The 55,663-nt window shown below is 66.9% G+C and carries 58 protein-coding genes (2 of these 58 only partly in view); 12 read left to right on the plus strand and 46 right to left on the minus strand.

Annotated elements, in window-relative coordinates; all coding sequences use genetic code 11:
• Window positions 1-214: the 5' portion of a DUF3046 domain-containing protein gene (locus AC1DFE_RS05930; protein WP_476904981.1), read on the minus strand. It extends 26 nt beyond the left edge of the window; 214 of the gene's 240 nt are visible here — the first part of the coding sequence; the start codon lies at window positions 212-214; its stop codon lies off the left edge, out of view.
• Between the two features lie 43 nt (window positions 215-257).
• On the opposite strand from AC1DFE_RS05930, the gene AC1DFE_RS05935 reads away from it, so the two are divergent.
• Window positions 258-761 carry a MarR family winged helix-turn-helix transcriptional regulator gene (locus AC1DFE_RS05935; protein WP_476904982.1) on the plus strand — a complete coding sequence of 168 codons (504 nt, stop codon included), beginning with the start codon at window positions 258-260 and terminating at the stop codon, window positions 759-761.
• 195 nt (window positions 762-956) lie between these two features.
• On the opposite strand, the gene AC1DFE_RS05940 is transcribed toward AC1DFE_RS05935, so the two are convergent.
• The 8 genes from AC1DFE_RS05940 to AC1DFE_RS05975 form a co-directional block, all read right to left on the minus strand.
• Window positions 957-1,409, minus strand: a complete 453-nt coding sequence (locus AC1DFE_RS05940; protein ID WP_476904983.1) for a helix-turn-helix domain-containing protein — start codon at window positions 1,407-1,409, stop codon at window positions 957-959.
• A gap of 138 nt (window positions 1,410-1,547) precedes the next feature.
• On the minus strand, window positions 1,548-2,042 hold the full coding sequence (locus tag AC1DFE_RS05945; protein ID WP_476904984.1) for a CinA family protein: 495 nt from the start codon (window positions 2,040-2,042) through the stop codon (window positions 1,548-1,550).
• Window positions 2,039-2,698, minus strand: a complete 660-nt coding sequence (gene pgsA / locus AC1DFE_RS05950; protein WP_476904985.1) for a CDP-diacylglycerol--glycerol-3-phosphate 3-phosphatidyltransferase — start codon at window positions 2,696-2,698, stop codon at window positions 2,039-2,041. The genes AC1DFE_RS05945 and pgsA overlap by 4 nt, the downstream gene beginning before the upstream one ends.
• 97 nt (window positions 2,699-2,795) lie before the next feature.
• Window positions 2,796-5,684 (minus strand): FtsK/SpoIIIE family DNA translocase, encoded by a 2,889-nt coding sequence (locus AC1DFE_RS05955; RefSeq protein ID WP_476904986.1) that lies wholly within the window; start codon window positions 5,682-5,684, stop codon window positions 2,796-2,798.
• A gap of 83 nt (window positions 5,685-5,767) precedes the next feature.
• Window positions 5,768-7,459 (minus strand): ribonuclease J, encoded by a 1,692-nt coding sequence (locus tag AC1DFE_RS05960; RefSeq protein ID WP_476904987.1) that lies wholly within the window; start codon window positions 7,457-7,459, stop codon window positions 5,768-5,770.
• Between the two features lie 42 nt (window positions 7,460-7,501).
• Complete coding sequence (dapA, locus tag AC1DFE_RS05965; protein ID WP_476904988.1) at window positions 7,502-8,410, minus strand: 4-hydroxy-tetrahydrodipicolinate synthase; 909 nt, start codon at window positions 8,408-8,410, stop codon at window positions 7,502-7,504.
• Window positions 8,411-8,506: 96 nt separating this feature from the next.
• Window positions 8,507-9,253, minus strand: coding sequence for a carbon-nitrogen hydrolase family protein (locus AC1DFE_RS05970; RefSeq protein ID WP_476904989.1), 747 nt, complete (start codon window positions 9,251-9,253; stop codon window positions 8,507-8,509).
• A gap of 9 nt (window positions 9,254-9,262) precedes the next feature.
• Window positions 9,263-9,682 carry a hypothetical protein gene (locus AC1DFE_RS05975; protein WP_476904990.1) on the minus strand — a complete coding sequence of 140 codons (420 nt, stop codon included), beginning with the start codon at window positions 9,680-9,682 and terminating at the stop codon, window positions 9,263-9,265.
• Between the two features lie 239 nt (window positions 9,683-9,921).
• Here AC1DFE_RS05975 and AC1DFE_RS05980 point away from each other — a divergent pair, with 239 nt between their 5' ends.
• The 3 genes from AC1DFE_RS05980 to AC1DFE_RS05990 all read left to right on the plus strand — a co-directional run bounded on the left by AC1DFE_RS05980 (window position 9,922) and on the right by AC1DFE_RS05990 (window position 11,819).
• The gene (locus AC1DFE_RS05980; protein WP_476904991.1) at window positions 9,922-10,197 is read left to right on the plus strand and encodes a dihydrofolate reductase family protein; all 276 of its coding nucleotides are present in this window, start codon (window positions 9,922-9,924) and stop codon (window positions 10,195-10,197) included.
• Complete coding sequence (locus AC1DFE_RS05985; protein ID WP_476904992.1) at window positions 10,167-10,448, plus strand: dihydrofolate reductase family protein; 282 nt, start codon at window positions 10,167-10,169, stop codon at window positions 10,446-10,448. The genes AC1DFE_RS05980 and AC1DFE_RS05985 overlap by 31 nt, the downstream gene beginning before the upstream one ends.
• A 135-nt stretch (window positions 10,449-10,583) precedes the next feature.
• On the plus strand, window positions 10,584-11,819 hold the full coding sequence (locus tag AC1DFE_RS05990; RefSeq protein ID WP_476904993.1) for a heparan-alpha-glucosaminide N-acetyltransferase domain-containing protein: 1,236 nt from the start codon (window positions 10,584-10,586) through the stop codon (window positions 11,817-11,819).
• Window positions 11,820-11,852: 33 nt separating this feature from the next.
• On the opposite strand, the gene AC1DFE_RS05995 is transcribed toward AC1DFE_RS05990, so the two are convergent.
• The 7 genes from AC1DFE_RS05995 to AC1DFE_RS06025 form a co-directional block, all read right to left on the minus strand.
• Window positions 11,853-12,341 (minus strand): hypothetical protein, encoded by a 489-nt coding sequence (locus AC1DFE_RS05995; RefSeq protein ID WP_476904994.1) that lies wholly within the window; start codon window positions 12,339-12,341, stop codon window positions 11,853-11,855.
• A 4-nt stretch (window positions 12,342-12,345) separates the two neighbouring features.
• Window positions 12,346-13,104 (minus strand): 4-hydroxy-tetrahydrodipicolinate reductase, encoded by a 759-nt coding sequence (dapB, locus tag AC1DFE_RS06000; protein ID WP_476904995.1) that lies wholly within the window; start codon window positions 13,102-13,104, stop codon window positions 12,346-12,348.
• 118 nt (window positions 13,105-13,222) lie between these two features.
• Window positions 13,223-13,699, minus strand: a complete 477-nt coding sequence (locus tag AC1DFE_RS06005) for a molybdenum cofactor biosynthesis protein MoaE (RefSeq protein ID WP_476904996.1) — start codon at window positions 13,697-13,699, stop codon at window positions 13,223-13,225.
• A complete protein-coding gene (locus AC1DFE_RS06010) occupies window positions 13,689-14,216 on the minus strand; it encodes a MogA/MoaB family molybdenum cofactor biosynthesis protein (protein ID WP_476904997.1) in 528 nt (175 codons plus the stop codon). The genes AC1DFE_RS06005 and AC1DFE_RS06010 overlap by 11 nt, the downstream gene beginning before the upstream one ends.
• Window positions 14,213-14,707 (minus strand): cyclic pyranopterin monophosphate synthase MoaC, encoded by a 495-nt coding sequence (moaC, locus tag AC1DFE_RS06015; RefSeq protein ID WP_476904998.1) that lies wholly within the window; start codon window positions 14,705-14,707, stop codon window positions 14,213-14,215. Before moaC ends, AC1DFE_RS06010 begins: the two co-directional genes overlap by 4 nt.
• On the minus strand, window positions 14,695-15,939 hold the full coding sequence (locus AC1DFE_RS06020) for a molybdopterin molybdotransferase MoeA (RefSeq protein ID WP_476904999.1): 1,245 nt from the start codon (window positions 15,937-15,939) through the stop codon (window positions 14,695-14,697). Before AC1DFE_RS06020 ends, moaC begins: the two co-directional genes overlap by 13 nt.
• Before the next feature lie 18 nt (window positions 15,940-15,957).
• A complete protein-coding gene (locus tag AC1DFE_RS06025) occupies window positions 15,958-17,508 on the minus strand; it encodes a molybdopterin-dependent oxidoreductase (RefSeq protein ID WP_476905000.1) in 1,551 nt (516 codons plus the stop codon).
• A gap of 153 nt (window positions 17,509-17,661) precedes the next feature.
• Here AC1DFE_RS06025 and moaA point away from each other — a divergent pair, with 153 nt between their 5' ends.
• Complete coding sequence (gene moaA, locus AC1DFE_RS06030; protein ID WP_476905001.1) at window positions 17,662-18,852, plus strand: GTP 3',8-cyclase MoaA; 1,191 nt, start codon at window positions 17,662-17,664, stop codon at window positions 18,850-18,852.
• Between the two features lie 4 nt (window positions 18,853-18,856).
• Window positions 18,857-19,123, plus strand: coding sequence for a MoaD/ThiS family protein (locus tag AC1DFE_RS06035; protein WP_476905002.1), 267 nt, complete (start codon window positions 18,857-18,859; stop codon window positions 19,121-19,123).
• Window positions 19,124-19,192: 69 nt separating this feature from the next.
• Here AC1DFE_RS06035 and AC1DFE_RS06040 read toward each other — a convergent pair whose 3' ends face one another.
• The 10 genes from AC1DFE_RS06040 to truB all read right to left on the minus strand — a co-directional run bounded on the left by AC1DFE_RS06040 (window position 19,193) and on the right by truB (window position 29,577).
• Window positions 19,193-19,654 (minus strand): DUF1579 family protein, encoded by a 462-nt coding sequence (locus AC1DFE_RS06040; RefSeq protein ID WP_476905003.1) that lies wholly within the window; start codon window positions 19,652-19,654, stop codon window positions 19,193-19,195.
• 44 nt (window positions 19,655-19,698) lie between these two features.
• Window positions 19,699-21,042 carry a M16 family metallopeptidase gene (locus tag AC1DFE_RS06045; protein ID WP_476905004.1) on the minus strand — a complete coding sequence of 448 codons (1,344 nt, stop codon included), beginning with the start codon at window positions 21,040-21,042 and terminating at the stop codon, window positions 19,699-19,701.
• Between the two features lie 198 nt (window positions 21,043-21,240).
• Complete coding sequence (locus tag AC1DFE_RS06050) at window positions 21,241-23,505, minus strand: polyribonucleotide nucleotidyltransferase (RefSeq protein WP_476905154.1); 2,265 nt, start codon at window positions 23,503-23,505, stop codon at window positions 21,241-21,243.
• Between the two features lie 241 nt (window positions 23,506-23,746).
• Window positions 23,747-24,016 carry a 30S ribosomal protein S15 gene (gene rpsO / locus AC1DFE_RS06055; protein WP_102970860.1) on the minus strand — a complete coding sequence of 90 codons (270 nt, stop codon included), beginning with the start codon at window positions 24,014-24,016 and terminating at the stop codon, window positions 23,747-23,749.
• Between the two features lie 179 nt (window positions 24,017-24,195).
• Window positions 24,196-25,455 carry a kynureninase gene (kynU, locus tag AC1DFE_RS06060; protein ID WP_476905005.1) on the minus strand — a complete coding sequence of 420 codons (1,260 nt, stop codon included), beginning with the start codon at window positions 25,453-25,455 and terminating at the stop codon, window positions 24,196-24,198.
• On the minus strand, window positions 25,452-26,306 hold the full coding sequence (gene kynA / locus AC1DFE_RS06065; protein WP_476905006.1) for a tryptophan 2,3-dioxygenase: 855 nt from the start codon (window positions 26,304-26,306) through the stop codon (window positions 25,452-25,454). The genes kynU and kynA overlap by 4 nt, the downstream gene beginning before the upstream one ends.
• 71 nt (window positions 26,307-26,377) lie before the next feature.
• Complete coding sequence (locus tag AC1DFE_RS06070; RefSeq protein WP_476905007.1) at window positions 26,378-27,361, minus strand: bifunctional riboflavin kinase/FAD synthetase; 984 nt, start codon at window positions 27,359-27,361, stop codon at window positions 26,378-26,380.
• 392 nt (window positions 27,362-27,753) lie between these two features.
• Window positions 27,754-28,209, minus strand: coding sequence for a hypothetical protein (locus AC1DFE_RS06075; protein ID WP_476905008.1), 456 nt, complete (start codon window positions 28,207-28,209; stop codon window positions 27,754-27,756).
• 1 nt (window position 28,210) lies between these two features.
• A complete protein-coding gene (locus AC1DFE_RS06080) occupies window positions 28,211-28,564 on the minus strand; it encodes a hypothetical protein (RefSeq protein ID WP_476905009.1) in 354 nt (117 codons plus the stop codon).
• Window positions 28,565-28,566: 2 nt separating this feature from the next.
• Window positions 28,567-29,577, minus strand: coding sequence for a tRNA pseudouridine(55) synthase TruB (truB, locus tag AC1DFE_RS06085; RefSeq protein ID WP_476905010.1), 1,011 nt, complete (start codon window positions 29,575-29,577; stop codon window positions 28,567-28,569).
• Between the two features lie 82 nt (window positions 29,578-29,659).
• On the opposite strand from truB, the gene AC1DFE_RS06090 reads away from it, so the two are divergent.
• Window positions 29,660-30,811 carry a pyridoxal phosphate-dependent aminotransferase gene (locus tag AC1DFE_RS06090; RefSeq protein WP_476905011.1) on the plus strand — a complete coding sequence of 384 codons (1,152 nt, stop codon included), beginning with the start codon at window positions 29,660-29,662 and terminating at the stop codon, window positions 30,809-30,811.
• A gap of 13 nt (window positions 30,812-30,824) precedes the next feature.
• Here the strand turns inward: AC1DFE_RS06090 and AC1DFE_RS06095 are convergent, their stop codons facing one another.
• Window positions 30,825-31,310, minus strand: a complete 486-nt coding sequence (locus AC1DFE_RS06095; RefSeq protein ID WP_476905012.1) for a nucleoside deaminase — start codon at window positions 31,308-31,310, stop codon at window positions 30,825-30,827.
• Between AC1DFE_RS06095 and AC1DFE_RS06100 the strand changes: the two genes are divergently transcribed.
• Complete coding sequence (locus AC1DFE_RS06100) at window positions 31,295-31,720, plus strand: hypothetical protein (protein WP_476905013.1); 426 nt, start codon at window positions 31,295-31,297, stop codon at window positions 31,718-31,720. The genes AC1DFE_RS06095 and AC1DFE_RS06100 overlap by 16 nt on opposite strands.
• Window positions 31,721-31,847: 127 nt before the next feature.
• Here AC1DFE_RS06100 and rbfA read toward each other — a convergent pair whose 3' ends face one another.
• The 5 genes from rbfA to rimP all read right to left on the minus strand — a co-directional run bounded on the left by rbfA (window position 31,848) and on the right by rimP (window position 37,707).
• Window positions 31,848-32,357: a 30S ribosome-binding factor RbfA gene (gene rbfA / locus AC1DFE_RS06105; protein ID WP_476905014.1), complete on the minus strand. Its 510-nt coding sequence runs from the start codon at window positions 32,355-32,357 to the stop codon at window positions 31,848-31,850.
• A gap of 148 nt (window positions 32,358-32,505) precedes the next feature.
• Window positions 32,506-35,379, minus strand: a complete 2,874-nt coding sequence (gene infB, locus AC1DFE_RS06110; protein WP_476905015.1) for a translation initiation factor IF-2 — start codon at window positions 35,377-35,379, stop codon at window positions 32,506-32,508.
• A gap of 152 nt (window positions 35,380-35,531) precedes the next feature.
• The gene (locus tag AC1DFE_RS06115) at window positions 35,532-35,873 is read right to left on the minus strand and encodes a YlxR family protein (protein ID WP_476905016.1); all 342 of its coding nucleotides are present in this window, start codon (window positions 35,871-35,873) and stop codon (window positions 35,532-35,534) included.
• Window positions 35,874-36,112: 239 nt separating this feature from the next.
• A complete protein-coding gene (gene nusA / locus AC1DFE_RS06120; protein ID WP_476905017.1) occupies window positions 36,113-37,090 on the minus strand; it encodes a transcription termination factor NusA in 978 nt (325 codons plus the stop codon).
• A complete protein-coding gene (rimP, locus tag AC1DFE_RS06125) occupies window positions 37,090-37,707 on the minus strand; it encodes a ribosome maturation factor RimP (protein ID WP_476905018.1) in 618 nt (205 codons plus the stop codon). The genes nusA and rimP overlap by 1 nt, the downstream gene beginning before the upstream one ends.
• A 105-nt stretch (window positions 37,708-37,812) precedes the next feature.
• On the opposite strand from rimP, the gene AC1DFE_RS06130 reads away from it, so the two are divergent.
• From AC1DFE_RS06130 to AC1DFE_RS06140, 3 genes are read left to right on the plus strand one after another with little or no spacing between them, the layout of a single operon-like run.
• Complete coding sequence (locus AC1DFE_RS06130) at window positions 37,813-39,099, plus strand: DUF4439 domain-containing protein (protein WP_476905019.1); 1,287 nt, start codon at window positions 37,813-37,815, stop codon at window positions 39,097-39,099.
• 60 nt (window positions 39,100-39,159) lie between these two features.
• Window positions 39,160-39,903 carry a VIT1/CCC1 transporter family protein gene (locus AC1DFE_RS06135; RefSeq protein ID WP_476905020.1) on the plus strand — a complete coding sequence of 248 codons (744 nt, stop codon included), beginning with the start codon at window positions 39,160-39,162 and terminating at the stop codon, window positions 39,901-39,903.
• 52 nt (window positions 39,904-39,955) lie between these two features.
• Entirely contained in the window at window positions 39,956-41,056 is a 1,101-nt protein-coding gene (locus tag AC1DFE_RS06140) for an aminoglycoside phosphotransferase family protein (RefSeq protein ID WP_476905021.1), read from the plus strand.
• 5 nt (window positions 41,057-41,061) lie between these two features.
• Here the strand turns inward: AC1DFE_RS06140 and AC1DFE_RS06145 are convergent, their stop codons facing one another.
• From AC1DFE_RS06145 to dxr, 10 genes are all read right to left on the minus strand, one after another.
• Window positions 41,062-42,540 (minus strand): pyridoxal phosphate-dependent decarboxylase family protein, encoded by a 1,479-nt coding sequence (locus tag AC1DFE_RS06145; protein WP_476905022.1) that lies wholly within the window; start codon window positions 42,538-42,540, stop codon window positions 41,062-41,064.
• Window positions 42,541-42,651: 111 nt separating this feature from the next.
• Window positions 42,652-43,446, minus strand: a complete 795-nt coding sequence (locus AC1DFE_RS06150) for a sulfite exporter TauE/SafE family protein (RefSeq protein ID WP_476905023.1) — start codon at window positions 43,444-43,446, stop codon at window positions 42,652-42,654.
• Window positions 43,447-43,460: 14 nt separating this feature from the next.
• Window positions 43,461-45,272, minus strand: a complete 1,812-nt coding sequence (locus AC1DFE_RS06155; protein WP_476905024.1) for a proline--tRNA ligase — start codon at window positions 45,270-45,272, stop codon at window positions 43,461-43,463.
• Between the two features lie 303 nt (window positions 45,273-45,575).
• On the minus strand, window positions 45,576-46,463 hold the full coding sequence (locus AC1DFE_RS06160) for a GNAT family N-acetyltransferase (protein ID WP_476905155.1): 888 nt from the start codon (window positions 46,461-46,463) through the stop codon (window positions 45,576-45,578).
• On the minus strand, window positions 46,426-47,592 hold the full coding sequence (gene ispG / locus AC1DFE_RS06165) for a flavodoxin-dependent (E)-4-hydroxy-3-methylbut-2-enyl-diphosphate synthase (protein WP_476905025.1): 1,167 nt from the start codon (window positions 47,590-47,592) through the stop codon (window positions 46,426-46,428). Before ispG ends, AC1DFE_RS06160 begins: the two co-directional genes overlap by 38 nt.
• Before the next feature lie 34 nt (window positions 47,593-47,626).
• A complete protein-coding gene (locus AC1DFE_RS06170; protein WP_476905026.1) occupies window positions 47,627-47,920 on the minus strand; it encodes a YciI family protein in 294 nt (97 codons plus the stop codon).
• Window positions 47,921-47,945: 25 nt separating this feature from the next.
• Window positions 47,946-48,470 carry a hypothetical protein gene (locus AC1DFE_RS06175; RefSeq protein ID WP_476905027.1) on the minus strand — a complete coding sequence of 175 codons (525 nt, stop codon included), beginning with the start codon at window positions 48,468-48,470 and terminating at the stop codon, window positions 47,946-47,948.
• Entirely contained in the window at window positions 48,467-49,168 is a 702-nt protein-coding gene (locus AC1DFE_RS06180) for a MarR family transcriptional regulator (protein ID WP_476905028.1), read from the minus strand. Before AC1DFE_RS06180 ends, AC1DFE_RS06175 begins: the two co-directional genes overlap by 4 nt.
• Before the next feature lie 87 nt (window positions 49,169-49,255).
• On the minus strand, window positions 49,256-50,587 hold the full coding sequence (locus tag AC1DFE_RS06185; protein WP_476905029.1) for a M50 family metallopeptidase: 1,332 nt from the start codon (window positions 50,585-50,587) through the stop codon (window positions 49,256-49,258).
• A 19-nt stretch (window positions 50,588-50,606) separates the two neighbouring features.
• Complete coding sequence (dxr, locus tag AC1DFE_RS06190; protein ID WP_476905030.1) at window positions 50,607-51,821, minus strand: 1-deoxy-D-xylulose-5-phosphate reductoisomerase; 1,215 nt, start codon at window positions 51,819-51,821, stop codon at window positions 50,607-50,609.
• A gap of 118 nt (window positions 51,822-51,939) precedes the next feature.
• Between dxr and AC1DFE_RS06195 the strand changes: the two genes are divergently transcribed.
• Window positions 51,940-53,385, plus strand: coding sequence for a lipase maturation factor family protein (locus AC1DFE_RS06195; RefSeq protein WP_476905031.1), 1,446 nt, complete (start codon window positions 51,940-51,942; stop codon window positions 53,383-53,385).
• 54 nt (window positions 53,386-53,439) lie between these two features.
• On the opposite strand, the gene AC1DFE_RS06200 is transcribed toward AC1DFE_RS06195, so the two are convergent.
• The 4 genes in view from AC1DFE_RS06200 to AC1DFE_RS06215 are tightly spaced (at most 16 nt apart) and all read right to left on the minus strand, a layout consistent with a single transcriptional unit that may run on beyond the window.
• On the minus strand, window positions 53,440-54,270 hold the full coding sequence (locus AC1DFE_RS06200; protein ID WP_476905156.1) for an HpcH/HpaI aldolase/citrate lyase family protein: 831 nt from the start codon (window positions 54,268-54,270) through the stop codon (window positions 53,440-53,442).
• Window positions 54,271-54,286: 16 nt separating this feature from the next.
• Window positions 54,287-54,829 (minus strand): MaoC family dehydratase, encoded by a 543-nt coding sequence (locus AC1DFE_RS06205; protein ID WP_476905032.1) that lies wholly within the window; start codon window positions 54,827-54,829, stop codon window positions 54,287-54,289.
• A complete protein-coding gene (locus AC1DFE_RS06210; RefSeq protein WP_476905033.1) occupies window positions 54,826-55,566 on the minus strand; it encodes a CoA transferase subunit B in 741 nt (246 codons plus the stop codon). Before AC1DFE_RS06210 ends, AC1DFE_RS06205 begins: the two co-directional genes overlap by 4 nt.
• Window positions 55,567-55,568: 2 nt before the next feature.
• Window positions 55,569-55,663 carry the 3' end of a CoA transferase subunit A gene (locus AC1DFE_RS06215; protein ID WP_476905034.1) on the minus strand. 736 nt of this gene lie beyond the right edge of the window, so the window shows 95 of its 831 coding nt (coding positions 737-831); its start codon lies beyond the right edge, outside the window — the gene reads right to left on this strand; it ends in the stop codon at window positions 55,569-55,571.

A 55,663-nucleotide genomic window follows, 5' to 3' on the forward strand; every position in this document is an offset into this window, starting at 1 on the left:
GCGGCTTGATATCGCGGCCGAGCCGGCGTTCGTCGGGGACATCCTGCACGTCGCACACCGCCAGCCAGACGTCGCGCGGACTGACGCCCGCGGCGAGGGCCTGGTTGGCCGTCCGGCCGCCCACGCCGGCGAGGACGAGCGAGCCGCCCAGCACACGCGAGTAGCCGGCTCCGAATTCATCGTCCATCAGCCGCCAGAAATCACTAATCCTCACCCCATAGAGTCTCTCACGGGACGCTGACCCTAGAATGGTTGCCATGAGCAACCCCGCTGAAGCCCCCGGAGCCACTGCCCCCTTCGAGGACTCGCTTGATACAGCACTGACCAACGTGGAGCACCAGATCAGTATTTTCTGGCGGCGGGCCCGGTCCGTGTCCCAGCAGCTGTCGCGGGAAGTCCACCCGGACATGGAGCCGGCCGCCTACGGCCTGCTCACCGTGATCCGTAAGAACGGCCCCATCCGCCTTACCGACCTTGCATCCTCCATCGGCGTGGGCAAGCCGTCAGTCAGCAGGCAGATCGCCTTCCTGGAAAGCATCGGCCTGGTACTCAAGGAAGCTGATCCCCTGGATGGCCGCGCGCAAACGATCCGGCTCACCGCCGGAGGCGAGGAGAAGATGCACCAGGTGCAGGACGCCAGGCGCCAGGTGTTTCGGGAGCGCCTGGGCGAATGGCCGGTAGGGGATCTCGAGGCGCTGGCTGCTTACATGTCCAAGCTCAACGCCACGTACGAACGTGACGGGTTACTCAAGGACAACTGAAAGCCACGACGGGGACTGGACGGCGGGGCACGTCCAAAGACGCCGTACGTCCAGAAGGCCGGCAGTAGGACCGCGACAGCCAACAATAGGGCGCGACAAATAGGGCGACAAAGGCCTCCGGCAAGTGCCGGAGGCCTTTCGCTGTGGTTCTGTAGTCCGGGGTTACCGGGTACCGTTAACCGGCGCCATTCTCTCTTACCGAGCGCCGGTGAGCAGTTCGGTGGCGAGTTCGTTGTTAAGCTCGCTGCTCAGGTCGCGCTCAAGATCACGGCCGTAACGCTGGGAAAATTCCTGCGGGACAGTATCCGGCACGGCAACGCCTTCAGCGACAGCGACGCGGTCGCTGACCTCGCGGAGCATGCTGGAAAGCGGAACATCCAGCGCCGAGCAGATTGAGGACAGGAGTTCCGAGGACGCTTCCTTCTGGCCGCGTTCCACTTCACTCAGGTAACCCAGGGAAACCCGGGCGCTGTGCGAAACTTCGCGAAGGGTACGTCCTTGACGCTGGCGGACATCGCGCAGAACATCACCGATTTCGTGACGAAGTACAACCATCTTGCGCTCCTTCTGTTCGCTCTTGGCCTGATCGGCGAGGCCCACGTCCTTCCAGCGGACAACGCCGTTTACGGACACGGGCTGCTTTACCATCTCTATCGCCTTGCTCCCTCATGGTTCCGGTTCACTGTGACGCAAACCGCATATGTTCTCTTCATCCTAGGCGCCTCCCTCGACGAGAGGCGACACAATGAGACAACTATTCGGACTCGCTTTTTGTTCCCAGCAACCTTACTCCCGGTAGCTTAGCGCAGCCAGGGCCTCCTGCAGACGCTCCAATGCAGCGCCGCAGGCCAGCGCCCGGATCTCCGCCCGGGTGCCTTGGAAGCTGTAGGGGAAGGCCTGCACACCGTGCGCGGTGGCAACACCTACGAACACCGTTCCTACCGCTTTGCCGTCGTGGGCATCAGGCCCTGCCACGCCCGTGGTGGACACGGCCAGGTCGGCACCGCATACCCGCCGCGCCCCCTCCGCCATGGCGGAAGCCACCGCTTCGTCCACAGATCCGACGGCGTCCAGCAGGTCCTGCGGGACGCCAAGGATGTCCCGCTTCACGGTGTTGTTGTAGGAGACCACGCCACCCTGCAGCATGGCAGACGCGCCAGGCGTGTCCGCCAGTACGGCGGCGACCATTCCCGCGGTGAGGGATTCCGCGGTGGCGACGGTGACGCCACGTCCGACAGCTGCAGCCACGGCCTCCCCGGCGATCCTGTGCAGATTCGTCACGGCTGGCCTTCCTCGTTTTCCTGCTGGCCAAGGTCAGCAGCCCGCCGGCGCAGCCCCTCCGACCTGACCTTGAGTGCCTCGACAACGTACTCGACGCCGGTCCAGACGGTGATCAGCACGGCTGCCAGCATCACCGCGAAGGCCACCCAGGTCAGCCATGGAGCGATGGCCCCCAGCGGAAGAAGATAAAGGAAGATCGCCACGGTCTGGACGACTGTCTTGAGCTTGCCGCCGCGGGATGCCGGGATGACGCCGTAGCGGATCACGAAGAACCGCAGCGCCGTGATGCCCCACTCACGGACCAGGATCACGATGGTGATCCACCATGGCAGCTCGTTCAGGACGCAGAGCATGACAAGCGCGGAGCCGATCAGCAGCTTGTCGGCAATGGGGTCGGCGATCTTGCCGAAGTCGGTGACCAACCCCCTGCTGCGGGCGATGTCGCCGTCGAGCTTGTCCGTGTAAATCGCGACGGCGAACGCCACCACGGCGGCCCAGCGCCACCCGCCGGACTCACTCCGGAGGCCGGGGGCGTCGGCGATGAGGAACCATACGAAGAACGGCACCAGCACAATACGGAGCATTGTGAGGATGTTGGGGAGATTCCAGATCCCGGAGCTGTTGGAGCCGGCCGCGGCCGCTTCGGTGCTAGTCACCCTTCTAGGCTACCGTCTTCGGGGCGACCGTCTTCGGGGCTATCGCCTTCAGGGCTACCGTCTTCGGTGCTACCGTCTTCAGGGCTACCGTCTGGGCCTACCGTCCGGTGAGGGACCATGCGTCCTCGGAACCGTCCTCGTCGTCGCCGGAACTGTCGGCGCCGTCGTGGTAGTCGACGCTCTGGGTGCGCTTGTCGAGGTCGGCGGCAACGAGGTCCTCCGCGTAACCGCCCTGCGCGATGTTGGCGTTGGCGTTGTCACTGAGCGCGGCGGTCTGCGCATCAGCCGTGGCCGGAGCCTCCTGGCCCTTCATCGCGGCCAGCACCGCGGCGAGGTCGTCGGGCTTGACCAGCACATCGCGCGCCTTGGAGCCTTCCGACGGACCAACCACGCCGCGCGATTCGAGCAGGTCCATGAGGCGGCCGGCCTTGGCGAAGCCGACGCGGAGCTTGCGCTGCAGCATGGACGTCGAGCCGAACTGGGTGGTGACCACCAGCTCCGTGGCCTGCAGCAGTACTTCGAGGTCATCCCCGATGTCGTCGTCGATCTGTTTCTTCTGCGCTTCGGGTGCGACGTCGTCACGGTAGACGGCCTGGAGCTGGCCCTTGACGTGTTCAACCACCTTGTGGATCTCGGATTCGGTCACCCAGGCGCCCTGCACACGCATCGCCTTGGAGGCGCCCATCGGGAGGAACAGCGCGTCACCCTGTCCGATCAGCTTCTCCGCCCCTGGCTGGTCGAGGACCACGCGGGAGTCGGTCACGGATGAGGTGGCGAAGGCCATCCGTGACGGTACGTTGGCCTTGATCAGGCCGGTCACCACGTCAACGGACGGGCGCTGCGTGGCCAGCACCAGGTGGATACCGGCGGCGCGGGCCAGCTGGGTGATACGGACGATGGAATCCTCGACGTCGCGCGGTGCCACCATCATCAGGTCGGCAAGCTCATCGACGATCACCAGAAGGTACGGGTAGGGCCGGATGACGCGCTTGGAATCCACCGGCGGCTGGACCTTGCCGGCGCGGACTGCCTTATTGAAATCGTCGACGTGCTTGAAGCCGTAATTGGCGAGGTCGTCGTAGCGGGCGTCCATTTCGCGGACCACCCACTGCAGCGCTTCGGCAGCCTTTTTGGGGTTGGTAATGATGGGCGTGATGAGGTGCGGCACGCCTTCGTAGGCGGTGAGTTCCACGCGTTTGGGGTCCACCATGACCATCCGGACCTCGTCGGGGGTGGCCCGCATCAGCAGGGACGTGATCATGGAGTTCACGAACGAGGACTTACCGGCGCCGGTGGCACCGGCCACCAGCAGGTGGGGCATCTTCGCGAGGTTGGCCACGACGTAGCCGCCCTCGACGTCCTTGCCGACGCCCATGACCATGGGGTGGTCGGTGCGGCGGGCGTTTTGGCTGCGCAGGACGTCCCCGAGCGACACGGTCTCGCGGTCCGTGTTGGGGATCTCGATGCCGATGGCGGATTTTCCGGGAATGGGGCTCAGGATGCGCACGTCACTCGAGGCGACGGCGTACGAGATGTTCTTGGACAGCGCCGTGACGCGCTCCACCTTGGTCCCGGGCGCCAGTTCGATCTCGTAGCGGGTCACGGTGGGACCCCGGCTGAAGCCGGTCACCGTGGCATCGACGTTGAACTGCTGCAGGGTGTCCGTCAGGGCGGCCACGACGGCGTCGTTGGCTTCCGTACGCTCCTTGGGAATGGACCCGGGCGTCAGCACGTCGGACGCCGGCAGCGTGTAGGTGACGTCGCCCGCGAGGGAGAGCTGCTCGGTGCGCTGCGGAATAGGAGTGGGCGGGGGTGCTGGCGCCACCGGCTTGGACGGCACGTGCACGGCAGCGGCCGGTGCTGTGCCGGCCACACTTGCCGGGGCTGCCATGCCCGGGGTCACCAGCGGGATGGCCTCGGTGGCATTCTCGGCGTCGGCGCCCTTGGTGCCGAGCCCCTGGGCTGCCTTGATCTTCTCGACGGCGATCTCCGCCTGGGTGGGCCGCCGGACTCCGGGGGCCACAGCGGGCTTTGCCTTGCCGGCGTCCGGTGACGGGTCGTCGTCGTCGACTACGGCGTGTTCAAAGGCTTCGTCTCCGACGTAGCCCTCCAGCCGGGCATCGGCGTCTTCATCCTTGCCAAAGAGCCGCCTGCGCTTCTTCTTCGGTGCGGGAGGGCTGGTTTCGTACAGATAACTGCGGTCGTGGGCGTCGCCGCCGTTCTCCTGAAGGTCGATGCCCATCAGGTGCTCATAGGCACCGCGCAGGCGGCGCGGGATCGCCCCAAACGGAGTGGCTGTGACGATCAGCACCGAGACGAAGGCCAGCAGCCCGTACAGGACCAGCGGGACGGCCGGGTGGATGGCGGCCAGCGGGGAGGCGGCCAGGAATCCCAGCATGCCGCCGGCCTGCCGCAGGCCGTCGAAGCCCTCGCTGGCGGTCGGCTGGCCGCCTACGATGTGCGCGATGCCGCAGCCGGCAAACGTCATGACCAGGAAGCCAATCCCCACGCGGTTGTTTCCGCGGCCGTCTGCAGGCTGCCGGAACAGCCTGCAGGCGCACACGAAAAGCATGAGCGGCAGGACCAGCGACATCCAGCCAAACGTGCCGTTGACCACGGCATAGACGGCGTCCGGGAACCAGCCACGGAATCCCCACCAGGCGAAGGTGGCGATGAAGACCGCCAGGGCCAGGTTGAACAGTGCGGCACCGTCACGGCGATCTTCCGGGGCGACGTCGCTGACGTCCTGGCCGATGCGGCGCACCCCCCCGCCCACCAGATGGCCGATGCCCAGCCAGGCCCCGCCGGCCACCCGCAGCAGCCAGGGCTGCCGGTGTTCGACGGCGGGAAGCTGGCGCGTGCGGGCGCTGCCGCCGGACGATCCCGCCCGCCCGGTTTTGGCTGCCGATGAGCCGCTGCGGCCTGAGGCTGCGCCCGATTTGCTGCTGAGGGTACGTTTTGGCGCGGGAGAAGTACGAGTGGCCATATCTGCCACGGTACTCCACTGCAGCGACGAAACCGCGGATTTCCGGGCCCCGAGGGCTGTGTTCAGCCCCGGGGCGTCCGCAATTACGCTTCCAGGACCACCGGGATGATCATGGGGCGCCGGCGCAGCTTGCGGTTGACCCATGTACCGACGACCCGGCGGACGATCTGCTGCAACTGGTGGTTGGTGTGGTCCGCGTTGCTGAGCACGGCCTCTTCCAGCGCGGCGTTGATCTTGGGAATGATGTCGTCGAAGACAGAGTCTTCTTCGGCGACGCCGCGGGCGTGGATCTCGGGCCCGGAGACCACCTTGCCGGTGGCCCGGTTAATGACCGTGATGATGGAGATGAAGCCTTCATCGCCCAGGACGCGGCGGTCCTTGAGGTCAGCGTCGGTGATTTCGCCGACGCTGGAGCCGTCCACGTAAACGAAGCCGACCTCGACCTGGCCCACGATGTCGGCCTGGTGGTCCCGCAGGTCGATCACCGTGCCGTTGTCTGCGAGCAGGATGCTGGCTGCCGGAACGCCCGACTCCTCGGCGATCTTGCCGTTGGCGATCAGGTGGCGTGTCTCGCCGTGCACCGGCATGGCGTTGAGCGGTTCGAGGATGTTGTAGCAGTAGAGCAGCTCCCCTGCCGCGGCATGGCCGGACACATGGACCTTGGCGTTGCCCTTGTGGATCACGTCGGCGCCGAGCTTAAGCAGGCCGTTGATGATGCGGAAGACGGCGTTCTCGTTGCCGGGAATGAGGCTGGACGCCAGGATGACGGTGTCGCCCTGGCCCACCACCACGCGGTGGTCGCCGTTGGCCATCCGTGAAAGCGCGGCCATGGGCTCGCCCTGGGAACCGGTGGACATCAGCACCACCCGGTTGTCGGGCAACGAGTCGATGTTCTTCAGGTCCACAACGATGCCGTCCGGCACGTGCAGATAACCAAGCTTCGCGGCGATGGCCATGTTCCGCACCATGGAACGTCCCACGAAGGCGACGCTGCGGCCGTGCTTGGCCGCGGCGTCCAGGACCTGCTGCACCCTGTGGACGTGCGAGGAGAAGGACGCCACGATGATGCGCTTGGTGGCCTGGCCGAAGAGCCGGTCCAGGGTGGGTCCGATCTCCTTCTCCGCGGTGGTGAATCCCGGGACGTCCGCGTTGGTGGAGTCGGACATGAACAGGTCCACGCCTTCTTCACCCAGCTTCGCGAAGTGCCGGAGGTCGGTGATCCGGCCGTCGAGCGGCAGCTGGTCCATCTTGAAGTCCCCCGTGTGCAGCACCGTGCCGCCGGCCGTGCGGATGAAGACGGCCAGGGCATCCGGGATGGAGTGGTTGACCGCCACAAACTCGCACTGGAAGGGGCCGAACTGCTCTACCTGCCCCTCGGTGACCGAAAGGGTGTAGGGCTTGATCCGGTGCTCCTGCAGCTTGGCCTCGATCAGCGCCAGGGTCAGCTGTGATCCCACGAGCGGAATGTCGTTGCGGAGCCGCAGCAGGTACGGAACGGCTCCGATGTGGTCCTCGTGGCCGTGCGTGAGGACCACGGCCACGATGTCATTGATCCGGTCCTCGATGTAGGAGAAATCGGGCAGGATCAGGTCAACGCCGGGCTGCGTTTCCTCCGGGAAGAGGACGCCGCAATCGACAACCAGCAGCTTGCCGTCGATTTCGAACACAGCCATGTTCCGGCCGATTTCGCCCAGCCCGCCCAGCGGGACAATCCGCAGGGTGCCCTGGGGAAGGCGGGGAGGCGTAACGAGGCCGGTGAGGGCTACTTGGGTCATAATGCACTTCTTTCCAGACGGAAGAGTGCCGGTCTCAGTCCGTCAGGAAAAGACCAGCCCTCCCTCCGCCAAGTCCTCGCGGATGGTTTCGATCTCGGCTTCGTCCGGCTCCACGAGGGGCAAGCGGACAATCGAGTTGGGCAGGACTCCCTGCCATTTAAGAATTTGCTTGGCTGCAACGGCACCCTGGACGCGGGTCATCGTGGCGCGCACCACGGGCTCAAGCTCGAAGTTGATCTTCCGGGCCGTGCCGAGGTCGTTCGCGTTCATCGCGTCGATGAGCTCCCTGAAGCGGCGGGTGGCGACGTGGGTGGTGACGCCCACGAGGCCTACGGCGCCCAGGGCCATCCACTGCACGGTCAGGCCGTCGTCGCCGGAGTAGAAGGCGAGCTCGGTCTCGGCCAGAACGCGGGTGGCGGCAGCGAAGTCGGCCTTGGCGTCCTTGACGGCCACGATGTTCGGGTGCTGGGCGAGGCGGATCATGGTGTCCGGCGCAATCTCGACGGAGGACCGGCCGGGGATGTCGTAGAGCATGACGGGCAGGTCCGTGGCGGAGGCGACCGTCTCGAAGTGGGCGCGGAGGCCGGCCTGGCTGGGCTTGTTGTAGTAGGGCGTGACGATCAGCAGGCCGTCGACGCCGAGCTTGGCGGCTTCCTGGGACAGGTGCACGGAGTGCGCGGTGTCGTTGGTGCCGGTGCCGGCGATGACGGCGGCACGCCCTCCGACGGCTTCCATCACGGCGCGGAACATCCCCAGGTTTTCCTCGTCGGTGAGGGTGGACGTCTCGCCTGTGGTTCCGGTGACGACGAGGCCGTCGCAGCCGTCGTCAACGAGCTTGCTGGCCAGTTCCGCAGCCTGCTGGTAATCGACCTTGCCGTCAGTGGTGAACGGGGTGACCATGGCGGTCAGGAGGGTGCCCAGGGCAGGAATGTTCGCGGAAGTGTCAGCCATGGGAAAAACGTTACCCTGTCACGAGCAGGTTAGGACAATGCCCGCCGCGTGATGATCGTCAAATTGCGCGCGCACGCTGGCCGCGCAGGGCGCTGGCTACCTGTACCGGTTCAGGGAACCCCACAGCAGCACAGCGGTGACCACTTCCGTTCCGGTACCGCCCGCCTGCTGCATCGACAATCCGTCCGGCCCCCAGAAACCGCTCAGGCCGCAGGACGGCCCCAGCGGCGTACGGCCACCGAGGTTGGCAAGGACGCCGTACATGCGGTTGTCCATGGTCCGCGCTCCGAGATGCAGCCCCAGCCGGTGGCCTTCCTCCTGCGTGTAGAGCGCCGAGATGGCATACACGTCGGCCCCGGCAGCGGCCGCAGCCCCGGAGTGCGGCGGGTGGGCAGCGTCGAAGCAGATGGCCAGTGCGACCTTCCAGCCGTCCACGTCCAGCAGAAGCGGTTCCTGCCCTGCTTCAAACAGGGAGTGCTCGCCGCCGTGCAGGTGCGTCTTGAAGCCGGCTTCCTGCGTGCCGTTCGGGTGGACGGCCAGTGAGGCGAGCCGAGGCGAACCCTCCGGTTCCCGGAAGGGTGCTCCGACGACGGCCGTGATGCCCGTTCTGCGGCAGATCTCGCGGATGGGGTCCAGGCGGTGGTCCGCAGCCGCCACCCACTGGTCCCCGCCGCGAAGCAGGGGAAGGTCGTAACCGGTGAGGGACAACTCCGGGAACACCACCAGCCTGGTACCGTGGGAGTCGGCGTCCTCGATGAGGCGTACATGCTCCGGGACGTTGGCCTCGATGCCGCCGCCCAAGGCCGCGTACTGGATGGCGGATACAGTCAGAGGTGCGGTCACGAGCCCATCCTAGGCGGGCTCTGCACTCGAGCAGTAACGCTCCACGGCCGCCTCCCTCAGCGACTCGGCCCACTGCGAAAGGCGCTGCGCCGCCCTGACGTAGTGGAACAGTTCCGTGGGCGTCAACGCATCGAGGTCCGTTTCGGACAGCCGGCGTGCAAGCTCCGCCCCGGGCCCCTGGGCCGAGAGTGCCACGCCTTCCCGGCCCCACTGGACATCCTCGGCCGGTTTCCCCGCCACAAGTTGCCGGAACAGGTAATCCACGACGCCGGGGCTCATCGCCTTCAGCGGATCACCCTTCAGCGGATCAGGCTTGGGCGGATCAGCCCGGGGGGCATGAGCGTTGATGGGATCACTCTTAAACCCCTGCGCCCTAAGCTCACGCCCTTCAAGCTGATGACCTGCCGAACCCACTGATAACTTCTTCATGCCGAAATCCTATTCGAACATATATTCGAATACAAGACCCTGGGAGCCAGCGCACCGTGCGGCATCATGCGTCTGGCGATTCCGCCGGGACCAACCAGTCCGGACCAGGTCTCAGGCAAGAACCACCAATTGGGCTGCCGGCGGGGGGCACGTCCTGTCCCGCCGGATCCCTGAGTGCGTCACTGGAAGGTACGACGACGGCGGCCTGCCGCCTTTCGCCGCCCCTTGGAGGTGCTCGAATGCGCAAGATCATCCTGATGATGTCGTCATCCCTGGATGGCTTCTTCGAGCGGCCCGACCGGGACATCAGCTGGCATCTGGCCGACGAGGAACTCCTCTGCCACCTCAACGAGCGGATCCGGACGATGAGTGCCTTCATGTCCGGGCGCGTCACCCATGAGCTGATGGCCGATTTCTGGCCCACAGCTGACCAGGATCCCGGTCTCTCGGCGCCTATGGCCGAGTTCGCCGGGATCTGGGCGAGATGCCCAAGTTCGTGTTTTTGCGGACCCTGACCCAGGCGGACTGGAACACTACGGTGATTCACGACGTCGTGCCTGAACACATCGCGGAACTGAAGGCCCAGCCAGGCGGTGACATCGCCCTTAGCGGCGCCAATTTGGCGTCCACCTTCATGCGGCAGGGCCTCGTCGACGAGTTCCGAATTCTCGTCCATCCCGTGGTTCTGGGGCACGGCCGGCCGCTGTTCGAAGACCCCGACGTCCGGCTGAGCCTCAGGCTCGAGGGGACCCGGTCGTCCGGCTGAGCCTCAGGCTCGAGGGGACCGGTCGTTCGGCAACGGCGTTGTTCTGCTCAACTACTCGCGATTACCCCTAGAGCCACAAGGAACTCCGGGTCTACGGAAATCAGGGCTGCAAGGCGGATGTGAGACGATCGCATCATGACCTCGCGGAGCACGGCTGCATCTTCCAAGACAGCGAAGGGGCCCGCAACAGGCGTCCGGTTGGCCGGCATTGACGCTGCCCGCGGCCTCGCCCTCCTGGGCATGATGGCCACACACCTGCTCCCCACCTTTGAGTCCAATGCTGCCCTGACCCCGACCTGGGTGGGCCTGACGTTCTCCGGCCGTGCCGCCGCCCTGTTTGCCGTGCTCGCCGGAATCGGCCTAGCCCTGTCCACCGGCAAGCAACAGCCTCTTGACGGACCCGGGCTGACGGCGACGCGGCGGGGCATCGCGATGCGCGCGCTAGTGATTGCCGTCGTCGGGCTCGGACTCGGCGGGCTCGACGTCAACATAGCGGTGATCCTGGTGCATTACGCCGTGTTGTTCCTGTGCATCCTGCCGTTCATCGGGCTGCGGCTGAAGGCCCTGTGCGCCTGGGCAGGTGGCTGGATCCTGCTTTCCCCGTTGATCGCGTTTCTGCTGCGGCCGTGGCTCATGGCCGCAGATCCGCCGCTGCAGCTCAACCACAACCCCGGGTGGGAGGACTTTTCCACCCCGGGCCAACTGTTTGGCGACCTGTTCCTGACGGGGTACTACCCCGTGCTCCAGTGGATCTCATATCTGCTGGTGGGTCTCATCATCGGCAGGCTCGCGCTGACCGTGGCAATAGTTCCCGTGTTGCTGCTGCTCGGCGGCACTGCGGTGGCGGCATTCTCCAAGGTCCTGGGCACGGCGGCGATGGAGCAATGGGGCGGCCGCGCCGCCCTGCAGGACATCCTCACGGACCCCAACTATCCGCTGGACAGCCTCCTGCAAGTCAATCTCGCCGGCGTCCGGCAGGAGGGATCCTGGTGGTGGCTTGCCAGCAGCGCACCACATTCCGGAACCACGCTGGACCTGCTGCACACCAGCGGCGTGGCGGCCGCCGTCGTCGGCCTGTGCCTCCTGGTGGGCAGGCTGGGACAGTGGCTGGCGCTGGACCTGCTGCTTCCGCTGCGCGGACCGGGCGCGATGACCCTGACGCTGTACACCGCCCACGTATGCGTGGTGGCATCGTTCCACCTCAGGCCATTGCCCGTGGGATGGACCGAGGACGGGATGTACTTCGCCCACGCAGCGCTGGCCGTGTTGATCGGGATGCTCTTCGCAATCCTCAAATGGCGCGGTCCGCTGGAATGGCTGGGGCACGCGGCCAACCAGGTGGGACGCCACCAGCCGGCAAGGATCCGGTAGGCCGGACGCCTGGCCCGGCAGCCAGGGTCCGACCTAGCGGGCCAGGGCGTCGCCAGACTCGCGGAACAGCCGCACCGCATCCCGCATGGAGGAACGTGCCCGTTTCCGGTCACCGGAAGCGTCATAGGCGCAGCTGAGCCTGAACCAGGAGCGCCAGTCGTCCGGGGCGGCTTCGGTTTCTGCGCGATACTTCTCAAACTCCTGGTCCGCGGCGGCGCGGATGATCCGGCCGGCAGGTGTGCGGGGCAGGTTGTCCTCTGGCAGGCCACCTTCGGCCTCCAGCACCCGTGCCATCTGTTCGGTCCGGGCACCGAAGAGGAGTTCCCGGATCATTGCCCAGGCGCCGATCACGGGCAGCACGAGGTAAGCCGCGCCGATGGCTTTGGCCACCGGCTGGGCGTCAGTCAGCAAAAGGATGGAACGCTGGAAGGACACCACGAGATAGAAGACCAGCAGGAGCGTCACCGCACCCACCCAAATCTTGGTGCGGTTTGTCCTCAGCCAGCCAAGAAGCGGTTTCACTGCGCTACAGCCCCAGGTCCAGGTAGCCGTCCAGGCCGACGGTGAGCCCGGGATGGGCTGCGACATTCCGCAGGCCCAGGAGAACGCCGGGCATGAAGGAGGCCCGGTCGAAGGAATCATGACGGAGCGTCAGCTGCTCCCCCGGCCCGCCGAGCAGGACCTCCTGATGCGCCACGAGCCCGCGGAGCCGGACGCTGTGCACGCGCACGCCGTCCACCTCGCAGCCGCGGGCACCGGCCAGTTCAGTAGTGGTGGCGTCGGGGCTGGGGCCGACGCCGGCCGCCTCGCGTTCCGCTGCCACCAGCTGTGCGGTGCGCACCGCGGTGCCCGAGGGCGCGTCCACCTTGTCCGGGTGGTGGAGTTCGATAATCTCCACGGATTCGAAGTACTTGGAGGCCTTGGCGGCGAAAGCCGATGTGAGCACGGAGCCGAGGGCGAAGTTGGGGGCAATCAGCACACCGACGTCCTTGTGGCTGGCCAGGATGGCCTCCAGCGACTCCAGCCTGGCCAGGTCCCAGCCCGTGGTTCCCACCACGGCGTGCATGCCGTTTTCGACGGCGAAACGGACGTTCTCCTCGGTGCTCTCCGGAACGGTGAGGTCCACGACGTAGCGGGCACCGGCGTCGAGCAGGGAATCGAGGGAGTCACCGCGTCCCAGCGCGGCGACAAGCAACATGTCCGGAGCGGCCTCAACAGCTTTGACGGCCTCGGCGCCCATGCGCCCGTTTGCGCCCAGAACGGCGACAGGAAGTTGTTGGGTCATGGATTCAACACTACCGTTCGCGTGGGCGGCGGACGGAACCGGAACCCATGCGTTACCTCACGCGCGGGCGCGGGAATCCCCCGCGCTGCCGGCTGTTATTCGCCAGCGCTGCCGTCCGTTATTCCCCGGCCCCGACCCATTCAACAGTGCCGTCGCTGAAGAACTGTTCCTTCCAGATCGGCACCTGCGCCTTGACCCGGTCCACCAGCTCGGAGCACACGGCAAAGGCCTGGCCTCGGTGGGCGGCCGACACCGCACAGACCAGGGCAGGGTCGCCGATTTCCAGCGGACCCACCCGGTGCGCGACCCAGATCCGGACGGGAGGAGCCGCGGCGCCATCAGCAGCATCAGTCCCTGCCGCCTGCTCGGCCACCAACTGCGCCACGACATCGTCCAGCATCTTCCGGGCCGTCGGGTGGGCGCTGTAGCTGAGCCGGTCCACCGGCTTGCCGCCATCGTGGTTCCGCACCACGCCGCTGAAGCTGACCACAGCCCCGGCGGTCTCCGACTCCACGGCCGCAATGGCCTGGTCCACGGAGATCGGTTCGGTGCTGAGCACCGCGTGTACTACTTCGAACGAAGCCTCAGTGGCCATGTCCGCCCTCCAACTGGTCGCACAGGTGCCCGATCACCGGGTCCAGGACGGACAGTCCGTCCATGACCCCTTTGGGTGATCCGGGCAGGTTGATGATGAACGTCCGGCCAGCCGAACCGGCGTGTCCCCGGCTGAGCATAGCGTGGGGCGTCTTGGACGTACCGAACTGCCGGATACCCTCCATGATGCCGGGGATTTCGCGGTCCAGCAGCGGCAGCGTCATTTCCGGCGTGCGGTCATCCGGGCTCAGGCCGGTGCCGCCGCTGGTGATGACGACGGCGGGTTCCTGGGTGAGGAGGGCCCGGATCGCGGCGCCCACCGGCTCGCCGTCGGGCACCACCATGACCGGATACGGCACGAAGCCATGTTCGGTGAGCCAGTCGGTGATGACCGGCCCGGTCTCGTCCCGGTAGACGCCGGAGGCAGCCCGTGTTGAGGCAATGACGACGCCGGCCTTGCGGCCCTGCACTTCTCCGTGGACGTGCGGTCCCGTGCTGTTGGAATCGGGGCTGCTCACAGGGTCCAGTCCCCGCTCTTGCCGCCGCTTTTGGCCAGCACCTTGATGTCCGTGAGGACAGCGTGCTTATCCACGGCTTTGATCATGTCGTACACGCTCAACGCCGCCACGGAGGCGGCCGTCAGCGCTTCCATTTCGACGCCGGTCACGCCCCTGGTCTTGACGGTGGCCAGGATGTCCACGGTCTCGGGTCCAAGTTCGAAGTCGACCGTCACCTTTGAAATCGGGAGCGGATGGCACAGCGGGATCAGCTCAGGGGTTTTCTTGGCCGCCATGATCCCGGCGACCCGGGCCACTGCCAGTGCATCGCCCTTGGGCAGGCCGCCGGTGCCCAGCAGTGCCAGGACCTCCGCGGTGCTGTGGACCGTCGCCGTTGCCGTGGCTTCGCGCGTGGTCTCCGGTTTCTCTGAGACGTCCACCATCTGGGCCGTGCCGTCACGGCGCAGGTGCGTCAGGGCGCCGTGGTCATTTTCTGCAGTCACAACATCCATACTTCCACTTCGGAGCCCTCGCCGAGGGCTGTTGTGCCAACGGGTACGTGCACCAGGGCATTGGAGTGGGCCAGCGCCTGCACCAGGTGCGAGCTTTCGCCGCCCTGCAGCCGGACTGTACCGTCCGCCTGCAGGGACCCGCGCCGGACCTGGTGTTTGCCGGCAGGGGAAGACAGGGGCTGAGCCAGCCGTGCCCTGACCGCGGGCCTGGGCGCGGGCGCGCCGAACAGCTCGCCCAGGACGGGACGGAGGAACATCTCAAAGGAGACGAGGCAGCTGACGGGGTTCCCCGGGAACGCAAGGAGTGGCACGCCGTCGAAGGTTCCCAGCCCCTGGGGTCCGCCGGGCTGCATGGCGACGTGCTGGAATGCGACGTCCTGGCCGTCCATGGCCTGCCGCACCACCTCGTAAGCCCCCTTGCTGACTCCCCCGGTGGTGACAATCAGGTCCACCGCAGCCGTGTGGGTGCGCAGCAGCGTCCGCAGGGCTTCCGGGCTGTCAGCGGAAATGCCCGCCCTGGTCACGGCAAGTCCAGCCTGCCGCAGCGCGGATTCCAGGAGGGTGCCGTTTGCGTCGTAGATCTTTCCGTCCCCCAGCGCTTCCCCGGGTTCCACTACTTCATCGCCGGTGGTGACCAGCAGGACGGACAGCTGCTGGTGAACGAGGACCTCCGGCAGCCCAAGTGCAGCGAGCAGGCCCAGCTGGGCCGGACCCAGGCAGGTGCCGGCGGCCAGGGCCAGCCGGCCGGCTTCGATGTCGCTTCCGGCGGCACGGATAAACGTCCCCGCAGCCGTCGCTGGCAGCCTCACCTCAGCCTCTTCTCCTGCGGCCGGAAAGACGGAGGGGTTGGCCTGTTCAACGGGTACGACGGCGTCAGCCCCGTCCGGCACCATGGCCCCGGTCATGATCGGGGCGGCCGTCCCCGGCTGCAGGGGCACGGGACGGGTGCCCGCCGGAACCGCGGCCGCCACGCGCAGCTTCGCCCCGCCGTCGGGCACGTCCTCGGAGCGGATGGCGAAGCCATCCATCTGGGAGTTCGGAAACGGCGGCAGGCTCAACGGCGCCTCGACGTCCTCCGCCAGCCCCCGGCCCAGGGCCCGGACCAGCGGAAGCCTCTCGGTCCGCTCCCGGGACCGCAGCGGTTCGAGGAGGTCCCGGACCGCCTGCCGGTGATCCGCCACGCTTCGATGCGCGCCGTGATCGTGGGTGCTGTGCTCGTGCGGGCTGTGCATGGTCCGGCCTTAGGTGGGCTACGTTTTCACGTCCACTCTAATGGTGTGGAAGCCCGTGGCGCCGTCCGGCGCCACCGAGCGATGCTCCTCCGTCTGGGCGGCGCCTTTCAGGTCCGTGGCCCGCACCTGGATCTCGTGCTGCCCGGGCTGAAGCTCGAGGCCAAGCTGCCACTGGTACCACGTATCCACGGACATGCCCGGGGCGAGCCGGGCCGGCTGCCAGTTCCCTCCGTCCACCCGGAGCTCGACCTTGCCGATTCCGGTGTGCTGCTCCCATGCCACGCCGCCAAAAGCCACGGTCCCGGCAGTTACCGAGGCTCCGTTCCGGGGCACATCGATCCTGGATGAGATCTTGATGGGTCCGCGCTCTGACCAGCCGCGAGGCGTCCAGTAGCCCACGTCGTCGGCGAACCTGGTGACCTTCAGTTCGGTGAGCCATTTAGTGGCGGACACGTACCCGTACAGCCCGGGGACGATCATCCGGACGGGGAAGCCGTGTTCGAGCGGGAGCGGTTCGCCGTTCATCCCCACCGCCAGCAGTGCATCGCGGTTGTCCCTGAGCACCTCCAGCGGGGTGCTCGCGGTGAAACCGTCCGAGCTTCGGGACAGGACCATGTCCGCGTCCGGCTTGGGACCGGCCATCGCCAGCAGCTCCCTCACCGGCCAGCCCAGCCAGCGCGCGTTGCCGATCAGATCGCCGCCCACCTCGTTGGACACGCAGGCGATGGTCACGTGCCGCTCGATCAGGGGCTTGGCCAGCAGCTCCTCGAAGCTGAGCTCCACCTCGCGTTCCACCAGCCCCGTGACCTTGAGCTTCCACTCGCGGGAATCAAGCACGGGAACGGACAGTGCGGTGTCAATGCGGTAGAAGTCCGGATTGGGTGTGACCAGCGGCGTCACTCCCGCCAGCCCGATGTCAGCGCCGGACGGGATGCGCGGCGCCGGAGATTCCGGCACCGGCAGCCGCAGCGTCCGGCGGACCTCGTTGACGCCCGCGGCCCCGCCCCGCCAGGCGGTGGCGACGGCGCCGCCCACCAGGACGCCGGCGGCGGTGCCACCCATCAGCTGGAAGAAACCCCGCCGGGCCGGTCCGGGGCTGGCATCCCCGCCCGTGCGAACGGCAGCCAACCGCCTGACCAGCTTCAGCAGCACCGCGATTCCGATCACGGCCGCGAGGAGCGGAAGGACGACGGCGGCTACGGTCACCTGTGCGCGGGTCAAAACCGCGGCCAGGCCCACGGCGCCGAAGACGGCAAAGATGGCGGCACCCGCGAAGCGCCGGCCCAACTCCAGGACGCCTGCCGCGGCAGCGAAAACGGCGATTCCCAGCGCCATGCCGGCCAGCAGGGCAAGCTTGTCCGCTGTGCCGAAGAGGGAAACAGCCCATTCCTTGACGCCTGGCGGGACCGCGTCGATGACGGCGCCGCCCAGTGCAGAAAGCGTTGAAAGTGAAGGACTGACGAAACCGGCGATGAGTTCGCTGGCGACGACTCCGGTGCCGGCCGCCACCACTCCTGCTGCCGCCGCCCACCGGCGCCGGTGCCGGCCTGGCTCATGGGACCCGTTCACCCTTCAAGCATAGGTTCATCAGCGCTTTCCGGCACCGCAGTCGTGCTTGGCGGCTGCGTATTCTCCGCGACGGCAGCAACGGTTTGTCCGGGACGGCCGAGGCAGGGGGGAGCACAGTGTGATCGGCGGCCCGGGGTGGCGTAGCCTGAAGTCATGAGTGTTCAGCTTGGCATGCCGCAGCTCCCCGAAGGAGGCGCACCCGGTTCAGGTCCGCAGCCCCTTCCGGCGGCGCGTCCGGCCGGGGTCCCCGCCCGCCCGGCTAACGCACCTGCCGGCCTCGCGGACCGCTACGGCCGCAGGGCCACGGATATGCGGCTTTCGCTCACGGACAAATGCAACCTGCGGTGCACCTACTGCATGCCGGCCGAGGGGCTGGAGTGGCTCGCCAAGCAGGCGGTCATGACCGCCGGGGAAATTGTGCGGATTGTGGGCATCGGCGTTGACCTGCTGGGGGTGCGCGAACTGCGCCTGACCGGCGGTGAACCCTTGGTCCGGGCCGACCTGGTCGACATCATTAGTGCCCTCCGCCAGGCACACCCCGAGCTTCCGATTTCCATGACGACGAACGGCGTCGGGCTGGACCGGAAGGCCGCAGCCCTCAAGGCCGCCGGGCTGACGCGCATCAATGTTTCCCTGGACTCGCTGCACGAGGAAACCTTCACCAAACTGACACGGCGCCCGTTCCTGGACCGGGTGCTCGCGGGGGTGGACGCTGCCTGGGCGGCGGGCCTGGGGCCGGTGAAGCTCAACGCGGTGCTGATGCGGGGCATCAACGACACTGAATCGCCATCCCTCCTCGCCTGGGCGCTGGAGCGCGGTTATGAACTGCGGTTCATCGAGCAGATGCCGTTGGACGCCGACCACGGCTGGACCCGCCGGAACATGATTACCGCGGCGGAGATCCGTGGACTCCTCTCCGAGGAGTTCGTGCTGAGTCCGGATCCGCGTGCCCGCGACGGCGCACCGGCGGAACGTTTTGAAGTACGACGCCGGGCGGCCGGTTCCGCTGATCCGCATGGAGTTGCCGATCCACAGGGAGTTGCTGATCCACATGGCCCGGTGCTGGGAACCGTGGGGATCATCGCCTCGGTCACCGAGCCGTTCTGCTCTGATTGCCGGCGGACCCGGATCACCGCCGAAGGCAAGATCATGAGCTGTCTCTTCTCCCGCGAGGAGTTCGACCTGCTCGGTTTGCTGAGACAAGGGGCCAGCGACGAGCAGCTCGCCGAACGCTGGCAGGATGCCATGTGGCTGAAGCCCAAAGCCCACGGCATGGACCACGTGGGACTCGACGCTCCGGACTTCGTCCAGCCGGACCGCAGCATGAGCGCCATCGGAGGCTAATCCCGTGAACGTACGATACTTCGCTGCCGCGCGCGCCGCGGCAGGCGTGGAGGAAGAGCGCTTCGAACTTCCCGCCGGATCCACGGTGGAGTCCCTGCTCGCCGCCATGCTCAACGTCGAACGCCCCGAACCTCCCGCCGGGACCCCGGCGCTGGAGAGGATCCTGGCCCGCAGCAGCTTCCTGCTGAACGAGGTCGCCGTCCGGGACCGGACCACGGTCCTGGCCGACGGCGACGTGGTGGACGTCCTGCCGCCTTTCGCAGGCGGCTAGCCCAACCGGGCGGTGGTGGCTTTGGGCTGATGCCGCGGCACGACGCGGCACGGCGGCTCAGCCTACGGCTTAGGCGCGGCGGCAGATCGAGGTCATGAACGGCTGGAAGTCTGCGGCCTGGCCCAGCCGCAGTTCGGCCGTGTGGGTCAGCACCCCCTGGTCAACGCGAAAAGTGTGGCGCGCGGTGCCGCGGTCGCTGTGCCGCTCCACCGTAAGGGTCGAGTCATGCCAGGCGCCACGGGCCGGCGCCGCCGGGGGCCGGCCAATGCTGTCGACGTAGTACCAAAGCGTTTCGTCGTGGTCGGGGTCCACGGTGAAGACCCCGTGCCCCTCGAAGTGCGTGCCGTCGGCTTCGGTGTGGCGATAGGACTGGACGACGGCGAAGCCTCCGGCGGCGCGGGTGAACGTCACCTCCGCGGTGGCCGAACGTGCCGGACCCCACGGCGAGGCGGCCAGTTCGGTGGTTCCCAGCCAGCGCCCGACAAAGATCTCCAGTGCCTCGTGTGCCGTTCCCGGTTGCGGCTGGTCCATCATTCCTCCTAGGCCGGAATCTCCCTGCGCTGGTGGCCCCCGGGTCAGAGCCCGAAGGTTTCCGATTCGTCGAACGGGCCGACCACCGTCATGGTCCTGGGAGCTGCAGCAAGCTCGCTGGCCAGCTCCTGGACCTGTTCCGCCGTCACGGCCTTGATGAGCCGCAAGGTCTCATCGATGTCCTGGTATTCGCCGGAGACCAGCTCGGCGCGGCCCAGCCGGGACATCCGGGAGCCGGTGTCCTCCAGCGCCAGGACGATCCCGCCGCAGAGCTGCCCCACCGCCTTGCGAAGCTCGTCCTCGGAAATGCCGCCGGCCGCGAGATTGTCCAGTTCGGCGCTGAGCAGTTCGAGGACCTGGCGGACCTTGGTGGGGGTGCAGCCTGCATACATGCCGAAGTAGCCAGCGTCGGCGTAGGAGGAGGCGAAGGAGTACGTGGAGTACACCAGCCCGCGCTTCTCACGGATCTCCTGGAACAGACGCGATGACATTCCGCCACCGAGCACCGCATTCAGCACGCTCATGACGTAGCGGCGTTCGTCGGTAGCCACGATGGTGGGACAGCCCATGATGATGTTGGCCTGTTCCACGGGGCGGGTGACCACATGCAGCCCCGCGGTGCCGGCGATCTGTGCGCGCTTCGTGGAACGCCGCTCCACGGGAGCCGCCCCGGACTCCAGGGACCAACCGGCGGAGTGGAGGGCATCCACCACAAGCCGGCAGACGACGTCGTGCTCCAGGCCGCCGGCGGCGGTGATCACCAGCTCGTCCGGGCGGTAATACCGGCGGTAGTGGTCCCAGACGGAGTCCCGCGCAACGGCGCGGATCGCAGCCGGGGTGCCGCCAATGGGGCGTCCGAGCGGATGGGTGCCGAGCACGGCGGCCACGAAGTGTTCATGGGCAACGTCCGTGGGATCGTCGCTGTCCATGGCGATCTCTTCGAGGATCACATCCCGCTCCTGCTCCATCTCCGCGGGGTCCAGCACGGCGCCGGTGATCATGTCGGCGATGACGTCGATGGCCATGGGCAGGTCCGTATCCAGCACGCGGGCGAAGTAGCAGGTGCTCTCCTTCGCCGTGGCGGCGTTGGATTCGCCGCCCACCTCGTCAAAGGCGGAAGCGATTTCCAGGGCGGTACGCCTCTTCGTGCCCTTGAACAGCAGGTGCTCAAGGAAGTGCGTCGAGCCGTGCTGCCCGGGGGCCTCGTCGCGGGACCCTACGCCCACCCAGAACCCGATGGTGGCCGAACGCTGCCCCGGCATCGCCTCGGTCAGGACGCGCACCCCGCCGGGCAGGACCGAACGGCGGACTTCCGAACCGCCGTCGGCTCCATGGATCAGGGTGTCGCCGGGGTGGTTCTGCTCCAGCGGCAGGGGTACGACAGTCATCAAGGCCTTTCGGGAAGCGGAGCCAAATCTGCCTGCAATCGTACCAGCGGGCCCCGCCGTCGGCGTGGCTCTGACGTGGGCTGATTTGCCGCCGCGAGCGGTGAAAAAGGGTGCGGGTTAAATGGGGCGGGGCCGGTGGTACAACCAACGGCCCCGCCTTGATCGGTTCCGGCAGCACGCAGCTGCCGGAGCCTGAAACTACTCGGAAGCGTCCGAGCCTTCTGCCGGAGCCGAAGCGTGAACGCGGTCGGCTTCGCCGGCGCCTTCCTCATCAGCCACTACCGGCGACAGGGACAGCTTTCCGCGGTCGTCGATCTTGGTGATCTCGACCTGGATCTTCTGGCCCACGGAGACGACGTCGTCGACGTTGTCCACGCGCTTGCCGCTGGCGAGCTTGCGCAGCTCGGAGATGTGCAGCAGGCCGTCCTTGCCCGGGGTCAGGGACACGAAGGCACCGAAGGTGGTGGTCTTGACGACCGTGCCCAGGTAGCGCTCACCGATTTCCGGGACCTGCGGGTTGGCGATGGCGTTGATCGCGGACCGTGCTGCGTCGGCAGACGGGCCGTTGGTGGCGCCGATGTAAACCGTGCCGTCGTCCTCGATCGAGATGTCGGCGCCGGTGTCTTCCTGGATCTGGTTGATCATCTTGCCCTTGGGCCCAATGACCTCACCGATCTTGTCCACGGGGATCTTGACGGCGATGACGCGCGGAGCGAACTCGGAGAGCTCATCCGGGGTATCGATCGCGGCGTTGATGACCTCGAGGATGTGGAGGCGGGCCTCGCGCGCCTGCTTCAGGGCTGCTGCCAGCACGGAGGCCGGGATACCGTCCAGCTTGGTGTCCAGCTGGATGGCGGTGACGAACTCAGCCGTACCGGCAACCTTGAAGTCCATGTCACCGAAAGCATCTTCGGCGCCGAGGATGTCGGTCAGCGCTGCGTAGCGGGTCTGGCCGTCCACCTGGTCGGAGACCAGGCCCATGGCGATGCCGGCAACGGCCGCCTTCAGCGGAACACCGGCGTTGAGCATGGACAGCGTCGAGGCGCAGACCGAGCCCATGGAGGTGGAGCCGTTGGAGCCGAGGGCTTCGGACACCTGGCGGATGGCGTACGGGAACTCCTCGCGGGACGGCAGCACCGGGACGAGCGCGCGCTCAGCCAGGGCACCGTGGCCGATTTCGCGGCGCTTCGGGGAACCGACGCGGCCGGTCTCACCGGTGGAGTACGGCGGGAAGTTGTAGTTGTGCATGTAGCGCTTGCGCGTTACCGGCGACAGCGAGTCGATCTGCTGTTCCATCTTGAGCATGTTCAGCGTGGTGACACCCATGATCTGGGTCTCGCCGCGTTCGAAGATGGCCGAACCGTGGACGCGGGGCAGGACCTCAACCTCGGCGGTGAGCTGGCGGATGTCCGTCAGGCCGCGGCCGTCGATGCGGATCTGGTCCTTGAGGATGCGCTGGCGGACCACGTGCTTGGTCACGGAGCGGAAGGCTGCGGACAGCTCCTTCTCGCGGCCTTCGAACTGCCCGGCGAGGGAGCCAACAACCTCGTCCTTCAGCTCGTCCGCTGCATTGTCGCGCTCCTGCTTGTCGGCGATCTGGAAGACAGAAGTGAGCTTCTCGGCCGCGGCAGCCTCGACGGCGGCGTACACGTCGTCCTGGTAGTCCAGGAAGACGGGGAACTCGACGGTGGGCTTGGCGGCGCGGGCAGCCAGGTCCTGCTGGGCTTCGCAGAGAGCCTTGATGAACGGCTTGGCGGCCTCCAGGCCCTCGGAAACGACCTCTTCGGTGGGGGCGGTGGCGCCCTGTTCCTTGATGAGGCTCCATGAGTTGTCCGTGGCTTCCGCCTCGACCATCATGATGGCGACGTCGTCACCGGCAACGCGGCCGGCGACAACCATGTTGAACACGGAGTTCTCAAGCTGTGAGTGCTTCGGGAAGGCAACCCACTGCGAACCCTGCTCGTCGGCGACGAGGGCAACGCGGACGCCGCCGATCGGGCCGGAGAACGGCAGGCCGGACAGCTGGGTGGACATCGAGGAGGCGTTGATGGCCACGACGTCGTAGAGCTCGTCCGGGTTGATCGCCAGCACGGTGACGACGATCTGGACCTCGTTGCGCAGGCCCTTGACGAACGCGGGGCGCAGCGGGCGGTCCATCAGGCGGCAGGCCAGGATGGCTTCCGTGGACGGGCGGCCTTCACGGCGGAAGAACGAGCCCGGGATGCGGCCGGCAGCGTACATGCGCTCTTCAACGTCCACCGTCAGGGGGAAGAAGTCGAAGCCTTCACGCGGGTGCTTGCCGGCGGTGGTGGCGGAGAGCAGCGCGGTGTCCTCGTCGATGTACACCATGGCTGCGCCGGCTGCCTGCTTGGCAAGACGGCCGGTTTCGAAGCGGATTACACGCTTGCCAAAGCGGCCATTGTCAATGACTGCTTCTGAGAACTGGATTTCGGGACCCTCCAAGAGAGTCACCTCCGTTTCTTATTTAACGGAAGTCCAGCCGCATCAACCCAGCCCAGCATCTGTCTACTGGCCCTGCACCCGGTCATCGATCGAGACCCACGGGTCGGCTTCAATCAGCGAAGCTTCCCGGGGATCACTACCGAGGACCGCGAATGCGTGATGCGGTTGATCCTCCTGTTTAGTTTTTATCTACTGCAGAGGCGGCCCGTTCCGGAAGGAAAGGGCCGCCCCTCAAATCAGACTAGCGGCGCAGGCCGAGGCGCTCGATGAGCGAACGGTAGCGGGCGATGTCAGTGTTCTTCAGGTAGGTCAGCATGCGCTTGCGGCGACCAACCATGGCCAGCAGACCGCGCTGGGTGTGGAAGTCGTGCTTGTGCTCCTTCATGTGCTCAGTCAGATCCTTGATCCGCTGAGTCAGGACCGCAATCTGGACCTCCGGCGAACCGGTGTCGCCCTCGGACGTTGCGAAATCCTTGATGATGGACTGCTTTACGGCGGCGTCAAGTGCCACAATAACTCCTAGAGATGTGCCGTGAGGCCCGAGTCAGTACTTCACTGCCGGGGGTGCCGGACGGTATTTCCGAAGAAGTATCCACACACGGCAGGATCCAGCAACCACGGACTGCAGCCGGATCCACCGCTTACTTTACCGGGCGTGTTGCAATCTTGTCGAAACGGCAACAGCGCCGTTCAGGCCTCCGGAAGCAGGTCCTGGATGGCCGCCATGCCGCGGTGGAGTTCGGCAAAGCCCGTGCTCAGCGGCGAAAGTCCGATCCTGATGCCCTGCGGGGCGCGGAAGTCAGGGATGACATCCTTCTCCCACAGCGCCGCGGTCACCTCACGAAAGGCGGGATGGTCAACGGTGATATGGCCACCGCGGCGGTCCGGATCCCGCGGCGTGGCAAGCCTCACCCCGGCAGGCGCGAGCCAGGCATCGTGGAGTTCCAGGGCGTAAGCGGTGAGCTGCCGCGACTTTTCGCGGATGGCGGCCATGCCGGCCTGCTCGATCAGGTCCAGGGTGCCGCGCATGGCGATCATGCCGAAGATGGCCGGTGTGCCGCTCAGGAAACCGCGGATCCCGGCGGCCGGTTCGTAGCCGGGGCCCATCTCGAACGCATCCTTCCGGCCCATCCATCCCCAGATGGGTTGCGCCAGTCCCGGCAGGTGCCGGGCATTGACGTAGGCGAAGGCCGGCGAGCCCGGTCCGCCGTTCAAATACTTGTAGGTGCAGCCCGCGGCAAAGTCCACATCCCAGTCGTCCAGCTGCAGCTCCACGGACCCGGCGGAATGGCACAGGTCCCACACCACCAGCCCGCCGGCGTCGTGCACGGCCGCGGTGATGGCCGGGAGGTCCGCAAGGTATCCGGACCGGTACGCCACATGGCTGAGGAGGACGACGGCGGTGGCCGGCCCCATTGCCGCCCGCACCTGTTCGAGATACACGCCAGAGGCGGGATCCGCCTCGATCCAGCGCAGCGTCAGGCCCTCCTCCTTGGCGATGCCTTCGACGAGGTACCTGTCGGTGGGAAAGTTGTCCGTGTCCGCCACGATCTCTGTGCGCTCAGGGTTCCCGACGGCGGCCAGCGCGGCCCGGATTAGCTTGTACAGCACCACGGTGGTGGAATCGGCGATGATCGTCTGGCCGGCGGCGGCGCCCAGCACCGACCGTCCCAGCTGCTCACCGATGGCCTGGGGCATGTCCAGCCATTCCTCGTCCCAGCCCCTGATCAGGCGTCCGCCCCAGCCCTCCTGGATGAAGGTGGCTATGTCACCCGCGGTCCGCGTGAGCGGGCGCCCCAGGGAGTTACCGTCGAGGTAGGACAGCGCGCTGTCCGCGCCGACAAACAGGTTGCGGTAGGAGGCAAGCGGGTCTTCGGCGTCGAGGCGTGCGGCCCTGCGCAGGAGGGCGTCGGCGCCGCTCAGGTCGCCGGAGCTGTTGAGGGCGGTCACTGTCCGATCTCCGTGCGTACGGCGAAAAGCTCAGGAAAGAATGTCAGCTCAAGGGCCTTTTGCAGGAACCCCGCTCCGGAGGAGCCGCCGGTTCCTGCCTTCATGCCGATGGTGCGTTGCACGGTGCGCAGGTGCCGGAACCGCCACAGCTGGAAGTTGTCCTCCAGGTCAACCAGCTCCTCGCAGGCCTCGTACGCGCCCCAGTTGCCGGAGGCGTTTTCATAGATGTGCTTGAACAGCGGCACCAGTCCCGGTTCAAACTCATGCGCCCGGGTCACATCCCTGTTCAGCACCTCCTCGGGAACGTCGAAGCCCTGGCGGTGCAGGTAGGCCAGGAATTCGTCGTAGATGCTCGGCGCGTGCAGGACTTCGGTGAGCAGGGCGTGGGCTTCGGGATCGGATTCGAAGACGGGAAGCATCTTGCTGTTCTTGTTGCCCAGCACGAACTCCACGGCACGGTACTGGCTGGACTGAAATCCGGACGAGTTGCCCAGGAACCCGCGGAATTCCGCGTATTCGGTGGGCGTCAGCGTCGCCAGGACGGACCACTGCTCGGTGAGGGTCTTCTGGATGTGCTTAACCCGGGCGATGCCCTTCAGGGCCGAGCCGAGGTCATCTGAACGGAGCCATTGGGCGGCGCTGCGGAGTTCGTGCAGCACCAGTTTCAGCCACAGCTCCGTGGTCTGGTGCTGAATGATGAACAGCAGTTCGTCATGGTGTTCGGGGACGCTGACAGGCTGCTGGGCGCTGAGCAGCGTGGGCAGCTGAAGGTAGGAGGCGTAACTCATCCGGGAACTGAAATCGCGTACGATCCCCTCGTCCAGTTTCCTGGTGTTCTTCTCTACGGTCACAGTGTCGCCTTCCTTGCCAATACTGTGTGGTGCGGGACTGCGTGGTGCAGACCCGTGTGGGTGCGGGCAGGTCAGCGCCTGAGGAGGATGTCGTGCGTCTGCAGGACATCCTGGCGCATCTGCTCCACGAGGGCTTCAGGCCCACGGTATGCCACCATGCCCCGGAGCCTGGCCACAAATTCCACGACTACTGTCTGGCCGTACAGATTGAAGTCCTCCACGCCCTCTTCCGGGCGGTCGATGACGTGCGCCTCCACCTGGCGGCTCACGCCGTCGAATGTGGGGTTGGATCCGACGGAGATGGCGGCGGGCCAGCGGATCCCGGCCTCGTCCACGAGCCAGCCCGCGTAGATGCCGTCCGAGGGAATAAGTCCGCTCGCGTCGCTGGAAAGGTTGGCGGTGGGAAACCCGAGCGCGCGTCCGCGGGCGGCGCCGTGGACCACCTCTCCTCGCATCCGGTGCGCGCGGCCAAGCACCGCGGCGGCGGTGCCGACGTCTCCCTCCCGCAGCGCTTCGCGCACCCAGGTGGAGGAACAGCGGCGGTCCGTCCCGCCGTCGTCATGCAGCGGGAAGCCTTCGGAGCCGAACTCGCTGATGACCAGGACCTGGAAGCCAAACCTCTCCCCCAGCTCCTGCATGGTGTTCAGGTCGCCGGAGTTGCCCTTGCCGAACCGTGTGTCGTGGCCGATGACAACGTGGCTGGCGTGGAGGCTGTCCACCAGGACCGAGCCGACGAATTCTTCCGGGGTGAGGCTGGCGAGCTCCAGGGAGTACTTCATGACCAGGATCGCATCCAGTCCGAGCTCACCGAGCGCCTGGAGTTTGTCCTGCAGGCCCATGATCAGCTCGGGCGCGCTTTCCGGCCGGTGAACCAGGGCCGGATGGGGGTCGAACGTCACGGCAACCGACTTGGCGTTGTTCAGCCGTGCCGTCCTGATGAGCTGGGACAGCACCTGCTGGTGCCCGCGGTGGACGCCGTCGAAATTGCCGATAGTGACAACGGAAGGACCAAAGTCTTCCGGGACCTCAGTCGGATCATTCCAGATGTGGACCATCAACCTCGCCTTTTACTGCCCGACAGAACTTGCTCCCGGCGCGCCAGGGCCGGAACTCTCTAAGGTTACCCGCAATCCCCGGGTGCCACGGACGCCCCACGGAGCGGCCCGGTTGCCTTACCACCTGCAAGTACACCCGGCTGGGATGCGAAGGCAGCGCCGGCCCAGTCGTCGGGACAGATCCCCGTTCAGCAGATCGCGTCCCTGCTGGGGACCGGTCCGGCGTCAGCGCAGGCCGCTGTGGAAGCCGCCGGCGGCGTGGACCCGTCGCAGGTGGACACCCAGGACGGTGAAAAGATCGTAGGCCATGTCCGACGAATCAGTACCGGCGAACGGCTCAGAGCCGCCGGCGCACCGGTCGGTGACGCCCGGTGAGCTGACGAAACGGGTTCCTAAGCGACAGCGGCCGACGGCCGCCGTCGGTAAAGCCAGATGAGGCCCAGCACCGGCAGGATCAGGGGAATGAAGGCGTAGCCGCGGCCGAAGGCGGACCACACAGTTTCGTGCGGGAACTGCACGGCGTCGAACAGGCTTAGCGCGCCCACCACAATGACGCCGACCAGTTCTACCAGGACCGCGACCAGGGACACCTTGAACCAGGTGCGGCCCGCCCTGGCCAGCGACACGGTGGCCACGATGTAGACGACGGCTGCGAAGGCCGAGAGCAGGTACGCCAGCGGGGCCTCGGAGAACTTGGTGAAGATCTGGTAGCCGGCCCGCGCGGTGGCCGAGAGGGCAAAGATGCCGTAGACGGCGATGAGGAGCCGGCCGGGACCGGTGTTCCTCGTGTCGGCGGGGCGCCCGCCAGTGTGTTCGGACGTATCAGTCACGTTGCGTGCTTCTTCCACTTCAGTACCAGATCTGATTCATACGGGCGGCCATGACGAGGGCAGTAACTCCGACGGCGGCCAGGACAAAGTTGCTCCAGCGGGTCCGTTCCAGGATGGACCAGTACACCGCGGCGACGGGCAGCAGGAGGGCGGTGGCGAGGTAGCCCCAGAATTCCCAGGCCTCGCCAGCGATCTGCTCCCCTGCGATGATCCGCACTATGGAGCCCACGAGGTAGACCAGCAGGGCCAGTTCGACGGCGGCCACCGAGAGGATGGTGATGTCGTTCGGGGCCTTCTTCATGATGCCTGCCGCCACACAGATGAGGGTGGACAGCAGGCCGACACCAAGGATGATGTAAAAGTACGCGTCCAAGGCTAGGCCTGCCCGCCGCCGTCGGCAAGGGAACCGTTCGGAACGCCGGCGCTTGGGCGGGAGCCGTCTGAGCCGGAACCGTTTGAGCCGCCGGGTCCCGTTCCCGGGGCGAAGACCAGCACCGGCTTGGCGAAGCTTCCGCTGTCCGCGAGCAGCGCCACCAGCGACCCGTCAGGCGCGAACGCGGCCGCGGGCTTGTCTGCCGTGGCGGCGCCGGGTGAGCCCGCCGCGGCTCCGGCGGCGATGCGCCGGCCGAACGAGATCTCTGTCGTTTCGTCAGCGCTCAGCTCTCGGTTGGGCATGAGTGCCCGGGCCGCCTGGGACATTTCCAGGATCTCGAGGTCTTCGGCGAGCTGTTCGAGAGTGCGGGCCTGGTCCAGCGAGTAGGGACCCACGTTGGTCCGCCGCAGGGCGGTCAGGTGTCCGCCGACGCCGAGGGAGCTGCCGAGGTCCCGGGCAAGGGCACGAATGTACGTGCCCGAGGAGCATTCCACCGTGACGTCGACATCCACGACCTCCGTGTGGTGCCCCGCGGCCTGGTCATGGCGAATCTCGTGGATATCGAAGCGGTGGATGGTGACGGGCCGGGCGGCCAGCTGGACGTCTTCCCCGGATCGGACCCGGGCATAGGAGCGTTCACCGTTGACCTTGATAGCGCTGACGCTGCTGGGCACCTGCTGGATCTCGCCTGTCAGGGACTCCACCGCGGAGCGGATGGCATCCTCGGTCACAGCTGCGGCACTCGCCCGGCTGACAACTTCGCCTTCGGCGTCGTCAGTGATGGTGGATTCCCCCAGCCGGATGGTGGCCGTGTAGGTCTTGGACGTGCCCACGATGTACGTCAGGAGCCGCGTCGCCTTGTTGATGCCGAGCACCAGCACGCCGGTTGCCATGGGATCCAGCGTTCCGGCGTGGCCCACTTTCCGGGTACCGGCGATCCGCCGCATCCGTCCAACCACATCGTGGCTGGTCCATCCCTGCGGCTTGTCCACTATTACCAGTCCAGAAAGCACGCCTATCAGTATATCGGGCACGCGGCAGGGCTATCGGTGACGCCGCAGCGGTCCCGCAACGCCCGGGGCTAGGATGGCAGTCATGCCCGAGCTTTCCCCACACATACGCGACGTCCCCGTCAACCAGATCCGCGAGATCACCGAGGCGGCGTGGCGGACCCCCGGAGCGCTGATCCTGAGCATCGGGGAGCCCGGGTTCCCGCTCCCCCGCCATGTCCTCGATGCCGGAATCGCGTGCCTGGACCGTGACGAGACCAACTACACTCCGAACGCGGGCATCCCGCCGCTCCGGGAGGCTTTCGCAGCCCGGTTCCGGGAGCAGTCCGGCACGGACATCGGGGCGGACCGCGTATACGTGGTCGACGGCGCCCAGCAGGGCCTGCACTTCGCGATGTCCCTGCTGCTGGCGCCAGGGGATGAAATCCTGATCCCCAATCCGGGCTATCCCACGTTTGCCATGACCAGCCGGCTCCTCCATGCCGTTCCGGTGGAGTATCCGCTCTATCCGGCCCACGATTTCCAGCCCCGGATCGCCGACGTCGAGGCGCTTATCACGGACCGGACGCGCGTGCTCATGCTCAACTCGCCGTCGAATCCCCTGGGCGCGGTCCTTCAGGAGGACCTGACCCGGGAGCTCGTGGAACTGGCGCGCCGCCACGACCTATGGATCATCTCGGACGAATGCTACGAGGCCTTCACGTACGACGTTCCGCACGTGAGTCCCGCCCGGTTCGACAGCACTTCCCCCGGCGAGGCGCGTGTGTTCACATCGCTGACACTGTCCAAGACTTACGGGCTCACCGGTCTGCGCATCGGTGCGCTGATCTGCCCGCCCGGCCTGGAGCAGAGGATGAACAATGTCATGGAGGCGATCGTCTCGTGTGTGGCGTCGCCGTCCCAATACGCGGCCTTAGCGGCGTTGACCGGCCCGCAGGACTATGTGTCGCAGGCCCGCGCACACTACCGCGCCAACCGCGACGCGGCGTCGGCTGTGCTGGCAGGGAAGGGCATTCCCTTCCTGAGCGCGCAGGGGGCGTTCTACCTTTGGGCGGACGTCTCGCACGTGAGCGGCGGAAACGTCCGGGCGTGGGTGAAGAAATTCCTCGCCGAGGCCGGCGTTTCCTTCGCTCCCGGAACTGCCTTTGGCTCCATCGGCGAAGGCTGGATCCGAATCGCGCTGTGCGGGGAACAGAGCGAACTGGTCGAGGGCGTAGGCCGGCTCCCTACCCACTGACGCGCAACGGGCTTCAGTAGTCGGTGCGTTCGGCGTTGTCGCGCCAGGCATCGAACGGGGCGCCCGACGTCGGGACCTGGGTGTGGCTGACCGGCAGCAGTTCCGGCCGCGTACCGCCGAAATATTCGTAGAAGACGGCGTCGTCGAATCCCGCGGCCGCTGCGCCGTGCCGGTCGGCGGCGAAGTACACCCGATCGATCCGCGCCCAGAGCGCTGCGGCGAGGCAGAGCGGGCATGGCTCGCAGCTGGCGTACAGGACGGCGCCGCTGAGGTCGAAGTTCCGGGACTCAGCCGCGGCGCCCCGGATAGCCACCACCTCAGCGTGGGCGGTGGGGTCGTTGTCCCTGGTGACCCGGTTGACCCCTTCGTGGACGGCGCCGTCGGCAGTCACGACCAGCGCGCCGAAGGGCCCGCCGCCGGCCGCGACATTCCGTTCTGCCAGGGCCACCGCCTCGGTCAGGTATTCGGTCACTTCAGCAGCTGATGGGTGGGCGCGCATGGTCTGATCATAGCCAGCCGGATGGTGCTGCGGGCAGCCCGATTTTCACGCTAGGCCCGCTCCACCTTAGCGACGGACAGAACGGTTCCGTTCTGGTCAGCGAGGAATTCGCGGGGCAGCTGACGAAAATAGCCCGGGACGGCAGCAAATCGGTCGTCTACAAGAACGCGGCCTGGGATGTGGCCGGCACCGACCGCCGCGGCCGCACCATCTACCTGACGGAAAGCCAGGGCGCTGGCCCTGAGGTTCCGAGGCCGTTGGCCGGTCACATCAGGAGCATTGACGCCGACGGCAAGCAGCGCACGTTCGGCGGCCTGGCCGCCCTGGAGATGAAGCACAACGCAGACGGCGGCACGCCACGGTCAGCTCCCTGCCGGCACCGAACAAAGCGCCGGATGGACGAGTGGTGAAGGCACCGCTGGACGACTAGCGAAAAGATACGGACAGCAAAAGTAAGGGTGCGGCCGGATCGATGAGATCCGGCCGCACCCTTACAGCGCCTGATGGCACGAGCTCCGCAGCGCAGAACCGGTAAACCTAACGGTTCCGGTCCTCGTCGATTGCGTCGTCGCCGGCAAGGTCGAGGTCCTCTTCGTCGAAGTCGTCTTCGTCGATTTCCACGTCCGGCTGGACGTCGCTCTTGTACGGGTCGGCGTCACCCGCGGGCTTGGCGTTCCTGGCCAGTTCCGCCACCTCGGCATCGCGCTGCTTCGCGGTGCGGAGCAGTTCTTCGAGGTTGGACGCGTTCACAGGAATCTGGTCCGCGACGAACTCCAGCGTAGGCGTCAGCCGGACGGTGATGTTCCGGCCCACTTCCTGCCGCAGCACACCCTTGGCCTTCTCCAGGCCCTTGGCGGCATCAGCCTGGACGGCCTGGTCGCCGAACACGGTGTAGTAGACGGTGGCATGCTGCAGGTCATTGGTCACTCGGGCGTCGGTGACGGTAATCCCCTCAAGCCGGGGATCCTTCACCTTCCGGCCCAAAGCCTCAGCAACAACAACCTTAATCCGCTGCGCCAACTTGGCAGCGCGTGCCGGATCAGCCATGACATCCTCCTGGATGGAAATAGAAATCTGGGGCGCACCAACGCATGGAACATGCGTTAGCGCGTATCAATTGAGGGGTGCGGGAGTGGCATCTAAGGGGCGGGGCCGCCGGAAAAATTCCAACGGCCCCGCAGGTGAAGCAAGAGACTTAGACGCGCGGCTTCTCGCGCATCTCGAAGGTCTCGATGATGTCGCCTTCGGTGATGTCGTTGTACGAGCCAAGTCCGATACCACACTCGAAGTCCGTGCGGACCTCGGTGGCGTCGTCCTTGAAGCGCTTGAGCGTCTCCACCGTGAGGTTGTCGCCGATGATCTTGCCGCCGCGGCTGATGCGGGCCTTCGTGTTGCGTCGGATGGTGCCCGAGCGAACGATGGAGCCTGCGATGTTGCCGAACTTGGAGGAACGGAACACTTCGCGGACCTCGGCGGTGCCCAGCTGGACCTCTTCGTACTCCGGCTTGAGCATGCCCTTGAGGGCCATCTCGATGTCATCGATTGCTGCGTAGATGACGGAGTAGAAGCGCATGTCCACGCCTTCGCGGTCTGCCAGTTCGGCAACCCGCTCGGCGGGCTTGACGTTGAAGCCAATGATGACGGCGCTGTCGACCGTTGCCAGGTTGACGTCGTTCTGCGTGATCGCACCCACACCGCGGTGGATGACCCGGAGCTGGACGCCTTCGCCGACATCGATCTTGAGCAGCGCGTCTTCGAGGGCTTCCACGGCACCGGAAACGTCACCCTTGAGGATGAGGTTGAGGGTGTCGATCTTGCCTTCGGCGACGGCCTGGTCGAAGTCTTCCAGGCTGATGCGCTTGCGGCGCTTGGCGAGCTGTGCGTTACGGTCAGCCGCTTCACGCTTTTCGGCGATCTGGCGGGCCGTGCGCTCGTCGGAGGTCACCAGGAAGGTGTCACCGGCGCGCGGCACGTTGGACAGGCCGAGGACCTGGACCGGACGGGACGGCAGTGCCACATCGAGGGCCTCGCCGTCCTCGTCGAACATGGCGCGGACGCGGCCGTGGGCCGTGCCGGCGACGATCGTGTCGCCGACGGCCAGGGTACCGGACTGCACCAGGACGGTGGCCACGGAACCGCGGCCCTTGTCCAGGTTCGCTTCGATGGCGATGCCTCGGGCGGCCTTGTCCGGGTTGGCCCGGAGGTCCAGTGCAGCGTCGGCGGTCAGGAGCACGGCGTCGATCAGTTCGTTGATGTTGACGTTCTGGCGGGCAGAGACCTCAACGAACATGGTGTCGCCACCGTATTCCTCGGGAACCAGGCCGTACTCGGTGAGCTGACCCTTGACCTTGTCCGGGTTGGCGCCTTCCTTGTCGATCTTATTCACGGCCACGACGATCGGCACGTTGGCCGCCTGGGCGTGGTTGAGGGCTTCAACGGTCTGGGGCATCACGCCGTCGTCCGCTGCCACAACCAGGATGGCGATGTCCGTGACCTTCGCGCCACGGGCACGCATGGCGGTGAACGCCTCGTGACCCGGGGTGTCAATGAAGGTGATGTCGCGCACCGAACCCTCGTGCTCGTGGCTGATCTGGTAGGCACCGATGTGCTGCGTGATGCCGCCGTGCTCGCCGGCAACGACGTCCGAGTTACGGATGGCATCCAGCAAACGGGTCTTACCGTGGTCAACGTGACCCATGACGGTGACTACAGGAGGACGTGCCTCAAGTACTTCGTCGCCTTCGGCCTCAAGTTCGGCTTCGACGTCGATATCGAACGTGCTGAGCAGCTCGCGCTCCTCATCCTCCGGCGAAACGACCTGCAGCTTGTAGCCGAGTTCTTCGCCGAGCAGTGCAAAGGTGTCCTCGTCCAGCGACTGGGTGGCCGTTGCCATTTCACCGAGGTGGAAGAGCACGGTAACCAGTGCGGCGGGGTTCGCCTCGATCTTGTCAGCGAAGTCCGTGATGGACGAGCCACGGCGAAGCCGGATAACGGTGTTGCCGTCGCCGCGGGGTACGCTCACGCCACCCAGCGACGGTGCGCTCATCTGCTCAAGTTCCTGGCGCTTTGCGCGCTTCGACTTGCGCTGCTTGCCGCGGCCAGCGCCGCCCTTGCCGAACGCACCCTGGGTTCCACCGCGACCGCGGCCACCCTTGCCGAAGCCACCGCCGGCCGGAGCACCGCCGCCGGCACCGGGACCGCCGGTTCCGGGAGCGCCGGGACGGCCGGGGCCGCGTCCGCCGCCGCCGGGACGGCCGGCACCTGCAGGTGCGGGACGCTCGGTGCGGTTAGGCATCATGCCAGGCGTGGGGCGGTTACCGCCGCCGGCACCCGGACGGGGACCGCCGGGACGGGGTCCACCGGCACCGGCTGCGGGACGCGGGCCGGGCGTGGCGCCGGGACGCGGAGCACCGGGACGGGGTCCGCCTGCACCGGCAGCCGGACGGGGACCGCCGGGACGCTCGCCATCAGTGCGGCCGCCGCCTGGACGGGGCATGCCCTGGGAAGTTGCAAACGGGTTGTTGCCCGGGCGCGGCGGACGTTCGCCGTCGCCTCCACGGCCGCGGGGCATGCCCTGCGACGTGGCGAAGGGGTTGTTGCCGGGGCGGGGGCCACCGGGACGCGGAGCGCCGCCCGGACGTGAGGGGGCCTCAGCCTTGGGTGCGGGACGTGCACCCGGCTTCGCACCAGTGGACGGCGCAGCAGGCGTTCCGGCCGCCGGAGTTGCCGGGGCGGCGGGAGCAGCCGGAGCCGCAGGCGCCTCGGCCTTGGGAGCCGGTGCCGGCGCGGGGGCCGGAGCGGGCGCCGCAGCCTTGGGGGCAGCGGGACCGGGAGCCGGCGCGGGACGGGATTCCGCCGGCCTGGCCGGGGACTTGGGGGCAACTGCGGGAGCTTCGGACTTCGAAGCGGCGGCAGCCGGGAACGCGTTGCGGAGTTTCCGCACCACGGGGGCCTCAATGGTGGAAGAGGCGGAGCGAACAAATTCGCCCAGTTCCTGCAGTTTGGTTACTGCATCTTTGGAAGTAATACCGAGCTCTTTTGCAAGCTCATGTACGCGGACCTTGGCCACATTTCTCCTGTCTCGGTCCGCACCGAGCCAGGCACGAACCGTCTACTTCTTACTGCGGGCCCCCGCTGCTGTTGCAGCTGAAAGGCCCATTGCAGAGCGCAACAAAGTTGTCATCGTTACGCGCTCATCGCTGGGAACTCATCGGGTTTCCATCAGATTTCTGACCCGCTTTCAGGTTGGACGGTTGGTACTGCAGACGCCGGGACATCCGCAGCGTGCGCTCCTGCCGTTATCCGGCGTTCGACGGCGGCGGTTCCGATTGACCCGTTGAGGGCCCTTCCGAAGGCTCGCCGCTTGACCGCCAGGGCCAGGCACGCTTCGCTGGGGTGCAGCCATGCACCCCGGCCAGCCATCCGGCGTCGTTCATCCACCACGACGGCGGACGAACCGCCGGTGTCGGAGACGAGCCGGAGCAACTCTGACCGCGGCCCCTTTTTCCGGCATCCGATGCAGGTACGCTGCGGCTGATTCCCGAGGTGTTGCACGTGTGCCACTGCCGAAAATCTTCCTGCCTTGTACCTATCTGCCTGCCCGGCCGCCCGCCACTGCCTTTCGGCAGGAACCCGGGCGCACGAACACGCTGATGCCGGCCGCTGGGCGCGGCCAAGTTCTATTCTAGCCCCTCAGGGGCCCCATACCCGAAACCGGAAACCGAAACTGCCCGCCGCGGGGGCGGGCAGATCGGCCGAGGTCAGGGCCTGTGCCGGACGGCTTTCCCGTTCCGGCCGCACGGCTAGCCGCGGGGAGCGGCTGCGTCGGAGACGATATCGATCCGCCACCCGGTCAGCTTGGCAGCGAGACGCGCATTCTGGCCCTCCTTGCCGATGGCAAGCGAGAGCTGGTAGTCCGGCACCACAACGCGGGCCGAGCGGGTGGCCTCGTCGGTAATGGTGACTGAATTCACACGGGACGGAGACAGTGCGCTGGCGATGAAGGTGGCCGGATCCTCGCTGAAGTCAACGATGTCGATCTTTTCATCGTTCAGTTCGGTCATGACGGCCCGCACTCGCGAGCCCATTTCACCGATGCACGCACCCTTGGCGTTGATGCCCGGGGTGTTCGCCTTCACCGCGATCTTGGTGCGGTGCCCGGCTTCGCGGGCCAGGGCGACGATCTCCACGGAGCGGTCGGCGATCTCGGGGACCTCCAGTTCGAAAAGCTTCCGAACCAGGCCGGGGTGCGAACGGGACAGCGTAATGGACGGGCCCTTGGTGCCGCGGTGCACGTCGATCACGTACGCGCGCAGCCGGTTCCCGTGGATGTACCTCTCCCCCGGCACCTGCTCCGGCGGCGGGAGCAGGGCTTCCACGGTGCCCAGGTTGACCTGGATCATGTGGGGGTTGTTGCCCTGCTGGATCAGCCCGGCAACGAGTTCACCCTCGCGGCCCTTGAACTCGCCCAGGACGTTGTCGTCCTCAACGTCGCGCAGGCGCTGCAGGATAATCTGCCGGGCGGTGCTGGCGGCGATGCGGCCAAAACCGGCAGGCGTGTGCTCGAACTCGCCAATAGGTGCGCCGTCGTCGTCGATTTCGGTGGCCCAGATGGTCACGTGGCCGCTCTTGCGGTCCAGCTCCGCCCGGGCCTTCTCGAAGGCGCCCGGCGACTTGTGGTAGGCAACCAGCAGTGCCTGCTCGATCGTGGGGATGAGGAGATCCAGCGGGATTTCGCGCTCACGCTCCAGGAGTCTCAGCGCGCTCATGTCAATATCCATCAGGCCTCCTCAGAAGGTCCATTGTGCTCAGTTTCCAGACCGGCCTCGTCGAGGCGGCTGAACTCAATTTCGACTTTTCCGCTGCGGATCTTGTCGAAAGGAAGTTTTACGGGGTCGCCTTGCCTGGGCTTCATGCCCTTCTTCACGGCGATCTCGGGGACGAGTGTCACGCCGGCGTCGTCGACAGAGGTGATCCTGCCCGTAACGTTCTCGCCCTGGATCACGTTGACCGCGACCATGCGGCCGCGGGCACGGTGCCAGTGGCGGGGCTCGGTCAGCGGGCGCCCGACGCCCGGCGATGAAACTTCAAGGTCATAGGGCCGGCTGTCGGTGCCGGGGTCGTTGTCCAGGATGTCGGAGAGTTCCTTGGAGATGTCTGCGATGACGTCAAGGCTCACCCCGCCCGTTTCTTCCTGCGGCAGATCCACCACTACGTGGACCACACGGTTGGAACCTGCGATATGGATGGCAACATCCTCCAGGTAGAGCCGGTGCGACTGGACTGTGGGCTCCAGTAGCGCCCGGAGGCGTTCAGCCTCGGGATTGTGGACAGCCGCGGGTTCAGCCTTTCCCGCGTCGGTCCGGTCTGATGAAGTCGTGGCTTCTGCATTGCTCACGATGCCGGCCGCCTCCCGATAGATGATGTTGTGACTACTAGCGTAGCGATTTTCCGGGCAGCTTGGTGCACGGACTTCCCCCGGGCCGTGACAACATGGTCTGTTGTGAATGACGACAGCGGGCGAAAAAGAAAGCCGGCAAGCCATCTCCGGTACGCCCTGCTGGCACTCGCCGCATTCCTGGTGCTCAGTCTCGGTTTTGCGCTGATTCCGCGGGAATCCCCGGCACCGGCAGCGCCTCCGTTCTCCGAGCAGGCACGCGCTGCTGCCCTCGCTGAAACACTGGACCTGCGAGCTGCCAGCCAGCAGCTCGCGGACGGGTCGTCCGGCGCGCGGCGTCAGCTGTTTTCGCACACTGTGACATTGCTGACTACGCAGGCCAGGGCGCTCCTTCTTCCCGGCAATGCAACCGCCGGTTCTGCGGCCGGCGGGTTGGCATCCGCCGCACCGTCCGCTGCTTCCGCACCAGGAACGGCGCGGCCCGGCACCACGACCTCAGGCACGGCACCCTCGAGCACAGCACCCTCAGCCACGGCACCCCCGCGTCCGGCAACGCTGCCGGCACTGGTGGCTGCGCTGTCCGCGAGCGGCAAGGCGCGCCTCATCCATGCAGAGAAGGCCGACGGCGGGATGGCCCGCCTGCTTGCCGCGGTGGGTACCGCGCAGCTGCTTCAGGCGACGTCGCTGGCACAGTCTGCCGGAACGCCGCCCCCCTCACTCCCGGCGCCGGCACCAACACAGCGGAGCGCGGCCACGGCGTGCCCGGACACCAGCCCGTCGGACGGCACCGCCGGGACTCCGGGCAGCTCACCGGGATCTGATAGTGCCCAGCCAAGCAGCACTGCCGAATCAGGCAGTAGCGACCAACCGGCCGGGACGGGAGGCGCGGCGGAAACTGCCACGCTGGCTGGCGCCCTAAGCAGCGTGGTCCGGACAGAAGTAGAAACGGTCTACGGCTACCAGGTGGCGCTGACACGGCTGAACGGGTCCGCCGCGGAACAGGCCGCCGGCCTGCTGGCCACGCACGAGACCCTGGTGGGCCAGTCCGAGGCCTACACCCGTGTTCATTGCGTGTCCGTTCCTCCGCAGGAACCCGGCTACACCCTGGGCACCTCGTTCCTGCAGAAACCGGCCGCGGGGCTGGCCAGCCTGGAGGCCGGAACGCTCCCGGTCTACGGTGACCTCGTGGCCCTGAGTGACGGTGAAACCCGGCGGTGGGCCGTTTCCTCGCTGCTGGCGGCCGCCCAGCGGACCATGCGCTGGGGATCCGATCCCGGGCCTGTCCCCGGGATTGTGCTGGACACCGCGCTCCTGCCGGAACTCCCGGAACCGGATGCGCCCTCGCCACACCGGACCGCCGCCGGTGCGGCGGCCACACCGGCGGCGCCCTAGACCCGGGCGGAAGAAATCCCCCACTGGCAGCCTGCCGCCCCAAAGTGGTTTGCTGGAGCCATGGATTCAGCGGACAAGCCGGCGTTGACCCCCCAGGGGCAACACGCCAATGAGCCCCACCACAACGACATCGTGCACCGCCTGAACTGGCTGCGTGCCGGTGTCCTGGGAGCCAATGACGGGATCGTGTCGGTCGCGGCCATTGTCGTGGGCGTGGCCGGTGCGACCAGCGAGCACGGCCCCATCCTTGCGGCCGGTGCTGCCGGCCTCGTGGGTGGTGCCGTATCCATGGCCCTGGGCGAGTACGTCTCCGTGAGCAGCCAGAGCGACAGCCAAAAGGCCTTGATCGAGAAGGAACGGCGCGAACTTGCCGAGGAACCGGAAGAGGAGCTGCTGGAGCTCGCCGCCATCTACCGGAACAAGGGCCTTAGCGAAGAAACGGCCAGAAGTGTGGCCCTGGAACTCACGGCGCACGATGCCCTGGCAGCCCATCTTTCCGCAGAGCTCAACATCGACGAACAGGACATCGTGAGCCCGTGGCACGCTGCCTTCGCATCGGCCATCGCCTTCACGCTGGGCGCCGTGCTCCCAATGCTCGCCATCCTGCTGCCTCCGGAAAACATCCGCGTCGCGGTGACTTTTGGGGCGGTCCTCCTGGCCCTGGCCGTAACAGGTGCCGTCGGCGCGTGGATCGGCGGCGGCTCGAAAACCCGGGCGGCTGCACGCGTGGTGGTGGGTGGCGGCCTTGCCCTTGCCGCGACGTTCACCATCGGCAACCTGCTCGGCGCCAGCGGCATCGTGTAGGTGTGCCAGCGGCCTGCCCGCGTCGTTAGGAGGCCTCTACTACGCTGGAGCTGTGAGCCGGCCAGCAGACGTTCCCATCCCACCGGACCTGGCGCGCCGCTATTCCCGCACCAGCGCGGGCAGGGCCTGGCTGGCGTCGCTGCCGGACATGATCCGCGGCCGGCTGGACCAGTGGCAGCTTGAGCTCGAGCTGGAGCCGGGAGCGCTCCCTTGGAGCGGTCACGGCGGCGTGGTGGTGCCGGTCCGGAGCGCAGGAGCCGCCGCGGCGTTGAAGGTGGCCTTTCCGCATGATGAAGCGCTGGTGGAACGTCACGCGCTGGCCCTGTGGAAGGGCCATGGTGCGGTCCAGTTGCTTGCCTCCGACGCCGGTACGTGTTCCATGCTCCTTGAGCGCCTGGACGCCGGCAGATCACTCCGGACGGAACCGATGGACACCGCCGTTGAGGTATGGGGCGGCCTGATGCGCCAGCTAAGCCTCGTGCCCGACGGCCGGCCGCAGTGGCAGGAATTTGTGCATGTGGCCGCCCGGGCGGAACAGTGGAGCGACGACCTGCCCGCCGACTGGGAACAGCTCGGCCGCCCGTTTCCCCGGTGGCTCCTGGAGGCGGCGCTCGAGGTGTGCCAGACGCGCGGTGCCGTGGGCCGCCGGTCCTCCGAGGACGTCCTGGTCAATACGGATTTCCACTACCTCAACATCCTGGCCAGGCTCGACGCGACCGGGCATCCTGAGGCCGGGAATCCTGCATCGGCGAGTAATGGCTCGGCGACTATTGCGGCCAGGAATACCGGTGCCGGGAGTTTCGCCGCCATCGACCCCCAGCCGATGGTGGGAGAGGCGGAATTCGCCGTGGCTCCCGTGCTCTGGAACCGGATCCCGGACCTGCCCGCAGCGGATCCAGCGGCCGGACTGCTGGCGAGGTGCCACGACTTCAGCGTCGCGGCCGGGCTGGATCCGGAAGTGGCCCGTCAATGGAGCCTTGCCCGGGAGGTGGAGAACGCGCTGCACTACTCCTCGAGGCCGGGCCATGGCGGTGACATGGCCCGCTCACTGTGGGTGGCCAGCACACTTGCCGGCCGGACACTGGACGGGCTTCCGGCTGCCCGTGACTTGCCGGAACCGGGCGAGGGGGCGATGGACACGCCTCCCGCGTAGGGCCCTCAGGACCCACCCGAGCGCACTGCTTCAAGGGCAGTCCGCACAGCCTCCACAGCAATGGCGACGTCATCGGCGTCGGTAGTCCAGTTGCTGACAGAGATCCGCACCACGTCCCTGCCGTGCCAGCGGGAACCGGACATCCACACCTTGCCGTCGGCGATCAGCCAGTCCGCCACCCGGCGGGTTGATGCATCGTCGCCGAAGGCCACCGTGATCTGTGTGTAGCCGACCTCGTTCAGGACTTCCACACCGTCAATGGCCGTGAGCTTTTCCGCGAGCTGGGCAGCAGCGGTGGCGAGGCGGCGAATCTGTTCGGCCACACCGTCCCTGCCCAGGGACTTGAGTGCCGCCCACACAGGCACTCCCCTGGCCCGGCGGGAAAGCTCCGGAACCCGCTGGCTGGGATCACCGGAGCCGTCGGCATCCTGGAGTAGATAGCTGGCATTCAGGCCCATGGCGCTGCGCAGCGCCTGGGCATCCCGGACCGCGACGACGCCGCAGTCGTACGGGACATTGAGGCTCTTGTGGGCGTCTGTGGCCCAGGAGTCCGCCCGTTCCACCCCCGCGGTCAGCGCGGCGAGCTCCGGGACGGCCGCGGCCCAGAGTCCGAAGGCCCCGTCGACATGCACCCACGCGCCGTGTGCTTTGCACACCGCGACGGCTGCGGCGAAAGGGTCGAAGGCTCCGGAGTGAAGATTCCCGGCCTGCAGGCACACCAGCACCGGGGCAGGGCCCGAGCCCTGTCCAGCGCCTGATTGGTCCGCGCCTGATTGGTCCGCGCCTGTATGGCCACCGGCGGCATGGTGCAGGGCGATCCGGTCCAGGGCACAGTCCAGCTCTGCTGCGTCGATGCGTCCCTGGCTGTCGGCCGGAACCACGGTGGGGCTGCCCATTCCCAGATAGCGCAGCGCGAGGTCCACCGTCTCGTGGCGTTCCTCCCCCACAATGCAGTGGATCCGCGGCGCCCCAAACAGTCCGTCGCGTTCCAGATCCCAGCCGGCGTCTTTTAGGAGCCGCCACCGCGCGGCCGCCAGCCCGGTGAAATTGGCCATGGTGGCTCCGGTGACGAAGCCGACGTCGGACTCCTCCGGCAGTCCCAGCAGCTGCAGTAGCCAGTGGCCGGCGGCGTCCTCAATGGCTGCAATGGCGGGGGTGGCGTAGCGGAGCACCGAGTTCTGGTCCCAGGAACTGACGAGCCAGTCGGCCGCCATGGCAGCCGGGAGCGTGCCGCCGATGACCCAGCCAAAGAAGCGTCCGGACGGCATGGCCATGAGGCCCGGTTCGGCGTGGCTGGCCAGGTAATCCACCACGTCCGCCGGGGCCATGCCGGACTGTGGCAGCGCCCCGTCGAACGCTGCGGCGAGTTCCCGGGCTGCCTGCTGCGGTCCCACCCGGCGGCTGGGCTGGCTTTCCAGCCAGCGGGTGGCATGCCGGACGGCTGCAGCCAAGGCTTCCCTGTACGGTTCCGCACCGGCTGACATAGAGGCATGGTACGCCGTCCCGGGGCCGCCCGCGAGGACATATCAGGCGGAGACCTGGCGCCGCCGAGCGACCTGGCGCCGCCGGAAGCCCAGCTGAGGCGAGGGGTCAGCTCAGGTGAAGTTCTCCTGCCAGACGTCGAACGCCAGCTTGACGATCAGGGCGAAGACCACCACCAGGAACACCACACGCACGAACTTGCTCCCCTGTTTTACAGCGGTCCGCGCACCAAGGTATCCCCCGGCCATGTTCGCCGCGCCCAGCAGCAGGCCCACACCCCAGAGCAGGGACCCGTGCGGGAGGAAGAATATGAGAGCTCCGGCGTTGGTCGCCATGTTGACGATCTTCGCCTTGGCGCTGGCCTCGAGGAAGGCGTACCCCATGGCCGAGACCAGCGCGATCACCAGGAACGAGCCTGTGCCGGGACCGATCAGGCCGTCGTAGAACCCGATTACGGCGCCGATGGAGCAGGCCACCACGTAGTGCGTGCGGCCGTCGTGCCTGAGCTCGGTGAGGTGTCCGGCGTCGGGCTTGAGTGCCGTGAACAGCGCGACGGCCACCAGGGCCACCACGATGATCGGCTTGAACACCTCGGCCGGCAGCCGGGTGGCGAGCAGCGCACCGCCAAAGCTGCCCACGAGCGCGATCGCGGCCATCGGCACGGCAGTTTTCAGGTCCGGCCGGACGCGGCCGTAGTAGGTCACGGCACTGGTGGTGGTGCCGAAAATGGAACCCATCTTGTTGGTGGCCAGTGCCTGCACCGGGGTAATCCCCGGAACGAGCAGTAGCGCCGGCAGCTGAAGCAGTCCCCCGCCGCCCACAACGGCGTCCACCCAGCCTGCGGAGAATCCAGCCACCACTATCAGGACGATAGTGGCGAGCTGGATCGACTCGAACCCCGAAACCACTTAGATGGCAGGCGTCAGTTGCTGCGGACGGCGTTGACCACGTAGTCAACGGCCTTGTCCACGGCCACGTTTTCAGCCTCGCCGCTGCGGCGGTCCTTGATTTCGACGACGCCGTCCACGAGTCCGCGGCCGACGGCAAGGATGGTGGGCACGCCCACGAGCTCGGCATCGCCGAACTTCACGCCCGGGGAAACCTTGGGCCGGTCATCGTAGATGACCTCCAGGCCGGCGCCTTCAAGCTCGAGGGCGAGCTGCTCAGCTGCGGCGAAGATCTCCTCACCGCGGCCAACGGCCACGACGTGCACGTCTGCCGGAGCCACGGAGCGAGGCCAGACCAGGCCCTTGGCATCGTGATTGGATTCCGCCAGCGCGGCCACGGCACGGGTGACGCCCACGCCGTAGGAGCCCATGGTGACCACCACCTGCTTGCCGTTCTGGTCCAGGACCTTCAGTTCAAGCGCTTCGGCGTACTTGCGTCCCAGCTGGAAGATGTGGCCCATCTCGATGCCGCGAGCCGTTTCGAGCGGTCCGGAGCCGTCCGGGGCTTCGTCACCGGCGCGCACTTCGGTGCACTCGATGACGCCATCCCAGGTGAAATCCCGTCCCGCCACGAGCCCGAAGACGTGCTTGCCGGCCATGTTGGCACCGGTCACCCAGGCCGTGCCGCTGACGACGCGCGGATCCACCAGGTACAGGAGCTTGGCAGCGCCCTCCAGGCCCAGGAGCGGCGCGCCCAGCGACATGCCCGGGCCAAGGTAACCCCGCACGATGAGCGGGTTGCGGGCCAGGTCCTCCTCGCCCGCGGCTTCGACGGCGATCTCGCCGGCGACCGGCAGGTAGGCGCCGATGTTGGCCTCGACACGCTTGAGGTCGACGCCGCGGTCGCCCGGGACGCCGATGACGACGATCTGGCGCTCCCCGGTGGGCAGGGTGACGGCGAGAACAACGTTCTTGAGCGTGTCAGCGGCAGTCCAGGGTCCGCCGTCGGCCTCGCTGCGCGGCACGAGCTGGTTGGATGCATCCACGAGGGTGTCGATCGTGGGAGTGTTCGGGGTGTCGCGGATCTCCGCTGCCGGGGCGTTGGTGAAGTCGATTTCGGCGGGGACCACCGTGGTCACGGCCTCGACGTTGGCCGTGTAGCCGCCGGCCGAGCGCACGAAGGTATCCTCCCCAATGTCGGTGGGGTGCAGGAATTCCTCGCTCCTGGAGCCGCCCATGGCGCCTGCGGTGGCCGTGACGGGAATGACCTCCAGTCCGAGCCGCTCGAAGATCTTCAAGTACGCCGCCCGGTGGGCTGCGTAGCTGGCGTCCAGCCCGGCGTCGTCGACGTCGAACGAGTAGGAGTCCTTCATGATGAATTCGCGGCCGCGGAGCAGGCCGGCGCGGGGACGTGCCTCGTCGCGGTACTTGTTCTGGATCTGGTAGATGCTCAGCGGCAGGTCCTTGTACGAGGAGTACAGGTCCTTGACCAGCAGGGTGAACATCTCCTCGTGCGTGGGGGCCAGCAGGTAGTCGCCGCCCTTGCGGTCCTTGAGCCGGAACAGCCCTTCACCGTATTCGGTCCACCGGTTGGTCGCCTCGTAGGGCTCCTTCGGCAGCAGCGCAGGAAAGTGAACTTCCTGGGCGCCGATGGCAGCCATCTCCTCGCGGATAATCTGTTCCACCTTGCGCAGGACGTTCAGCCCCAGCGGCAGCCAGGTGTAGATGCCCGGAGCCGCGCGGCGGATGTATCCCGCGCGCACGAGCAGCCGGTGGCTGGCAACTTCGGCGTCGGCGGGGTCTTCACGCAGAGTGCGCAGGAAAAGCTTGGAGAGTCGAAGAACCACGGGTAGGTATCCGTTTCTGGGGAAAGTGCTGATTGTCTGGGTACTAATCTACCGGCTGGGCAGCTGTACGGGTTTCCGGGCCATGTGCAAGCTGTACAGAAAAGCCACGCCCCGCAGGAGAAGCCCCTGGCCGTTTCCGGCTGGTCATCCCTGCGGTGGCGTGGCTCAGCGGCCGGTCATGCCGCTAAATCTCTGAGACCACCCGAATCCGAAAACGCGGTTAGAACGAACCTATGTGATAGCCATCACCGACTCCAAATCCAGTTCGGCCGGTCTTTGGCCAGGCAAGGCCTGAGCCGCCGGTTAGAAAAGGACTGTAGCGAAGGTCCCCACCTGCCGGAAGCCGACACGTTCGTAGGTGGCCCGTGCCCGGGAGTTGTAATCGTTGACGTAGAGGCTGGTGACGGGCGCCATTTTCTGGGCCAGCAGCACCACGGCCGCCATATAACCGGCGCTCAGCCCGAGTCCCCGGCGGCTGGGGTTCATCCATACGCCCTGCACCTGGGTGACCTCGGCAGTGACGGCACCGAGCTCCGCCTTGAACACCACTTCGCCGTCCTCCAGGTGGACCAGGGAGTGGCCCTGGCGGATCAGGCCTGCCACCCGGCGGCTGTAGAAGTCGCGGCCGCCGAGGTAGGGCGAGTAGCCCACCTCTTCCTCGAACATCGCCGCACAGGCAGGAAGGATGGCCTCAAAGTCTGCGTATTGCCCATATCCCAGCTGCCAGTTCGGCTCAACGGCCGGGGCACCGGTGATGGTCATGAGCGGCTGGTCGGGCCGCACCTCGTGGGCCAGGTGGCCCAGCTCCTCCAGGTGGCGGTGCAGGGCAAGGACCGTGCCGGCCGGGCCGAAGATCGACGCGTACCGTCGCCCGGAGCGGTGGGCCGCAGCAGCCACCGGCCCGGCCAGTTCGGGGTCCAGCTGGACGGGGACCAGGTTGGCGCCTGCCCAGCAGGCGCCAATCAGCACGTCGTCGTCGAAAACGCCCAGGACGTTGGCTCCGCCCGGGGTGGGCGCGGCAGAGTCCGTAGACTCCAGGTGCGCCAGGATGAACACATTGGCGACGGGATCCGTCGCCGCCAGGTCACGCAATTGACGGGTGTCCGCAACACCCAGTACCCGGACGGTGGCACCGTCCGGCGCGGCGCCGTCCTTATGAGACGCTAACCACGGGGCTACCCTTGACAGCATCTTCGCCATCGGCCTCCCCCATCTCTTCCGCGATACGCATGGCCTCTTCGATCAGTGTCTCAACAATCTGGCTCTCGGGGACAGTCTTGATGACTTCACCCTTCACAAATATCTGGCCTTTGCCGTTGCCGGACGCGACGCCGAGGTCAGCTTCGCGCGCTTCACCCGGGCCGTTGACGACGCAGCCCATGACGGCGACGCGCAGCGGGATCTCCATTCCCTCGAGGCCGGCGGTGACCTGTTCGGCGAGGGTGTAGACGTCCACCTGGGCGCGCCCGCAGGACGGGCACGAGACGATTTCCAGCTTGCGGGGCCGCAGGTTCAGCGCCTGCAGGATCTGGTTGCCCACCTTGATCTCCTCCACGGGAGGGGCGGACAGGGACACGCGGATAGTGTCGCCGATGCCGCGCGAGAGGAGGGCGCCAAAGGCCGTGGCCGACTTGATGGTTCCTTGGAAGGCGGGGCCGGCCTCGGTCACACCAAGGTGAAGCGGCCAGTCGCCCTTCTCGGCGAGCATCTCGTAGGCTGCCACCATGACCACCGGGTCATTGTGCTTGACGGAGATCTTGAAGTCGTGGAAGCCGTGCTCCTCGAACAGCGAGGCTTCCCAGACCGCAGATTCGACCAGGGCCTCAGGGGTGGCCTTGCCGTACTTCTTCAGGATGCCAGGTTCGAGGGATCCTGCGTTTACACCGATGCGGATGGACGTGCCGTGGTCCTTGGCCGCCTTGGCGATCTCCTTGACCTGGTCGTCGAACTTGCGGATGTTGCCCGGGTTGACGCGCACCGCAGCGCAGCCGGCCTCGATGGCCGCGAAGACGTACTTCGGCTGGAAGTGGATGTCGGCGATGACCGGAATCTGCGACTTCCGGGCGATGATCGGAAGCGCCTCGGCGTCATCGGCGGACGGGCAGGCCACGCGGACGATGTCGCAGCCGGAGGCGGTCAGTTCGGCAATCTGCTGCAGCGTGGCGTTGATGTCCGTGGTGGGTGTGGTGGTCATCGACTGCACGCTGATGGGGAAATCGGAACCGACGCCGACGGAGCCCACCTTGATCTGGCGCGTCTTGCGTCGCGGGGCAAGGACGGGCGGCGGTGCGGATGGCATTCCCAGGCTGACCGAGGTCACGTGGACTCCTTGAAATCGAAAATCAGTGGCGGGGTTAGGCTGCGTGCTCAGCCAGGAGGCCGGTCACGGGCGCCCATTCGGTGGTTCGGGTGCCGGAAATGACGCCCGCAGCAGCGAAGGGATCCTGCCGCAGGATCTCGTTGAGTGCGGGTTCGTCGGCCGCCTTGAAGATAAGCAGCGCGCCCGCGCCGTCGCCGTAGGGTCCACTGGCAAGAAGCGTGCCGTCCTGCGCGAGTCCTGCGGTCCATTCGCGGTGGGCGGGGCGGGTGGCCGCACGCGTTTCGGAGGACTCGGCGTCGTATACGTACTCAACAGCAAAAACAGTCATAGAGATACCCTATCCCGCGGCCGGGCTACCCGAGGAGCGCGACCTTCGTGAAGGCGGCAACTCCCGCCGCCCACAGCATGGAGGCGAGCGTGCCGATGATGAACCGTTCCGCGGCCACCGGCGTCTCCTTGAGTTCGGCGAACCGGCCCAGGCCCTTGATGGCCACCACGTACGCGATGGCCACGGGCTGTCCGGCCAGGATGGCAAGGCAGACAGCCAGCCGCTCAAGTACTCCGATGATGGCCCCGCCCCGGAGGATCCGCCTGGCCGACGCCTCGCCCCCGGGTTTCGGCGCGGCGGCACCGCCAGCGTCCACCGTGATGTCGCCGTTGACCGTATTGATCCTGTCCGACGTGGCCGGACTGTCCCCTGTTGCGGGGCTGTCCACCGTGACGTCGGCCGAGGGATCGTCGGCGCTGTCCCTGCCGGCGCCGGCGGCGGCATCGGCTTTGTCGTCGATGGTGCGGGCCAGCCGGAACACCAGGGCCGTGACGGGCCAGCCCAGGAAGCCGGCAGTCAGCAGGGCGGCTGCGATCCAGACAGCGTTCACGGTTCTCCTCGGTTCTCGTCGACGTCCTGGGCCTCAAGCGTGCGGTCCCCGGGGGTGTGGCTCTCAAGGATGAGGCGGTGGGCGGTTGCCAGCAGCATTTCCACCGCAGGCCTTGCCGCCCATTCTTCCTGCCAGCCCGACCTGAGGACGGCCCGGCTCACCGACTGTTCGCTGATTCCCAGATCCCGTGCAACCTGTTTCTGCAGTCCATGGCGTCCGGGACCCTGCTCGGTCCCGCTCTTCGCGCGGAGGGCGTCCACGACGCGCCACTGGGCCTCGGTCCGGTCCTGCACCAGCCGTCCGACCAGCCGCAGCACTGCCTCCGCGTTGGCGCATGCCACAGCGGGTCCGTGCTCCTGGCGGCCGGCAACCACGGCAGCGGGGACATGGCTCGCCGCTGACTTGGCGCGTTCCACCGCCTTGCGCGCGGCAACGAAGGCGGCTCCGGATCCTTCCCGGGGGCTTGCGTCCGGCGGCAAGGTTCCGGGGCCGACGCCGATTCCCACGTACCAGTGCCCGCTGCGCAGAGCGTGCAGTGTCACATCGACCACCAGGGAGGGGTCCTGCAGAACACCCTGCACCTCGTCGCCGACAGAGCGTTCAAAGCGGACACCGTGGCTGCCGAGGGCCCCAAGGAGCTCGGGCACGCGGTCCACATCGTTGGTGCTGCCACGCTGGTCGATGGTCAGAACGTACATGGCTAAACCGTATCCGGCTTATATTTATAGATCAACCACTTGAAGCTGATTTTTACTAATCAGCCAATTTAGGGCGAAGTCGCCACGCTAACCAAAGAGATTCACCGGCTTCACGATGTCCGCGTAAATCAGCAGCGCACCCATTCCCATCAGGAGCGCGGCCACCACGTAGGTCACCGGCAGCAGCTTCGCGATGTCGAAGGCACCCGGGTCTGGTTTGCCAAGCATCTTCGCTACCCGCCGCCGCGCCGCCTCGTAGAGGGCGCCGGCCACGTGGCCGCCGTCGAGCGGGAGCAGCGGGATCAGGTTGAATACGGCCAGGGCAAAGTTCAGCCCTGCGAGCAGTCCGACCAGCGCGGCGAGCCGGGACTGGGCGGGCACTTCCTCCATGGCGGCCACCTCGCCCGCCACGCGGCCCACGCCCACCACGCTGATGGGACCGTTGGGGTCCCGGGGTTCTTCGCTGAACGCGGCCTTGGCAACTCCGACAACCCGGGCAGGGAGATTGAGCACTACACCGGCAACCTGCCTGATGTTCTCCCCCGCCATGGGCAGAACGGACGACGCCGGCTGGGGAACCAGCGCGGTCTGCGCGCCAATCCCGAGGAAGCCGACGTGCTGGTACAGGAGCTTTCCGGCGCTGTCCTTGGCCTGGCGCCCATCCGCTCCGACGACTGGGCGTGCGGACAGGACAGGGGTGACGGTGCTGGTCACCGGCGAGCCGTTGCGCTCCACGGTGATGGAGACATCCTTGCCGGCGGAGGCGCGGATCCAGCCGGTCAGCTGGTCCCAGCTGGTCACGGTTTTTCCGTCGAAGGAGGTGATGACGTCGTTGGGTTTGAGCTGGGCTGAAGCGGCCGGTGTCGGCTTGCAGCCAGCCGAATTCGGATCGACGGTCTCCCCCGCCTTCACCTGGCACTTGGAGACGTCGGCGATGGTGGTGGTGGGCTCGGAGATGCCGAAGCCCATCAGCAGCACGGCCGTGAGCACGAGGCCGATCAGCAGGTTCATTGCCGGACCACCGAGCATGATGATGATTTTCTTCCAGACCGGGAGCCGGTAGAACACGCGGTTCTCATCCCCGGGCCCCACGTCTTCATGGGCCATCGAGCGGGCCTCGGTGGCCAGCGTCTGGAACATGCCGGTGCTGGACGGGCGAACCGAGCCGTCCTGCTTGTTGGGCGGGTACATGCCGATCATCGACACGTAGCCGCCCAGCGGCAGCGCCTTGAAGCCGTACTCAGTCTCACCTTTCCTGGTCGACCAGACGGTGGGGCCGAAGCCGATCATGTACTTGGTGACGCGCACCTTGAACAGCTTGGCGGGCACCAGGTGGCCCACCTCATGCAGCGCAATCGATACCGCGATGCCGACCGCCACAAAGACGACACCAAGAATAAAGAGGATGACGGGACTCATGCTTAAGATCTGCTGCTTCCTAGAGACTGCTCACTGCTAAACGTTCGTGGGTGCGCGCACGTGCCCACTTCTCAGCATCGAGCACGGACCCGACCGTTAGCCCGGAGGATCCCGAATGCTCGCTGAGGACGGCTTCGATCGTATCCACGATGTCCGTGAACCGAATCCTGCCCGCATGGAACGCCATCACGGCTTCCTCGTTGGCGGCGTTGAACACCGCTGGGTAAGTACTCCCCTGTTCCGCCGCGGCCTTAGCCAGCCGGACGGCGGGGAACGCGCCGTCGTCAAGCGGTTCAAACGTCCAACTGGTGGCCTGCGTCCAGTCGCACGGCGGGGCCGCACTGGGCACCCGGTCCGGCCAGCCCAGTCCGAGCGCAATTGGAAGGCGCATGTCGGGCGGCGATGCCTGGGCAATGGTGGAGCCGTCCACGAACTGCACCATGGAGTGGACAACGGACTGCGGATGGACCACCACGTCAATACGGTCCAGCGGGATGTCGAAGAGCAGGTGCGCCTCGATGACCTCAAGGCCCTTGTTGACCAGGCTGGCTGAGTTGGTGGTGACCATCAGGCCCATGTCCCAGGTGGGGTGCGCCAGCGCCTCCTCCGGAGTGACCGCCGAGAGCAGGTCGCGGGTAAGGCCGCGGAAGGGCCCGCCCGAGGCGGTCAGGATGAGCCTGTCCACCTCCGCGGCGGTCCCGGAACGCAGGCATTGTGCGATGGCGGAGTGCTCGGAATCAACCGGCACGATCTGCCCCTCGGCGGCGGCCGCCTTGACCAGCGAACCGCCCACGATCAGGGATTCCTTGTTGGCGAGCGCCAGGGTGGCACCGGATTCCAGCGCGGCGAGGGTGGGCGCCAGGCCGATCGAGCCAGTGATGCCGTTGAGCACCACGTCCGCCTTCACGGAGGCGATCCTGGCCGAGGCGTCGGGACCGGCGATGATCTCGGGACGGTACTGTCCGATCCCTGCCGCGCTGGCGGCGTCGTTGATCAGGTCCCGGAGCCGCCCCGGATCGTCTGCGGCTATGCCGACGGCGGCGGCCCGGGTGTGTACGGCCTGCCGGGCGAGGAGGTCGAGGTTGCCGCCGCCGGCGCTCAGCGCCACGACCTCGAAAAGGTGCGGGGCGCCGTCGACGACGTCAATCGCCTGGGTGCCGATGGAACCGGTGGATCCGAGGATGACGACGGTTCGCGGCTGGCTGGCTGAACGGCTGGAGCCGGAAGTCTGCATGGCTTAAGTATCCCGCAACCCACGGAGGCCGCCGGACGTGCGCGGACCGGCACCGGCGTCCTGCACGGGCGATTGGCAGCACCTTGACGCGCTTGCGGGCCGGGGTAACGTGGTGCCCGTGGACTGGGCCGCATGGTTCGATGCGCCGGATTATGAATTCGCCCGGCAGGTGCTGCAGCGCGGTGTTGCCGCACTCTATTTGGTCGCGTTCCTCTCCTCCCTCAACCAGTTCCCCGCCCTCCTCGGCGAGCGCGGCCTCCTTCCTGTCCCGGACTATCTGGCGTCCTTCAGTCGGATGCGCAGGCCCACCCTATTCCGCTGGCGCTACACGGACCGGCTGTTCCGGGCCGTCTGCGCAACGGGTCTGGTCATCTCCGCGGTCCTGGTCCTCGGCGTACCCCAACTGGGTCCTCCCTGGCTGCCGCTGATCGCGTTCCTGGCGCTGTGGCTGCTGTACATGTCGGTGGTCAACGTGGGGCAGACGTTCTACGGATTCGGTTGGGAGATGCTGCTCCTGGAGGCCGGCTTCACGGTGGCGTTCCTGGGTTCCGAGCAGACCGATCCGCCCCGTACCATCCTGATTCTTGTGGCCTGGCTGGTGTTCCGGCTGGAATTCGGTGCCGGCATGATCAAGATCCGCGGCGGCCGGGAATGGCGCGACCTCACCGCCCTCTACTACCACCATGAGACCCAGCCGATGCCCGGCCCCCTAAGCCGGCAGGCGCATCTGCTGCCGAAGGCCTTCCACCGGCTGGAGGTGGTGGGTAACCATTTCGCCCAGCTGGTGGTGCCGTTCTTCCTCTTCGCGCCGCAGCCGCTGGGCAGCATCGCCGCAGGCATCATCATCTTCACCCAGCTGTGGCTCGTGGCCAGCGGCAATTTCGCCTGGCTGAACTGGATTGCGATTGTGCTGGCCTTCGCCGGCATCAGCGATCCCGTGGCCCACGCGGTGCTCCCCGTCATTCCGGTGGACTGGAACAGCACCGGGGAGACGCCCCTCTGGTGGCTCATCATCACCCTGGCCGCGTCCCTGCTCCTGGTGGTCCTCAGCTACTGGCCCATCCGCAACCTGTTCTCCCAGTACCAGCTGATGAACGCCAGCTTCAACCGCTGGCAGCTGGTGAACACGTACGGGGCGTTCGGCACGGTCACGAAGCAGCGCATTGAAGTGGCGGTGGAGGGCACCCTGGACGAGGAACCGGACGAGGCAGCCGACTGGCGCGAGTACGGCTTCAAGGGAAAACCGGGCGAGGTGCACAGGCTGCCCCGCCAGTGGGCGCCCTATCACCTGCGGCTGGACTGGCTCATGTGGTTCCTGCCCCTGCGCACGGTCCACGAGGAATGGTTCTACGCCTTCCTCGGGAAGCTGCTGGAGGCGGACGCAGCCATGCTGCGGCTGCTGCGCCATGACCCGTTCGACGGCGAACGCCCCCGCTGGGTGCGCGCCCGCACCTACCTCTACCGCTTCGCCACCCGTTCCGAGTTCCGGGAGACCGGCCAGCGCTGGATCCGGACACCGCTTTACGAGGCGATCCCGCCCATCTCCCTGCGGGCAGGGAGATGATGCGGGCCCGATGCTCGAAGCAGACCGATGGCGGACTACGGGGTTCTGCGGAACCTACCGGGCCCTGCGAAGCACCGACTCCGCGTGGCGAAGGATGGGGCCGTCGATCATCCGGCCCTGGTACTGGAACACCCCGGCCCCGGCTTCCTTTGCCGCCTCCAGCAGGTGCGTAGCGGCGGCCACGTCCTCGCCCGAGGGCGCGTAGGCGGCCCGGACGGCCGCCACTTGGCTGGGGTGGATGCAGGCCTTCGAGCCGAACCCGGAGGCGGCGGCGTCCCGGGCCTCCGCGGCAAGGCCGTCAAGGTCGGGGATGTTCACGTAGACGGCGTCGACGGCCTGCTTGCCGGCCGCCCCCGCCGCCAGGAGCACCGAGGAGCGGGCGTGCAGGGCAACGGCGCGGTAGGCGCCATCGTCGTTCCTGCTGGAGGTGCCGCCGAGGGAGGCAAGCAGGTCTTCCGCCCCCCACATCATGGCCACCACGTTGGGTTCGGCAGCAATGGCGGGTGCGTGGACTATGCCAGCGGCCGTCTCGCACAGGGCGATCACGTGGAAGTCCGGCAGGGCACGGAGCTGGTCCGCGCCCTCCGCCTTGGCGAGCATGACGGTGCGGTAGGGCGTGTGGGCCAGGCAGTGCAGGTCCTTCTCAAAGTCCTCGGTACCGGCCGGGTTGATCCTGATGATGGTCCGGCTGGGATCGAGCTCCGGCCCCTCGCCGGAACCGGCGAGCTGGGCCAGGATGGCGCCGCGTGCCCGCTGCTTATCCGGCGCCGCCACTGCATCCTCGAGGTCGACGATGACGGCGTCGGCGCGCTCGGCGGCTTTCTGAAAGCGTTCGGGGCGGTCGGCAGGGCAGAAAAGCAGGGCAGGGCCCATCACAAAGGTCATACTGTCCATTGTCCGATTATTTACCCCTCTGCGCCTCTATGTGGGCCTCGTGCGTCCACATCAGGCAGCTCCGCGTGGCCAGCGCCACCACCGTTCCGTCCTGGTTGCGGCCGGTGTGCTGCATGGTGACAACGCCCTGCCCCGGCCGTGAGCCGGACAGCCGTTTGGCGGTGACCACGGTCTCCGTATAGAGCGTGTCGCCGTGGTAGAGCGGGTGCGGGAAGGCGACGTCCGTCAGCCCGAGCTGGGCAATGATGGTGCCCTGGGTCAGCTGGCCGACGGACTGCCCCACTACTGTTGCCAGCGTGAACATGGAGTTCATCAGCCGCTGGCCGAAGGGCTGGCCCGCGCTCCAGGCCGCGTCCAGGTGCAGCCCCTGCGTGTTCATGGTCATGGTGGTGAACAGCACGTTGTCCGTCTCCGTCACGGTCCGCCCGGGCCGGTGGGCGTAAACGACATCCTCCTCGAGTTCCTCGAAGTACAGTCCGCGCTGCTCGATGACGCGGGCGCTGCCGGAACTGCCTGAAACCCCGTCTGCGCTCATACCGTCTGCGCTCATACGGTGAGTTCCTGGTCCTCCTCGAACAGCTCCGCACCGGTGGCCGCGGCAACATCCTCCACCGACACGTTCGGAGCGAGTTCACGCAGGATTAACCCGTCAGGAGTCACGTCCAGGACGGCAAGGTCGGTAATGATGCGGTCCACACACGCTTTGCCCGTCAAAGGAAGTGAGCAGCGTTCCACGATCTTGGGCTTCCCGCTGCGGTCCACATGCTCCATCATGACAATCACCTTCTTGGCACCGAAGACCAGGTCCATGGCGCCACCCATCCCCTTGACCATCTTTCCGGGGATCATCCAGTTGGCGAGGTCACCGTTGGCGGCAACCTCCATGGCGCCAAGCACGGCCACATCCACGTGCCCGCCCCGGATCATGCCGAAGGACTGGGCGGAGTCGAAGAACGCCGCGCCCTTGTTGACGGTGACGGTCTCCTTGCCGGCGTTGATCAGGTCGGGATCCACCTCGTCCTCGCCGGGATAGGGGCCGACGCCGAGAATCCCGTTCTCGGAGTGCAGGACCACTTCGACGCCGGCAGGGATGTAATTGGGGATCAGGGTGGGCATCCCGATGCCCAGGTTCACGTACTGGCCGTTGCTCAGTTCCTGGGCCACGCGGGCGGCGAGCTCATTGCGGGTCCAGCCTTTGCCCTCGGGGTGTGAGGAGGCTGCCCGGCGGTACTCGGGACGGACGGCCTCGGGGCGGGGCGGCTCGCCCTGCGCGCTGTTCAGATCCACGGCTACGCTCCTGCCTGTTCGGTGGTGCCGGTGGTTCCTGCCGTGCCGGTGCTCGTGCTCCCCAATTGGCCTGCGGACGCGGCTGACAGTGCGACCG

The sequence above is a fragment of the Arthrobacter sp. 05T423 genome (assembly GCF_056396245.1).

What these genes read in the sequence shown, in the direction of transcription:
- AC1DFE_RS05935 (WP_476904982.1), top strand. Translation starts at nt 258, where the DNA reads ATGAGCAACCCCGCTGAAGCCCCCGGAGCCACTGCCCCCTTCGAGGAC.
- AC1DFE_RS05940 (WP_476904983.1), bottom strand. Translation starts at nt 1,409, where the DNA reads ATGGTAAAGCAGCCCGTGTCCGTAAACGGCGTTGTCCGCTGGAAGGAC.
- AC1DFE_RS05955 (WP_476904986.1), bottom strand. Translation starts at nt 5,684, where the DNA reads ATGGCCACTCGTACTTCTCCCGCGCCAAAACGTACCCTCAGCAGCAAA.
- AC1DFE_RS05960 (WP_476904987.1), bottom strand. Translation starts at nt 7,459, where the DNA reads ATGACCCAAGTAGCCCTCACCGGCCTCGTTACGCCTCCCCGCCTTCCC.
- dapA (WP_476904988.1), bottom strand. Translation starts at nt 8,410, where the DNA reads ATGGCTGACACTTCCGCGAACATTCCTGCCCTGGGCACCCTCCTGACC.
- AC1DFE_RS05975 (WP_476904990.1), bottom strand. Translation starts at nt 9,682, where the DNA reads ATGAAGAAGTTATCAGTGGGTTCGGCAGGTCATCAGCTTGAAGGGCGT.
- AC1DFE_RS05980 (WP_476904991.1), top strand. Translation starts at nt 9,922, where the DNA reads ATGCGCAAGATCATCCTGATGATGTCGTCATCCCTGGATGGCTTCTTC.
- AC1DFE_RS05985 (WP_476904992.1), top strand. Translation starts at nt 10,167, where the DNA reads ATGCCCAAGTTCGTGTTTTTGCGGACCCTGACCCAGGCGGACTGGAAC.
- AC1DFE_RS05990 (WP_476904993.1), top strand. Translation starts at nt 10,584, where the DNA reads ATGACCTCGCGGAGCACGGCTGCATCTTCCAAGACAGCGAAGGGGCCC.
- dapB (WP_476904995.1), bottom strand. Translation starts at nt 13,104, where the DNA reads ATGACCCAACAACTTCCTGTCGCCGTTCTGGGCGCAAACGGGCGCATG.
- AC1DFE_RS06005 (WP_476904996.1), bottom strand. Translation starts at nt 13,699, where the DNA reads ATGGCCACTGAGGCTTCGTTCGAAGTAGTACACGCGGTGCTCAGCACC.
- moaC (WP_476904998.1), bottom strand. Translation starts at nt 14,707, where the DNA reads ATGGATGTTGTGACTGCAGAAAATGACCACGGCGCCCTGACGCACCTG.
- AC1DFE_RS06020 (WP_476904999.1), bottom strand. Translation starts at nt 15,939, where the DNA reads ATGCACAGCCCGCACGAGCACAGCACCCACGATCACGGCGCGCATCGA.
- moaA (WP_476905001.1), top strand. Translation starts at nt 17,662, where the DNA reads ATGAGTGTTCAGCTTGGCATGCCGCAGCTCCCCGAAGGAGGCGCACCC.
- AC1DFE_RS06040 (WP_476905003.1), bottom strand. Translation starts at nt 19,654, where the DNA reads ATGGACCAGCCGCAACCGGGAACGGCACACGAGGCACTGGAGATCTTT.
- AC1DFE_RS06045 (WP_476905004.1), bottom strand. Translation starts at nt 21,042, where the DNA reads ATGACTGTCGTACCCCTGCCGCTGGAGCAGAACCACCCCGGCGACACC.
- AC1DFE_RS06070 (WP_476905007.1), bottom strand. Translation starts at nt 27,361, where the DNA reads ATGGTCCACATCTGGAATGATCCGACTGAGGTCCCGGAAGACTTTGGT.
- AC1DFE_RS06090 (WP_476905011.1), top strand. Translation starts at nt 29,660, where the DNA reads ATGCCCGAGCTTTCCCCACACATACGCGACGTCCCCGTCAACCAGATC.
- AC1DFE_RS06100 (WP_476905013.1), top strand. Translation starts at nt 31,295, where the DNA reads ATGGGTGGGCGCGCATGGTCTGATCATAGCCAGCCGGATGGTGCTGCG.
- AC1DFE_RS06095 (WP_476905012.1), bottom strand. Translation starts at nt 31,310, where the DNA reads ATGCGCGCCCACCCATCAGCTGCTGAAGTGACCGAATACCTGACCGAG.
- rbfA (WP_476905014.1), bottom strand. Translation starts at nt 32,357, where the DNA reads ATGGCTGATCCGGCACGCGCTGCCAAGTTGGCGCAGCGGATTAAGGTT.
- nusA (WP_476905017.1), bottom strand. Translation starts at nt 37,090, where the DNA reads ATGGATATTGACATGAGCGCGCTGAGACTCCTGGAGCGTGAGCGCGAA.
- AC1DFE_RS06135 (WP_476905020.1), top strand. Translation starts at nt 39,160, where the DNA reads ATGGATTCAGCGGACAAGCCGGCGTTGACCCCCCAGGGGCAACACGCC.
- AC1DFE_RS06145 (WP_476905022.1), bottom strand. Translation starts at nt 42,540, where the DNA reads ATGTCAGCCGGTGCGGAACCGTACAGGGAAGCCTTGGCTGCAGCCGTC.
- AC1DFE_RS06160 (WP_476905155.1), bottom strand. Translation starts at nt 46,463, where the DNA reads ATGCTGTCAAGGGTAGCCCCGTGGTTAGCGTCTCATAAGGACGGCGCC.
- AC1DFE_RS06170 (WP_476905026.1), bottom strand. Translation starts at nt 47,920, where the DNA reads ATGACTGTTTTTGCTGTTGAGTACGTATACGACGCCGAGTCCTCCGAA.
- AC1DFE_RS06180 (WP_476905028.1), bottom strand. Translation starts at nt 49,168, where the DNA reads ATGTACGTTCTGACCATCGACCAGCGTGGCAGCACCAACGATGTGGAC.
- AC1DFE_RS06185 (WP_476905029.1), bottom strand. Translation starts at nt 50,587, where the DNA reads ATGAGTCCCGTCATCCTCTTTATTCTTGGTGTCGTCTTTGTGGCGGTC.
- dxr (WP_476905030.1), bottom strand. Translation starts at nt 51,821, where the DNA reads ATGCAGACTTCCGGCTCCAGCCGTTCAGCCAGCCAGCCGCGAACCGTC.
- AC1DFE_RS06200 (WP_476905156.1), bottom strand. Translation starts at nt 54,270, where the DNA reads ATGACCTTTGTGATGGGCCCTGCCCTGCTTTTCTGCCCTGCCGACCGC.
- AC1DFE_RS06205 (WP_476905032.1), bottom strand. Translation starts at nt 54,829, where the DNA reads ATGAGCGCAGACGGTATGAGCGCAGACGGGGTTTCAGGCAGTTCCGGC.